We start from the raw sequence: 52,769 nt of genomic DNA, 5'->3' as shown, positions 1-52,769 counted from the left end.
ACAACGCCCCTTTTCATGTTCCTTTCGTTGCCACCCCTAACACGGAAAGGAAGTGTGTCGACCAGAGAAACACCATCTCTGTCGCAGCAAGTGTAGTAGCCTACTACATTAATAATATAACATCTTCCCTATTTCATTGCAAGATTATTTTCGGCACAGCCGAATCACAACATCCTCAAGCAGTTCATCGCCCGCCTGCCCCGTTTTCAGAAGATAGTCCGCATCGGCGAGGGCGAGGATGGCATGCTCAAGCGTTGCCTCTGAGAACGCCTTTGCGTGCCCGCCGAGTTTCTCCGCGATAAAGGGGTGCAGCCCCATGACCTTGCCGAGCCCCTTCGGCGGCGTACCGCTCATCAGCAGACGTTTCGCCTGCCAAAGTTGATGGACGTGGCGCACGAGGAGGGCGAGCAGCACGGTGAAGTGCACACCGTCCGCGCGGCAGCGCGCGAGGAGGTCGAGCGCTCGCCGCACATCGCGCGCACTCACGGCGTCCATCAGCGCAAAGACGGATACCTCGGGCATCTCGGAGAACGCCGCGCGCAGATCATCCTCGGTAAATTGTGCGTTATCCGTATAGAGGATCAGCTTTTCCAGCTGACGATCCAAAAATTCGAGCGAGATCGTCGGCATAATGCCCACGACATTCAGAAAGAACGCGCGCGCCCTCGGGTGCATCGAGCGTCCCATCTCACGCAGCCGTCCGTTCAGCCAGCCCTCCACGTTCCACGCACGCACGGGCTCGCTCTCGAGCACGCGCCCATACTTCTCGACCGTTTGATAGAGTTTCCTGCGCTTGTCGGGCTTTGCCGCGAGCGTAAAGATCGCGTAGGTTGTCGGCGGGAGGTCGGCGAGCAGCGGGATCAGGCGATCCGCGCCCGTGTCCTTCGGTGCGGGAACATCCTCTGCCTCCTCCGTCTTTTTCCCTGCGCGAAAGATTGCTGCATCGCGTACGAGCACGACAACCTTGTCCGTGAAAAACGGTGCAGTTTCGAGCGATTCCATCAGGATGTCAATGGACGGCATCTCCTCATAGCGGATGAGCGCGTCCGCACGATTTTCGGGATTTGGAAGGAGGCGGCGCAGAATCGCGTCCTCTGCGCGCCGCGTGTAGTAGCTCTCCTCCCCTGCGAGCAGGAAGACCTGCGGCGGCTCGCCCTTTGCGAGCGATGCCATAAAATCCGCGTAGGTCATCGGCGATAGCGCGCCATCTCCGCGCCCACGGTCGTCTCCTCCGTATGCCCCGAGTAGAGGATGGTATCGGGCGGCAGGGTAAAGACCTCGCGTGCAATGCTGTCCCAGAGCGCCCTCGTATCGCCGCCCGGGAAGTCCGTGCGGCCGACACTCGCGCAGAAGATTGTATCGCCGACGAATGCGGCGCGATCGCGTGCCGCGTAAAAGATGCAGGAGTCCGTTGTATGCCCCGGCGTATAGCGCACCTCGAGCGTCATCGCGGGATTCGCCGCGAGCGTGATGACCGCGCGATCCGCAAATGTCTTTACATCTGAGAGCGTCACGGCACCGCCGCCCCAAAGCGAGAGATTCCATCTTGGATCGCTGTAGTAGCGCGGGCTGTCCTCGGCGGCACAGACGGGGCAGGAGATATGCCGGAGGAAGTCATTGACCCCGCCGATATGGTCGAAATGACAGTGTGTGAGGAGAAGGCGCTCGATTGTCCAACCGCGCTCCTTTGCATGGGCGGCAAGGCGGTCGCCCTCCGCACCCGCATCGATGAGGAAGCCGTGCTTCGTCTCGTCATCAATATAGAAAAAGGAATTCGTCGGGATCATATCGCCGACGGTAACGCATTCGATCATATGGATGCTCCTGTTTTTGTCGGAAAGAGTAACTGGAGGATGTGGACGCCTGTCTTGCCGCACGCGTCGATGCCGTCGCGGCAGTATTTGCACGAGCAGACTGCCTTCTCTGTCGGCAGCTTCTGTGCGTGCCTCTGAAAGTAGGCGTGCTGTTCCTCCTCCGTCATGGGGGTGAACATGGGGGAGTTGCCGTTTTCGTAGCGGCGCGGGATGAGCTTTGCGTTGCCGGGAAAGCAGGGCGCGAGCAGGGCGTGCCCGTGGAAGCGGGTCTTGTCGAAATTCTCCTCCTGCTCGACGATTGTCACGTTCATCTTGTGCAGGAGGGAACGGATCGCCTCCTGCATCCCGCGTCGCTCCACCGCCGCCCAGCAGTCCTGCACGGTCATGCGCTCGCCGCCGTAGTCGGGGAAGGGGAAATCCGCATCCCGATCAATCAGCTCCCAGACGTACGTGAACGCGCCCGCCTTGGAGCTTTCCTCGACGATGTTCGCGCAGTTGTTGCATAGGACGATTGCGTGATCCTTCGGCGTCAGCTTCGGGTGATGCGGGCGGCAGCAACCTGCCGTCTGCACAAAGTGCCTCTCCTCAAGGTAGCGGCGCACCGCCGCACTCTCGGTGGGAAAGTCTGCCTGAACCTTGCAGCTCGGATAAAAGATTGTTGCCATAGTTGTTTTCTCCTAAAAATACACAGTCTTGGCTCAGCTGCCGCTGCTCCACTCGTAGGCGCGGCGCGGGTCGCCGATTTTGAGATAGATGATGCCGCAGTAAGCAAAGCCGCTCTTTTGCAGACAGCTCTGCATGGGGATGTTGTCTGCGTGGGTGTCGGCGCGCAGGTGCTCATGCTGTGTGCGTGCGAAGGCGAGAATGGTGCGGAATGTACCGTGCTCCGTCCCGTCGCTGCCGGCGCGGTGAATCGTGGCATAGGGGGAGTCGTCACGCCATGCGCCCTCGATGTGCGCGTACGTCGGATCGTCGCCGGGGATGAGCGCAAAGACGGCATGGAGATGCCCTGCATCATTTTCCAGCACATAGCTCACACCGTGCATGATATCCGCGCGTACGATCTCCTCCGACGGATAGCCGCCGCTCCACTGCGTCATGTTGCCCGAGCGGCGCATAAAGGCGCGCGCCGCCCCGTAGATGCGCAGGATCTCGGGAATGTCCTGCACTGTGGCTTGTCGTATCATTGCAACCCCTCCTGACGTTTCTATTTTACACGATTATACAATATTTTGAAAGAAGTGTTTGCGGCGGTGGGGAAATAATGCTATACTAAGGAACCACTGATAAATTCAGCGCCATCATCTTGGCGCATCTTTTTTGCCCACTTTTCGTAGGCAAATCCTCCACAGAGCACCACTCTGCGTCCGGTTTGCCTCCTTGTTCGGACGAAAAAATCTACGTCAATCTGAGGGTCTATTTTATCAGCGATTCCTAAAAAAGCATAAAATCGCCCCCGCACATCTGTTGTCGATGCGCGGGGGCATGCATTACTCATCGTTTTCGTGGATTTTGTTATTCGCGCGCGCGAGGAAGTCGGCGATTTCACCTGTGTGCTCCACGGGAATCCAGACGGATGCCTTTGGCTTCCACCGATCCTGCACCCTCTTTCGGAAGAAGGGGGTGACGGCGGTGTAGCGACGCCCGCGTGAGCGGATGATGGACACGCGTATTGCCTGTGTGTTCGACATCTCCAACATACCGATCTCGACAGTCGCATCGATGTTCAGTGCAAGTTCCTTGGTGTCCTGCACCTTTTTTGCCCGTGACGTCTTTTCTGCCATATTCGATTCCTCCCAACAATGGCTTCTTGCTGCTTGGATCATACCATTTTTTTAATAAGTTGCCAACTTTTTTCTAACAAAAGACCCCACACGAGGAAAAATTTGTTTTGCTCGTGTGGGGAATTTCATCATTCATCCGTATATAAGAGTGTCAGAGTACCCGTTGCACGGGTTGCGGCGAGATCGATGACGCGCTGGTTGCGCGAGCCGCGGAAGTGGAGCGTAAGGTCACGCTCTTCCTCGCGGTAGTCGCCGTCAACGAGCACATCGAGCTCATCGAGCAGGGCATCCACGGCAGAATTTTTCTGTGCACGCAGCTCCTCAAGCGTGTAGCCCGTGTAGCTCCACACATCGAGCCCGCGTGCATGTGCGCCGCGTGCGAGCGGGAGCAGCGCGGCGGGCTGTAAGAAAGGCTCACCGCCGCTGAGGGTGAGCCCTGTGAGAAGTGGATTCTCGTCGATTTCCGCAAGCACCGCGCCGACCGTCGTCATGCGCCCGCCGACGAGCGGCTGCGTATCCGGATTATGACAGCCGGGACAACGGCGTGGGCAGCCCTGTGTAAAGACGGTCAGCCGTATGCCCTCGCCATCCACGATGGAGTCCCGCGCGATCCCTGAGATGTGGATCTCAGTGGAGTCCGTGCTTGACACGCTCATGCTCCTCGGCCTGCTTGGCGTTGTTCCAGCGATCCGTGGTGCCGACGAGGTAGCCCGTGATGCGGCGGACGCGCTCGAACTTCGGCTGGCGCATCTCATAGCCGAGGGTGACACGACCGTCGTCCGTCCCCGTGATGGAGAGGCGATCCAGTTTCTCATGGGTCTGTCCCTCGATGTAGGCGATGTAGTTCTCAACCTCGTGCGGAGTGATGTCCGAGAGGCCGTTTACTGTGACATTGATATCGTTGACGATCATGCTGCATTCTCCTTTTTACACGCGCCCTTCCGGCGCGTTTTTCGCTTCGGCGATGGTTCACCGATTCGTGAGGATTATACAACATCTAGTGGGTGCTCGTCAATAGAAAATCTATATATAGTTGTTTGTGCACAAACTTATCCACAGGGATTTTTTGGAAAACGGGAGGTTTTTCAGCAAAAATATTGATGGGAAAAGGCATGGCGGGCTCGGTGACAGGCATAAAGTTATCCACAGTTTCCCCAGGGATAAACTGTGGATTTTGTGGATAACATTGGTTATGAAGCGGGGGTCTGTGGATCGTTTTCCGCAGAATCTGCGTTCTCCTGTATGACGGTTCGGATGGGATAGGGGATGTCAATGCCCTCGGTGCGGTAGCGGTCGGTGAGCGCCTTGATGAACTCGTGCTTGATGATGCCCTGATTGTCGAACATACTTGAGGGCAGAATGACCTTGAAGTTGATGGAGGAGTCACCGAAGTCTGTGTAGAGGACGAGCGGGTTCGCGTCGGGATTGTTGTCGACCCGCGCAAGCACTTCCTTTGCCGTCTCGATGGTGATGCGTTCGACGGCAGCGAGGTCGCTGTCATACGCGACACCGACGGGAACACTGACGTTGATGTTCAGCGTGGGCCGGCTGAAATTCGTGATGTTCGCGCCCGCGATGGTCTTGTTCGGGATGACGATGGTATTGCTCGCGCCGAGCGGGATGATGGTGGTAAAGCGCCATGTGATGTCCGTGACGCGCCCCTCCTCCCCCGATCCGAGGCGGATGTACTCACCGATGCGCAGCTGCTTGGAGAGGATGAGGTGCAGCCCCGAAAAGATGTTGGCAAGCGTCTCCTGCAATGCGAGCGCGACCGCCATACCGCCGACGCCCGCCGCCGTCAGGATCGGCGCGATGGAGATGCCGTAGTACTGGAGGATGACGAGGAGTCCCATGGCGTAGATGACACCGATGAGGATGCTGTTGAGGAGCGTCGTCTTCGGGAGATTCCGGTCCGAGCGCTCAAAGTACATGGTGACGACACCGTCCACCGTACGTGCAAGAACGCGCGTGATGGAGAAGACGTTGCTCGTAAAGAGGAGATACGAGAGCAGCTTGGTGAGCGTCGGGGAGATCTCGACGGCATCGATCGCCCAGTAGAGTCCGATGACGAAGCTGAAAAAGATGGGGACGCCCTGCATGGACCGGACGAGGACGTATTTCCATGTGCTTTCCTCTACTGCGACATGGTGACCGATGTAGCGGCGGATGAGTCGGTCGGCGATGATGCCCGCCGTGAGTGCCGCAAGAACGATGCTGCAGGGGACGATGAGGAGGTTGACAAGGTTGTTGAAGTTGAGTGTGTGAGAGAATATGGTCAAGGGATACTCCTTTCAAAATACATCAGTGTGCCTCGGCGGTAAGAAACTCCTCCCGTGCAGCAAAGAGGCACATTGTGCCGACGGGGCTTGTAATCGGGAGGGTGAGCTCGGGTGCGAGAGGTTTCGCCGCCCCGTGATCGTGACGCGGCGGATCGACGATGGATACGGCACTGCCATCCGCACGCATACGCGAGGAGAAATGTCCGTTGATGACGTTGAAGAGCTCGCCGACCGCATCCACGGCAAGCTCGTCCATTCCGTCGAGAGAGACGCCGCTATAGCCGCTCGCAAGTGCGTAGAACGCGTCCACGGAGGCGGAGAGGGCGACGATGAGGGGGCCGCCGTTCGCATCGAGGCGCTGCGATATCGTGATATAGGCGGCATTGCCTTCCCCTGCGGCAAATGCAGCGGTCACATGCGCATAGTCGGCGAGTCCTGTGAGAAAGGTGTCGGCGTATGCTTTGAAAAAATCGTTCATTGCCCCTCCACGTACTGCCTCATCTTGGTAAGTGCCGCCGTGATTTCGTCATCGGCATAGGGCTTCTGGATGAACATGAGTGCGCCGTTTTCGCTCGCGCACGCAATGTTTTCTGCGCTTGCCGCCGTCGAAAGCATGACGACGGGGAGGTTCGGATGCTCCGCACGCAGGCGGCGCAGCACCGAGCAGCCGTCGAGCTTCGGGAGGATGATGTCGAGGAAGACCGCGTCGGGCGACTTGTCCGCAATGAGCAGCAGCGCCTCCTCGCCGTCGCGCGCTTCGATGACCGTGTGTCCGCGGTCAAAGAGCTCCGCCTTGAGTTTGATGCGAACAAGGCGCGAGTCGTCAACAATCAGTATCTTCATGTTCGCGTTCCTTTGTGGGCAGTGCTGCCGCGCCAAAAGCGTGCGGGAGGAGTTCGGCGGGAGTGAGAACACGCACATCGCCCGCCGTATTCGCAAGGATGATGCGCGCAATCGGAAACTCCACGAGCACTTGGCGGCACATGCCGCAGGGTGCGCATGGGGCCGGGCTGTCTGCGATGACGGCGAGCGCCTCGAATTCCCGTTCGCCTGCCGTAACTGCCGCGGCGATTGCCGCACGCTCGGCACAGATACCGACGGGATAGGATGCGTTCTCGACATTGACGCCGCCATAGACTTTCCCGCTCCGCGCGCGGAGCGCCGCACCGACGGCGAAGCCCGAGTAGGGCGCGTAGGCGTGACGGCGGAACGCAGCCGCGCATTCGATGAGTTCGTTGTCGTTCATGTCATTTCCTCCTTATAATTCAAGACCTGCGCGTTTGCGCGCGCGATATTCGCGATCAAGGATACCGAGGACAACGAGATTCTCGTAGACGCCGCGATGCAGAATCGTTTCGCGGATGAGTGCCTCGCGCACCATGCCCTCGCTCTCGTAGAGATGCAGGGCACGCGCGTTGTAGTCTTTGCAGTCGAGCCAGGCGCGGTGTGCGCCCCTGTCCTCGAACGCCCACGCCTTGAGCAGCCGCATTGCCTCGTGTCCGTAGCCGAGCCCCTTCTTCGCGATGATGACGTGTGTCCATTCCTGCTCCTTCGAGTCGAGCAGCAGTCCCGTGACGTGGAGATAGCCGACGCGTTCTCCGCTGTGCTCCTCGACGATGATGTCCATCGCCGCCTTCCCCTGCATGACGATTGTCTCGTGCTCTGCGCGTGAGAACGGGACGATGAAGTCTCTGTTTTCCGCTGCCTCCTGCAAGCCGCAGATATAGTCGATATCCCCTGCCTCAGCGCGGCGCAGCCGGAGGCGCGGTCCCTCTTTCAGTATGTCAGACATAATGTCCTCCCTTGCTCCAATCATTTCCTTATATTTTACATTGAATGGATATAGAATTGCAAGATGTCTGTAGCGGTACATATAATTATAGATTGACGATATGGGACGAACATCTTATAATGGAAGGACAAAGTAGGGAATGTGTATCAAAAGGGAGGAAGGGTATGGAGGCGCAAAAAAAACCGTCGGTGCGTGAGGTACTTTGGAAGAAGAAGCGCGCGCGCGATCGGATACTCGACGCTGTGGGCAAGCTCTGCAACGAGGCGTGGGCACTTTTTGAAAAAATTGCAGCAGATCGTTCTGCAAGTACGAAGGATGCCGTGACTGTACGAGAGATCGGATTGCGCCTACGCGCGCTCGGGTATCTCATCGAGGGTGAGCATTACATTGACCGCATTGCCTTCGAACTGCAGACGAGGGAGGCCTATGTGACGGCGAACGAGGTCGCAAGAGCGTATGTCGAGGATATGGTTCTGCGATATCTCGACGGCATTCTCCTCTATGGAAAGCAGTCCGAATGGGACGATGATGCTCGGCGGGCGGAATACCTGACCGCGCTCGAAGCGTCTCTCGAAGAGATCCACACGGCGCTTGTCCCCGTAGCACCGCAGCAAGCAGACAAGAGCACTGCGGATGATTGATTGAAACAGAGTTTAGGAGGCTTGCCGTAGATGTTCGGTATGTCAATGGATATCGGAATTGACCTTGGGACGGCGAATGTACTCGTCTACGTCAAGGGCAAGGGGGTTGTTCTCAAAGAACCCTCGGTAGTCGCGGTGAACCGCGACACAAATCAGGTGCTCGCGATCGGAGAGGAGGCGCGGCAGATGATCGGGCGCACGCCCGGCAATATCGTCGCGATCCGCCCGCTGCGCGACGGCGTTATCGCGGACTATGACATTACGGAGAGCATGTTGCGCTTCTTCATTGAGAAGGTGGTCGGGCGCAGCATTGTCTTTCGTCCGCGCATTCTGATCTGCATCCCGTCGGGGGTGACGATGGTGGAGCAGCGTGCCGTGCAGGAGGCCGCCGAGCAGGCGGGCGCACGTCACATCCAGCTCATTGAGGAGCCGCTTGCGGCAGCGATGGGCGCGGGGCTCGATATCGTGGAGGCACAGGGATCGATGGTCGTCGATATCGGCGGCGGAACGACGGATGTTGCCGTCATCAGCCTCGGCGGCGTCGTGACGAGTGAGAGCATCCGTGTCGCAGGGGATTCCTTTGATGAGGATCTCATCGGCTACGTCAAGCGTGAGTTCAACCTGCTGATCGGTGAGCGTACGGCGGAGGACATCAAGGTGCGTGTCGGTGCCGCATATACATCGGCACGGCGCGAGCAGATGGACATCCGCGGCCGCGATCTCCTCACCGGGCTGCCGAAAAATGTTACGATCTCTACAGCACAGGCCTCTTCCGCCATTGACAGCTCGGTCATGCGCATTGTCGACTGTGTGAAGAAGGTGCTTGAGGAGACCCCTCCGGAGCTTGCGGCGGATATCATGGATCGCGGTATTGTACTGACGGGCGGCGGTGCGCTGCTCTATGGCATGGCGGAGTTGATTCAGCGCGAGACGGGAATACCGACCCTCGTGGCGGAAGAGCCCATGACATGTGTGGCGCTCGGCTGCGGCAAGGCGCTCGACATCTTTGATAAATTTGACGGCAAGGCAACGAATACGAGTTTTGAACGAAAAAAATAACAGGCAGGAAAAACGCATCTTACAGCGAAATTATACGAGAAGGCTGTTTTTCGGAAAAAGAGGGATGAGATATGTGGAGAGGACTGTATATTGCTGCGTCCGGTATGATCACGGAGACGAAGCACACGGATATGATCGCGAACAATCTCGCCAATGCTGCGACGACGGGCTTTAAGCGCGACGATATGGCGATCCGCGAGTTCGAGCCGATGCTTCTGCGCCGCATCAACGATCACTCTGCGGACACAGAGGTGACGAGCTTCAAGGGGTTCCGCGTCGATGGAAATCGTCCGCCGCGTGTTGGCACGTTGGGGCTTGGATCTGCCGTGGATGAGATCGCAACGGATCATCTTCAGGGTGCGATGCAGACGACGGGCAACACCTATGATCTTGCCATCTCGGGCGAGGGGTATTTCGTCATTGGCACGCCGCAGGGGCCGCGCTATACGCGTGACGGCAGCTTCTACCGCTCGAGCAGCGGACAGCTGCAGAATGTGCGCGGACAGGCGGTGCTCTCTTCGCGGGGGCGTCCGATCACGATCCCGGAGGATGCGACGCGCGTGAATATCTCGAGTGACGGACGCATCTATGCGAACGGTGCGCAGATCGCCCAGCTCGGCTTTGTGCAGTTCGATGCACCCGATGCGGTCATCAAGCAGGGAGACAACCTCTACCGCCCACAGGAGGGCGCGCAGCCGCAGCAGGCGACAGGCGTGATCGAACAGGGGATGCTCGAGATGTCAAATACGAGTGTTGTCACAGAGATGGTCGAGCTCATCAACAATTATCGCGTCTATGAGGCGGGCTCGCGGGCGGTACAGACACAGGACTCCTTGCTCGACAAGGCGGTCAATGATCTTGGGCGTACGAGTTAAAATGATTTAAGAGATAGGGCATTTCATTCGATATAAAAGAGTGAACGAAATGGAATCATTTCTTGGAGGGGGACATCGACTATGATGCGAGCACTTTGGTCTGCGGCGTCCGGCATGAAGGCGCAGCAGGTGCATATGGACGTCGTTGCACACAACATTGCGAACGTCAACACTTACGGCGGCAAGAAGGTGCGTGCGGAGTTTCAGGATCTCGTCTATCAGACACTGCGTGAGGCAGGCGCTCAGAACGGCGCGGACTCGCAGTACCCGACGGCGCTCCAGATCGGTCTCGGCACACGCGTTGCGGCAACCCAGCGTATCTTTACGCAGGGGCCTCTGCAGACGACGGACAACCCGACGGACATCGGCATCCAGGGTGAGGGGTTTTTCCGTGTTACCATGCCGGATGGCACGACTGCCTATACGCGTGACGGGACGTGGAAGCTCGACAGCAATCGCCGCATGGTGACGACGGACGGCTATCTGCTCGCGGACGGCATCACGATTGGTGAGAATGCGCCGCTCGACTCCATTACGATCTCCGGCGACGGGCGCGTGTCCTACCGTGAGGCAGGGCAGACCCAGCAGCAGGAGGCAGGGCAGATCACGCTCGCGCGGTTTGTCAATCCGGCGGGACTCACCTCTGTCGGCAAGAACCTCTTTGTCGTGTCCGATGCCTCGGGCGAGGCGATTGAGTCGAATCCGGGCGTGGATGGCGCGGGTACGCTGACGCAGGGGACGCTCGAGATGAGCAATGTGCAGATCGTTGAGGAAATGGTCGATATGATTGTTTCCCAGCGTGCATATGAGTCCAACTCGAAGGCAATCACGACATCGGATTCGATGCTCGAGATTGCGAACTCGCTCAAGCGTTGATTTCTCAAAGACGTACAATTACAGCCATTCTATTCCTATGGAGTGGCTTATTCGCTTTTCTGTGGACGACAGCGGCTTCTGCCGCCTATGGCGGTGCGCAGGGTGACCGCTTTCCGACAATCCTCTCTTCCGCACAGCTCTCGGAACTTGCTGTGCAGAAGATCGAGGAGAAACTGGGGGAGATGGGCGAAACACGGCGGCATGAGCTACATCTTCAGCGTGCGGCGTCGACCATGCATCTGCCTGCTGGAGAGGTGACCGCCGTAGTGGAGTTTCCACGCGGGCTTCCCTATAGTCGCGAGTTCCCCGTTTCCTTTGCCGTCTACATTGACGGCGTGTTCTATCGGCGTGCGACGAGTTACTACCGGGTGACGGTCTATGACCGTGTGCTCGTGGCAATGACGAACATCCGCGCGGAGGAACCGATCTCCGCCGCCAATGCGCGTGTGGAGGAGCGGACGGTGGACACTCCGCCGGAGCTGACGCTCACGGATTTTACACGTCTTGCGGGGCGTGTTGCGGGGCGTTATATTCAAAAGGACGCCACGATTACGCCGTCTGTGCTCGCCATGCCGCTCGTTATGCGGCCGGGCAATGCGGTGGAGCTGGTCTTTGATACAAACGGCATAGTCATCCGTGCGGAGGGCGTGGCACTTGAGCCGGGACGCATCGGCTATGAGATCCGCGTGCGCAATGTGCGCTCGGGCAAGATCCTGCGCGGCAAGGTAATCGATGCTGCGACTGTGCAGATCATCGGATAAGAGAAGTACGGATAGCATTTCCATAAGGAGTTCGATATGAGTAAACAAAAATGGCTCGCAGGGATGTTGGCTGCCGCCCTCTGTACGGCAAGCCTTGCTCCCACCGTTTCGGCAGAATCCCTGTGGAACAATCCGAACGGACATCCGACCAAGAACCTGTTCTCTGACCACCGTGCGACGGGCATCGGGGATATTGTCACCATCGTTATCAGCGAGTCGACAATAACCTCGGCGTCGCGCAATAGTTCAAATGAGAAGAGCGGGTCGGTCAGCCTCGGTGCCGGCATTGGTATTTTCGACTTCCTCAAAGCGGCATCGGCGAACGGTTCGGATAAGTTCAATGCGAAGGGCTCTGCCTCCTCGTCGAATCGCGTTGCCGGCAATGTCACGGTCACCGTGGTGGATGTGACGCCAAACGGCAATTTCATCCTTGAGGGCACGCAGTCCATCTGGCAGAACCGCAATGAACACAAGATTGTCTTCCGCGGCACCTGCCGTCCCGAGGATATATCGAGTTCGAATACGATCCTCTCCTCGCGGGTAGCGGATGCGACCGTGCGTTTTGATGGGAAGGGACCTCTGAACGCGAAGCAGCGGCAGGGCATTCTCACACAGATCTTCAACATTCTGTTCTGACGGGAGGCGCTTTTATGAAGAAAACTACCGTCCTTCTGCTCCTCCTCGCGCTTGTGCTCACGGCGCTGCCGGGGATTGCATCGGCAGACTCTGCCGTGACGCGGATCAAGGACATCTCCAAGGTGCAGGGGGTACGCTCCAACCAACTCATGGGCTATGGTCTTGTCGTGGGGCTTGACGGCACGGGCGATGGCTCAAGCTCGGGGGAGACGGTGCAGTCCATTGCAAATATGCTCACGAGCTACGGAATCACGGTCAACAGCAGCTCAATCAAGCTCAAGAACGTGGCGGCGGTTATGGTGACGGCGACGCTCCCCCCGTTCGTACGCGAGGGGGACAGCCTCGATGTGACGGTCTCCTCCATCGGTGATGCGAAGAGCCTGCGTGGCGGGACACTGCTCCAGACACCGCTGCGGGCGGGCAACGGCGAGGTCTATGTCGTTGCACAGGGCGGCGTTTCCACAGGTGGATTTACGGTAGGCAGCGGCGGAAGCACTACGACAAAGGCATTCCCGACAGTTGGCATTGCCGTGAACGGCGGCATTGTCGAGCGCACGGTGGAGGATGATAATATCGGTGCGAACGGGCAGATTTCGCTCTCCCTTTCGCGGCCGGACTTCACGACCGCCGCGCGCGTCGCGGGGGCGATCAACGCGCAGTACGGAAGCATCGCACAGGCGAGCAATCCCGGGCGCGTGGATGTAGCGATCCCGTCCTACTTCCGCGGCAACGTGGTTGGTTTTGTCGCGTCGATCGAGGATTTGCCCGTCCGTCCCGACAATATGGCGCGCGTTGTGGTGAACGAGCGCACGGGGACGATCATCATGGGCGGCGATGTTTCGGTGGATGCCGTCTCTATCACACAGGGGGGGCTGACGATCCGCATTCAGGAAAATCCGGATGTGTCGCAGCCGGCACCGTTCAGCTATGGCAATACGGTCGTGACGGACAATCCCGATGTTGAGGTGAAGGAGCCCAAGGGCAGCACGATTGTTCTGCCCGCAACGACGAACATCAGCGACATCGTGGGTGCACTCAATACGGTGGGCGCTACCCCGCGTGATACGATCTCAATCTTGCAGGCGATGAAGGCGGCAGGAGCTCTGCACGCTGAGCTGGACATTGTGTAAGGAGGGTCATGATGGTACAACCGATAGGTGACAGCACGCTCCTCGGCGGAGCGGCAGGATCCTCCTACGATGCAGCACGCATGAGTGCCGAGAGCAAGTCGTTTCAAGCGACACTGGATGAGCTTCAGCGCAAGGCTGCGGTCTCTACGGAAGAGGCGACAGGCTATGTGCCGAAAAATCCGATGACGGCGGAGGAGATCGAGGCGAAGAAGCTGCGCGAGGCGTGTCAGGGCTTCGAGGCGATGTTCCTCAGCATGATGTATAAGCAGATGCGTGCGACGGTGCCCGAGAGCGAACTCTTTGGCAAAAAGTCCAACGCGATCGAGATATTCGAGGATATGCGCGATACGGAGCTGATGAATTCTGTGGCGAAGAGCGGCGGCATTGGCATCGCGGATATGATGTATAAGCAGTTGACCATCAAGACTCGATGAGAGAAGAGCAGAATCAAGGGGAGCTGTTTGCGCAGCGTCCCCTTTTCTATTGCGTTAGTTTGGAGTATCCTATGCGTGTTTTGAAAAAAATCCTTGTACTTGCAGCCGCGCTCCTATTGACCGCATCCTCCTATGCGTGGGCAGCAAGCCTGAATGATCTTCGTACGTCGAGTACGGCGGAGCATGACCGCCTCGTCTTCGACTTTACAGAGATGCCGGTCTATCATGTCAGGCTCTCCGAGGACGAACGCGAGCTGACCTTTGATTTTGATGACACGGATGCAGAGGCGTTTCGACGTATTGCCGTGCGGACGAAGCGCATTGACTCCGTCGCCTATGCAGCGCGTGACGGTCATTTCTATGTGACCGTCACCTTGGCAAAGGGGATGGGCTATCGGATCGGCAATCTGACGAACCCGTTCCGCGTATTTCTTGATGTTGCGCCGAAGACGGCAGGGCAGCAGCCGTCTGTGAAGCCGGTGACACCGCCGCCAGCACCGTACCCCCCGAAACAACCGGCGAAGACAGAGGCGGGCGATGCGCAGGCGCAGCCCGAAACGCCGAAGCTGCCGATCCTGAAGGAAGAACCGATTGCGGCAGGGCTGATGCAGCGCACCTACATCTATGAGGATGAAGATGGACAGGTAACTTCGTACTTTATCGAGGCAGATCCGGCACGCTACAATGTCCGCCCCGCACTTGCACGCGGTATTATCCCCGGGCGGCAGACGGTCAGCGGGATTGCGCGGGATACAAATGCGGTTGCGGCGATCAACGCTTCCTATTTTGCGGCAGACGGTGTCATCCTCGGTGTGACAAAGATCGACGGCACGATTGTCGGTACGACCTATTATGACCGCAGTGCGTTCGGCGTAATGCCCGATGGTTCCTTTGTGTTCGGTACGGTGTCCTACGATGGGACAGTGAAGATCGATCAGGTGACGCTCCCCGTGTCGGGGGTCAACACCGAGCGCGGTGAAAACGAGGTCATCATTTACAACCGCGCCTATGGCAGATCGACAGGGACGAATCCCTACGGTCTTGAATACGTGATCCGCGAGGGGCGCGTCGCGGAGATCAACACGAATGATTCGCCGATTCCTTCGGATGGCTACGTCGTCTCCGTCCACGGTTCCTCGATGGATGCTTTTGCGGCAGCGGGCACACGGCTCGGCGATCCCACCGTCCTGACAGAGAACATGGGGAGCATGTGGAACAGCGCCGTCCAGATTGTCGGCGCGGGACCGCGGCTCGTCGAGAACGGAGCTGTGCACGTGACGGCGGGCGAGGAGCAGTTCCCGGGCGATATCCGTTATGGGCGTGCACCGCGCAGTGCCGTCGGCGTGACGAAGGAGGGGAAAATTGTCTTCGCCGTCGTCGATGGACGCCAGTCGCACAGCCACGGGCTGACACTGACGGAGTTTGCCGAGCTGCTCGTGAAATTCGGCGTACAGAACGCAATCAACCTTGACGGCGGCGGCTCCTCGGCGCTCTGCGTACGCGGGAGCGTGGTGAATTCTCCCTCGGATGGGTCTGAGCGTGCAGTTGGAAGTGCTCTGATTTTACAGCAGCGATAAATCCAAGGGAATCGCTGATAAAATAGACCCTCAGATTGGTGCAGATTTTTTGTCCTGCCAAGGAAACAAACCGGACGCATAGCCGCTGTGCTATGTGGAGGATTTGTTGACACAGGCAGGGCGAAAAAGATGCGCCAAGATGATGGGCTGAATTTATCAGTGATTCCCTAAGTACATGAGAGTCCAATGAAATAATTTTGACGGTATCATCGCAATATGATAGAATGTGTGGAGGTTTATACACACTATGGAAGAAAGTTTGCGGTGCACATTGCTGCGCCCAATGTAGGTGATACGACGTTGAAGAACGACATTTTTGATGTCATACAGGCGGATCTCGAGGAGTTTGAACTGGCGCTTGCCGCGTCAATCGTTTCCGAGACGCCGCTTATAACGGATGTTGGAGAACATCTCGTCTCCTCGGGGGGGAAACGCCTGCGTCCCGCGCTTTTTTTGCTCACGGCGCGCGGCGGCGCCTCATTCGATCGCGCACGCGCGATGCCGATTGCGATCGCGCTCGAGCTGATCCATACGGCGTCCCTCGTCCACGATGATGTCATCGATGAGGCGGATACACGGCGCGGGGCAGCGACGACGAATGCCAAATGGGGCAATCAGGTCGCGATTCTGAGCGGCGACTATCTCTTCGCGCGTGCATTCAAGCTCGTGGCGGAGGAGGGCTATGACTCGTCGGTCTACATCAAGCTGGCACAGCTTGTCTGTACGCTCAGTGAGGGCGAGATCCTCCAAGATCATACAGCCTATCAGGTTCCTGCAAGCGAGGATGCCTACTATGAGCGCATCCGCAAAAAGACGGCGGACTTTCTCGAGATCTGCTGTGAACTCGGCGGTGCGATCGGCGGCATGTGTGCGGCTGATGCCGAGCGTATGGCACTCTATGGGCACGCAATCGGCATGGCATTCCAGATCACGGATGATCTGCTTGACTATCGGCAGACCTCCGAGGATATCGGAAAGCCTGCAGGGCACGACCTCGCACAGGGCTTTGTGACACTGCCCGTCATCCGCGCGCTTGAAGTGCTGGATGAAGCAGGACGTACTGAGCTTACGGCACTCATCACAAATCCGAAGATGACGGAGGCAGAGGTCGCGCGTGCGCTTGAAATCGTTCGTACGACGGACGGTCTGGACTATGCGCAGGCGCAGGCGGATGCCTATCTGGAGCGTGCGAGGAACGCACTGCCGGAGTCGCTGGACGAGAAGATCCGTGAGACATGTCTGATGGCGGCGGATTTTATCGGTCGACGTGAATTCTAGAGTATGTTTTTAGGAGCGAACATGGCACAGCCATGAGAAGGAGTCATCCATGTTTGGCATTGGTGTACCCGAACTGATTTTGATTTTGGTGGTGGGACTTATCGTCTTCGGCCCCGGCAAGCTGCCCGAGATGGGGCGCTCACTCGGCAAGGGCATCCGCGAGTTCCGCAAGGCGTCGAATGCGCTGACGGCAGCAATCAACGCGCCCGAGCCACCGCCCGCACCACCCGCACCGGCGGCACAGCCCGCCCCGCAGGCTGCTGCTCCGGCAGAGCAGGCGGTTCCTACAGCGACGCCGACCGCAGCCACCGCAGCGGCGTCTGTTGAGGCGCACAAGGCGGAGCAGAAAAATGCGACGGAAAATAAGGCATAGTGTATTGTTTTAGGAGGTTCTTATGTTTGGTCTGGGAGTTCCCGAACTCGTCCTCATCCTCATCATCGGTCTCGTCGTCTTCGGCCCCGGTCGCCTGCCCGATATCGGCAAGGCGCTCGGCAAGAGCATCAAGGAGTTCAAATCGGCAAACAATGAGCCACAGGACTCACGGACGGAGATCAACGTCACCGAGGAGGCGAAACAGCTCAAGGACGCTGAGAAAAAAGAGGCAAAGAGCTGACCCATGGCGGAGGAATCGAAATCCCTTGATCCGGAGCACACAGGGGAGACGAACGGCGAGCAGCCCGTTCCGACCTCTGTAGAAGCCCCGCCGATGACGCCTCCAACGCAGACGACAGAGAGCGTATCCGACGATGACGGCAGTATGACACTCATCGCACATCTCACAGAACTGCGCTCACGGCTTATCAAGTGTCTGCTTTCTGTTGCTGTCGGCTCCGGTGTCGGCTACTATTTCATCGACGATATCATGCACTATCTGACCGTTCCGGTCGGAAAGCTCTACTATATGCAGCCCGCGGAGGCGTTCTTTACCTACATCAAGATCGCCGTCGTCGTGGGCTTTCTTCTCGCGCTGCCTGTGATCTTCTACCATGTGTGGCGCTTCTTCCTGCCCGCACTCACACCCGCAGAGCGGCTTGTCCTCGGGATCGTCGTACCTGTATCGGTCATTCTTTTCTTCCTCGGGCTCGCGTTCTCATTCTTCCTCGTATTCCCGGCGGCGATCATGTTCTTCAAGGGATTTGGCAACGAGGAGCTTGAAGCGCTGTTCTCGGTGAACCGTTACTTCGAGTTCGTCATCATGTTTGTCCTGCCGTTCGGCTTTGTCTTTGAGCTGCCGCTCGTCATCACGATCCTCGGCAAGCTGGGCTTTATCTCGTCCGCGTTCCTGCGGAAATATGCCCGCATCGTCATCTTCCTCTCGTTCGTCATCGCCGCCGTGATCTCGCCGACGCCCGACGTGTTCACGCAGTCGATGATCGCCCTGCCGATGATCGCGCTCTATGGCGTCGGCTATCTCATCGTTCGCTTTGTACTCAGAAAATAGGAGGGAACATCTTGGCATATAAGGATCTGCGCGAATACATCGCCGCACTCGAGGAGCGCGGACTGCTCAAACGCATTACGGCACAGGTCGATCCGGAACTTGAGATCACCGAGATCACGGATCGCATCTCAAAACGCGAGGGGGCGGAGAATGTCGCCCTCCTCTTTGAGAACGTCAAGGGATCGAAGATGCCCGTCCTCATGAACGCATTCGGCAGCTACGAGCGCATGTCGCTCGCGTTCGGCGTGGAGAAACTCGACGACATCGCGGACGAACTCACGGAGATCCTGAAGATCCCGCACATCTCGCTCCAGAACAAGATGAATCTCATGACACTGATCCCGCTGGCGCGCAAGGCGATCAATTTTCCGAAGTACGTCAAGAACGCACCGTGTCAGGAGGTCATCGAGACGGAGCATCCGAGCCTCGACGAGATCCCCATTCTGAAATGCTGGCCGGACGACGGCGGCCCCTTCGTGACGCTGCCGCTCGTCTTTACAAAGAACCCCGCGACGGGCAAGCGCAACGTTGGCATGTACCGTCTGCAAAAGTACGACAGCCGCACGACGGGCATGCACTGGCACATTCACAAGAACGGTGCCGAGAACTTCCGTGATATGAAGGCACGCGGCGGCGAGCGCATCGAGGCGGCGGTCGCGATCGGTACCGATCCTGTCGTCACCTATGCGGCGACGGCGCCGCTCCCGCGCGACATCGACGAGATGGTGTTCGCGGGCTTCCTGCGGCACAAATCCGTCGAGATGGTGAAATGCATCACGGTCGACCTCGAGGTGCCCGCGACGGCGGAGATCATCCTCGAGGGCTACGTCGATACGAACGAGATGCGCCGCGAGGGCCCCTTTGGCGACCATACGGGCTACTACTCGCTTGCGGACGATTATCCCGTCTTTCACATCACGGCGATCACGCACCGCAAGGATCCGATCTACGCGGCGACCGTCGTCGGCAAACCGCCGATGGAGGACTGTTTCCTTGCGAAAGCCACCGAGCGCATCTTCCTGCCGCTCCTCAAGCAGATGCTGCCCGAGGTGATCGATGTCAATATGCCGCTCGAGGGCGTGTTCCACGACTGCATTGTCGTATCCATCAAGAAGCAGTTCCCGATGCACGCGCGCAAGGTCATGCACGCGCTCTGGGGCATGGGGCAGATGATGAACGTTAAGATGATCATTGTCGTGGACGCGCATGTCAACGTGCAGGACATGAAGGAAGTCTGGTGGCGCGTCTTTAACAACATCGACGCAAAATACGATCTCGAGATCGTGCAGGGACCTCTGGACGTGCTCGACCACTCCTCGCCGATGGCGAAGTGGGGCTCGAAGCTCGGCATCGACGCGACGAAGACGTGGCCGGAGGAAGGACACGCGCGCGAGTGGCCCGATGAGATTGCGATGTCAGAGGACATTGTGAAGCGTGTCAATGAGCGCTGGAAGGAGTTCGGTCTGGATTGAGTTGGTGGATGGAGCGCCTGCGGGCGCACATGAACAATACCGCCTTTCATCATACGGTGTTTTCTCTGCCGTTTGCCCTGATGGGGGCTCTGCTCGCGGCAGGGGGGGATCCCCCGCTCGGTGATCTCGGCTGGATCGTGCTCGCCATAACGGCGGCGCGTTCGGCAGCACTCGCTCTCGACAATCTTGCCGATCTGAAATATGACAAGCAGCAGCCCCGCCTCGCCTATCGTGCGATGGTGCAGGGGCGCGTGACAAAGAAGGAGGCGCTCGTCTTTATAGGCGTGTGCCTCCTTGTGCTTGTATTCGCCGTCCTGCAGCTGAATCCCGTCTGTATTCGACTGCTGCCGTTTGCCGCCGTGCCCTTTCTCGTCTATCCGTACATGAAGCGCGTGACGGGCTGGGTGCATCTCTTCCTCGGCATCGCGATCGGCATGGCACCGGCGGGCGGTTGGGTGGCGATCAGCGGAAAGATCGAGCTGCCCATGATCGTCCTCTTCATTGCCGTCGCACTCTGGATTGCAGCGTTCGATGCGATGTATGGGGCGCAGGACGAGGAGTTTGACCGCAGTCAGGGACTCCACTCCCTCGCGGTCACGTTTGGCGCACACGGGGCGTTTCAGATCTCGCGCGCGATGCACATCCTGTCCATCATCCTCTTTGTGTTTCTCGGTGCGATGATGGATCTCGCCTTTCCCTACTACATCGGCGTCGGCATTGCGGCGGGCACGCTCATCTATCAGCACCGCATCGCAAGCCCGACGGACTTCTCGCGCGTGACACAAACGTATTTCATGCGCAACGGCATTGTTTCAATTGCAATATTTGTCTTCACATGGCTTAGTTATTTGGTGTAAAGGAGAGCAGCTATGGCACGCATACTGTATGGGAAGGAATTTGCCGCACGCATCAAGGCGAGCGCAGAACACGGCGCAATCGCACTGCGCGCACACGGTGTAAATCCCTGCCTTGCCGTTATCATCGTCGGAAACGATCCCGCATCCGAGGTCTATGTCCGCAACAAGGAGAAAGCCTGTGCGGAGCTCGGCATCCGCTCCAATCACATCCCCCTGCCCGCAGAGACCACGCGGGAGGAACTGCTCGCGTGCATCGACGAGCTCAACGCGGATGAGGAGGTACATGGCATTCTCGTGCAGCTGCCGCTGCCCGCGCCCCTTTCGGAGAGCTCGGAGGAGGTGCTGAGTCGCATCGACCCACGTAAGGATGTCGACGGCTTCCATCCCGTGAGTGTCGGACATCTCTTCCTCGGCACACCGGGGCTGCGTCCCTGCACGCCCGCCGGCTGCATCCGTATGCTCGAATACGCGGGCATACGGATGGAGGGGGCACACGCCGTTATCATCGGGCGCAGCAACATCGTCGGAAAGCCGATGGCGATGCTTCTCCTCGAGCGTCACGCGACGGTCACGCTTTGCCACTCGCGCACCGAAAACCTTGCCGCGATCACGCGCGAGGCGGACATCCTCGTCGCAGCAGTCGGACAGCCGCACTTCGTCACAGCGGACATGGTAAAGCCGGGCGCGACGGTCATCGACGTCGGCATTAACCGCATTGCGCCGAAGAAACTCGTCGGCGATGTGGACTTTGAGGCGGTGGAAAAAGTCGCGGGCGCGATTACGCCCGTGCCGGGCGGCGTCGGGCTGCTCACGGTCGCGATGCTGATGGAGAACGTCGTGCAGGCGGCAAAGGCGCAGACAGAAGCGAAAGGAGAGTAAAACGATGAAATCCGATGTGGAGATCGCACGCGCGGCGCAGCTGCGCCCCATCACGGAGATCGCAAAGACACTCGGCATTGCCGAGGAGCATATCGAGCCGTACGGCAGGTACAAGGCGAAGCTGACGCCCGCTGCGTTTGCGGGCGTGAAGGACGCGCACGGCAAACTCATCCTCGTTACGGCGATCAACCCGACCCCTGCGGGCGAGGGCAAGACCACGACGAGCGTCGGACTTGCCGACGCGCTCCATCGTCAGGGCAAGAAGACCGTTGTCGCCCTGCGTGAGCCGTCTCTTGGCCCGTGCTTTGGTATGAAGGGCGGCGCGGCGGGCGGCGGCTATGCGCAGGTCGTGCCGATGGAGGACATCAACCTCCACTTTACGGGGGATTTTCATGCCATCACGACGGCGCACAATCTCCTTGCTGCGCTCATTGACAACCACATCTTTCAGGGCAACGCGCTCGATCTCGACGTGAACCGCATCGTCTGGAAGCGCGTCCTCGACATCAACGACCGTGCACTTCGCCACGTCGTTACGGGGCTCGGCGGACGCGTCCACGGTATCCCGCGCGAGTCGGGCTTTGATATCACGGTCGCCTCGGAGATGATGGCGATCCTCTGCCTTGCGGACGGACTTGCGGATATGAAACGCCGCCTCGGACGCATCCTCATCGGCTGGACGCGCAGCGGTCGTCCCGTCCATGCCGAGGAACTCGGCGCGACGGGCGCGCTCACACTGCTCTTCAAGGATGCCATCAAGCCGAACCTCGTGCAGACCATCGAGGGTACGCCTGCGCTCATCCACGGCGGTCCCTTTGCGAATATTGCGCACGGGTGCAGCAGCGTCATGGGAACGAAGTACGCGCTGAAATGTGCCGACTACGTTGTGACGGAGGCGGGCTTCGGCGCGGATCTTGGCGCAGAGAAATTCTTTGATATCAAGTGCCGCCTTGCAGGGCTTTCGCCCGATGCGGTCGTCATCGTTGCCACCGTGCGCGCGCTCAAGATGAACGGCGGCGTGCCGAAGGACGAACTCTCTGCGGAAAATCTCGATGCGCTGAGGAAGGGCGCGGCAAATCTCGAAAAGCACATCGAGAACATCGGCAAGTTCGGACTGCCTGCCGTCGTCGCCGTCAACGTGTTCCCGACCGATACGGAGGCGGAACTGTCCCTGCTCGAAGAACTCTGTGCGCGCCTTGGCGCGAAGTGCGTGCGTTCCGAAGTCTGGGCGAAGGGCGGAGAGGGCGGACTTGCCCTCGCGGATGCCGTAACGGAAGCACTCGGAAAGCCCGCCGACTTCCACCCGATCTATGATGTGAAGAAATCCATTGCGGAGAAGATCGAAACGATTGCAAAGGAAATCTACGGTGCGGACGGCGTGGACTTCACGCCCGAGGCAAAGAAGCAAATGGCGGAGATGGAGGCGCTCGGCATGACCGAGACGCCCGTCTGCATGGCGAAGACGCAGTACTCGTTCTCGGACAACCCTGCGCTCCTCGGACGCCCTTCGGGCTTTCGCATCACCGTGCGCGAACTCCGCGCCTCCTGTGGCGCAGGCTTCGTCGTTGCCCTCACGGGGAACGTGCTCACCATGCCGGGACTGCCGAAAGTACCCGCCGCAATGGGCATGGACATCAGTGAGGACGGTGTCATCACGGGACTATTCTGAGGGAAAGGCGTTGGGGCGCAATGGCGGAGGATCTGGCGCAGCATGGGGCAGACGTATAAGAGCTGCGTGCGCACGGAGCGTTATGCGTTCAATACAGAGAGCGGGCAAGGTGACCAATGGATGCATTAAAGGTCGGGCGCAGCATCGCATTTCTGCGGAAGCGCTATCGCATGACGCAGCGAGCGCTCGCAGAGTGTCTGCACATCAGTGACAAGGCTGTTTCCAAGTGGGAACGCGGGCTCGCGGTACCGGATGTTTCACTTTTGGGGAAACTGTCCGTGATTCTTGATACGGATATCGAAAGCATCTTAGAGGGCAATATCGCGAGCTTTGACGTACGTTGGGACGGCATGCTGACCATGGAGTATCCGAAAGGGATAGAGGCATCTACCCTTGTCTATGATAAACCGGCGGTTTACCTACAGCTGTCGTATTTTATGCTGGCAGGGATCACAGATATCACGATCTGCGGGAAGGATTCGGATGTCGCGTGGGTGAAATCGCATCTTGCCGGCGGGGAATCGCTTGGTATATCGCTTCGTTATGGAGAAGAAAAGAATGGGGCTGAAAACATAACGGGGACGATGCGCGTGTATGGACTATCGTTTCTCTATGGGAAGGATCTGACGAAATCGTTTCGACGGATCCTATATGGCGCGCCGTCTTCTCACACGCTGGAAAACTATCAGGGGATAGAGCTCGGCATCCAATTTGAGCGCGTGCAGACAATTCAAAAAAGAGATCATACGAAATTGGAACGCGGCGTTGTGGCGTTTCCAATACAATCGCTTCAGGATCTACATACTGCGTCAAGTCTGATTCATCTGATACAGCAATCTATGAATGAGAATATATGCGCTTTATCTGAAATCGCATATCATCGGGGGTTGTTATGTGATGTGAAATAAATGTAAACTATGCGGTGGTTGTCAATTTTGAGGACTTGAAGGATAATGAAAACGTATTATGGAAACACAGATAAGCACGTTGTGAGGTCTTAACATGAAGCACTTAATTATCATTGGTGTCGGAGGATTTGCCCGAGAAGTATTCTGGCACGCACAGGATTCCGTCGGCTATGGCACGGACTGGGACATCAAGGGCTTTCTAGATGGCGATGTGAAACTTGCGGCAGAGGAATATAAAAAACTCTCTGCACCACTCCTGGGTGATGTCGATTCGTACGTGATTGAGCCCGACGACTGCTTTATCTGTGCGATTGCAGACCCACAGGCGAAGGAAAAACTCGTACAGAGAGTTTTGGATAAAGACGGAAAATTTATCAATGTGATCCATAATTCCGCCATTATTCACCCAACAGCCAGTGTGGGGCAGGGAAATATTCTATGCCCACAGGTGCACATTCACGACCATGCACAGATTGGTGATTTTGTTACGTTTAATGGACGTTCCGGTGTTGGACATGATGCGAATATTGCCGATTACAGTAGCTTGATGGGAACCGTCGATATTACAGGATATGTGAAGGTCGGCAAGCGAACATTCTGGGGCAGTGGGGCACGTGTTGTTCCGCACAGTCGCGTTGATGACGATGCAGTGATAGGTATTGGAAGCGTCGTACTCAGGCGTGTAAGGGCAGGCGTAACGGTGTTTGGTAATCCTGCAATGCCAATTTGACAAGGAGGCTCTATGATAATCGAGAAAGATTTTTCGGCAGTACTTTCTGAGAGCAGGTGTGCGTGATGCTTGGTACACTGCATGGGTTCTGCTTGGAAGCTGTGACGGCAACAGTTTCGGGGCAACGGATGGAAGTTGCTGCACGCATGGAGCACTTACTGACGGAGAAAAAAGTGAAGCGCTTTACCCGCACGACAGGGATTGAGGCACTCAGTATTGCCAAGAAGGGTGTGTGTACTTCTGATCTTGCGGTTGAAAGTGCCAAGCGTATCTTGTCGCAGATGCGAAGGGAAGATATTGGCGCAATTATATTTTTGTCACAGACATCGGACTATCTCTCGCCTGCAACAAGCTATTTTATACAGGCACGGCTTGGACTTTCACCTGATATCCTTGCCTATGATGTGAATCTCGGTTGTTCCGGCTTTGCTTATGGTCTTTTTTTAGCGGGGACACTGCTTCCCGTGTTGGACGGGCGAAAGGTACTGTTTGTCGGGGGCGACACATCCAGTCGAGACACCAGCCCTGAAGACTCCGCGATGTATCCTATTATGGCAGATGCGGGATTTGCCGCCGTCGTGGGACGGGGTGAGGACTCTCTGGTATTTCACATGGAAAGTGATGGAGATCGTGCCGGTGCGATACTCCTTTCACGCGGTGGTGCTCGTGCGCCGAGATTAGCAGATCATGATGGATTGACCCTTGAACGAGGGAATTATACGGTTATGGACGGTATGGCAGTCACGGACTTTACCTTTCATGATGTGCCGGATAATATTCGCAAACTTTTGGCGTATGCAGGAGAAGACATCAGTAAACTTGATGGTGCAGTGTTCCACCAGGCAAACGAGATGATCGTGAGGACACTTGCAGAAAAACTGGAGATTTCCTCGGAGCGTGCGCCCTTTATGTGTAGCCGGATTGGTAATACCAGCTCGGCGTCCATTCCCGTATGTCTCGCGGAGATGAAAAGAACGGGACGCTCTTGTGAGGGGCACTATCTTTTTTCGGGATTCGGGGTTGGACTGTCCATTGCATCGCTCTTGCTGGATTTGCGGGATGGGTGTGTCCTGAAAACGGGTGATATATAAAAACAAGTATCTATTGGAGGTATTACCATGACAGAGCAAGTTTTTTTGGCAGAGTTGGTTGATATGATGGACACGGAGGATGAGCTTGTGATGGAAACGTGTCTCTCTGATGTGGCGGAATGGGATTCCCTTAGTCATATTGCATTTATGGCGTTCGCTGCGACAAAGGTGAGTAAAACAGTAACACCTGCACAAGTAAAAGGGGCTCAGACCGTGCGAGATTTATATGAACTTCTTTCGGAGTAAGCCATGGGGGACGTGCAGTTCGACTTTTGTGATAAGAGTTTTGTCGTAGTTGGAGCTTCATCCGGTATTGGCAGACAGATTACCAAGGAACTGGCAGAGAGCGGAGCGAACGTCTTGGCCGTTGCGCGGAATAGGGAACGACTGGAAGACCTGACAGGGATGTCGTCGCACATTCAAATAAGAACGCTTGATGTTTTGTCTGCAACACCAGACGATTGGAATGCGTTGGCTACAGCTTTCGTAGAAGAATATGGGAAGATACATGGAGCCGTCTATACAGCAGGCATATCTGGTGCGACGCCACTTCGTGGATTTGATGAAGCATTTGCTTATCGTATTATGGAAACTAGCTTTTGGGGAGCGGTTCGTGCTTTACAAAGTATGACCAAAAAAAAGTTCTCACATGAAAAAGCATCGTTCGTCCTCTTTTCTTCTGTAGCAGGAGTTATTGGGGGCAAGGGAATGTTTGCGTATGCGGCCGCAAAGGCTGCGGTCATTGCAGGTGTGAAAACTCTCGCACATGATTTGGCGCGGGATGGGAAGAGACTCAATTCGATTAGTCCTGGGTATGTTCGCACGGAAATGACGCGTCTCTATGAAAACACATCAAATATCCCTACGAATGTCATACAAAATCACTTGCTAGGTATCGGTGAAGCAAATCAAGTCTCGGGAATGGCATTGTTCCTTCTAAGCAATCGAGCCGAGTGGATCACAGGACAAAATTTTGTGCTTGATGGCGGATATCTTTGCGGACCATGGAACTGATTGGAGGTCGAGATGTCGGTTTTTTCAACTCCGTATGTGGCAGGGATGACAGTGGCGCTTCCCAAAGAAAGAGTTCATCTTCGGGACTTGCCCTTTGGCAAGGCGTTTTTGGAGCGTACTATAAAGCTGACTGAAATAGAGGATGTATGCTATGCACCGTCCGATAAGACTGTTACGGATTATGCCGTTGAAGCGGCAAAACATCTCTTTCAAAGGCTGAAGTTTGATGCATCGGAGATCAACGGGATTTTGTTCGTCTCGGGCTATCCCGACTATATTCAACCATGTACTGCAGGTGTTATTCAGGCACGGTTGGGGCTGACGACAAAATGCGTTGCGATGGATATTAATCATGTATGTTCGGGCTTTGTGTATGGTCTGTTGGAAGCCTTTATGCTAATTCAAAACGGGCTTTGCCAGAATGTCCTCCTCTGTATGGGGGATTTGGCGGCATCGCGCGCCATTCATCCGAAGGATCGGGCGGGACGCATGGTGGCGGGAGATTCTGGGGCGGCGGTACTCATCTCAGCATCGGATGTACCATGTTTTTCAACGGAGTTTTCCTTTTATCACGATGGCTCACGTGCAGACAAGCTCGGCATCTTCGTTGGTGCGAATCGGCGACCGCGTGAGGCGGGCGTTACAGATGTTGAAAAAGAGGACGAAAACGGCAATATCCGTACGGATGAAAATTTCTACATGGACGGCATGGAGGTCATGCGCTTTGCTATGACGGAGGTTCGCCCAAGTGTACAGGAGGTTCTGGATCGCTGCAGTTGGGCGAAAGAAGATGTCGATGTATTTGGATTTCATCAGGCCAATGCATTCATTGTCAAGAGTTTGATCCGGCATCTGAAATTGCCGGCAGAGAGGGTTCCTCTATTCGTCAAGCACATGGGGAATTTGGGTCCGGACTCCATTCCAATGGCGCTGATTCAGCATAGTCTGACACATGATGCGTCACAATGGAAACGCTGTGTGCTTTGCGGGTTTGGGGCGGGACTCTCGTGCGCCGCTGTCGGCATTGACTTCAGCAAGACACGGGTGTTTTCGTTCATCGAGGTATGAAACTTATTTTGAGGAAGATGGCATGATGGAACTTTCATTGGACTATAATGGAGTTAAGGAGTACTCGTGCGTTGAGTACCCTTTACTCATGATTGATTATGCCGAATGTGTCATTCCCGGACGATCGGCAGTTGCGGTCAAGAATCTGACGAATAACGAGTGGTTTTTTCAATGTCATTTCCCAGGTAATCCTGTCATGCCGGGGACACTTGAGATGGAGGCAATTTTTCAGACTGCTGCACTGGCGGTTCACACGCTGCCGGGCAACAAAGAAAAGACATCGTACTTGGTTCGTGCAAACAATTTGATGTATCTGGGCTTTGCCCACCCCGGAGATACGCTCCGCATCAAAGCGGAGCTGAAACGCTGGAAACATGGTGTTGGCAGTGGTCACGGGGAAATAACGGTAAAGGATAAGATCGTCTGTAAGATTGATTTTACACTAGCTATCTTGGAGGATATGGAGGATATGAAGTGAACGGATATGAAAAATATGTACAGGCATTTCAGACCGTTATGGGGATTGGTGACAGAGGGATATTGGAAGCCTTGAAGTATCAGGACGTTGAGGCGTGGGATTCGGTTGGTCATATGGAACTCGTAGCAGAGCTTGAGGATGCATTTGATATTGAGATGGAGACGGATGATATCATCGATTTTAATTCGTTTGCGAAGGGCATCGAGATCCTGAACGGGAAATATGATGCGGGTATTGAAAAGGGCTGATGCAATGGCGTCTTTACTGACGGGAAAGAATGCGGTTGTCACAGGCGCGAACCGCGGAATCGGAGCCGCCATTCTCGCGGAATTTGCTGCACAGGGCGCAAATGTATGGGCGTGTGCGCGCCGCGAAGAGCCGTGTTTTTTGGAAATGTGCGCGCGACTGACGCAGGAGCACGGTGTATGGATTGAGCCGGTGATTTTCGACCTTGCAGATGAGGACGGCATCAAGGCGGGAGCGCAGCAGATTCGCATAGGAAAGAAGCCTGTCGATATTCTCGTCAATAATGCGGGCGTTATACCGGAGAACCGTCTTTTTCTGATGGCAGATCCGGCGGAGATGCAGCGTGTTTTTGCCGTCAATTTCTTTGCTGCCATGCAGCTGACGCAGCGCGTCGCAAAACTCATGGTTCGTCAAAAGGCAGGGGCGATTGTCAATATTTGCTCGATTGCCGCACTTGATGGTGAACCGGCGCAGATGGAGTATGTTGCGAGTAAGGCGGCACTCGTCGGTGCAACACGAAAACTTGCCTCGGAGCTTGGCGCATACGGCATTCGTGTCAATGGTATCGCGCCGGGACCGACGCGGACGGATATGCTCGCCGCGATGGAGGAGGGGCTGCGCAGCCGCATGGAGGCGGCGACGCTCCTCCATCGTCTTGCAGAGCCGCAGGAGATTGCCTCCGTTGCTGTATTTCTTGCATCGGATATGGCGAGCTATATGACAGGGCAGATTCTTCGCGTAGATGGAGGGATGAGACGATGACGGCAGAGGAGCTTCGCTGCCATGCCAGACACATGAGGCGCATGGCATTGGACTTGGCATATCGCTGCGGCACCAGTTCACATCTTGGCGGCGGTCTCTCGATGATGGAGATCTTGTCCGTCCTGTACGGTGCCGTGATGAATACGGCGCAGCACGCTGTTCCCTATGAGGCGCAGGACAAGTTTATTTTAAGTAAAGGGCACGGTGTGCTGGGGCTTTATACTGCACTTGCCGAGTTCGGCATCATCACGCAAGAGCAGCTTGCGACATTTCAGCAGGATGGATCGGATCTCATCGCCCACCCCGTCATGAATGCGTCGCTTGGCATCGAATCGTCGAGCGGAAGCCTCGGACAGGGGATCTCGATGGGCGTCGGATTGGCACTTGCTGCGAAGAAGAAGGGCTATGCGTATCAGACATTCGTGCTCTGCGGCAATGGTGAGAGCAACGAGGGATCGGTGTGGGAGGCTGCGATGAGCGCGGTGCAGTTCGGTCTTGACAATTTCACCCTCATTCTTGACAATAATCACATGCAGAGCGACGGGAAGAGTGAGGCGATCCTTGACATGTCGGATCGCTATGCTGAGATGCTGCAAGACGTCGGCTTTGAGACAATCGAGGTGGACGGGCACGATGCCTCGGCACTGATGGAGGCGTTCCAACGGACAAGAGAAGCCGAGAAACCGCGTGCGGTTGTAGCCCATACGGTCAAGGGCAAGGGAGTCAGCTTCATGGAGAATGACAACGACTGGCATCATAACCGCTTGACGGAGGAGCAGTATCAAAGGGCGATTCCGGAGTTGGAGGAAGTGTGATGGAACTCACAAAAAGCAAGGCGCGTCTTTGGTCGAAGCTCGGCTCGCGCGCTGTCTTTGGTATGGCACTCTTCGATATGGCGGAGCGTGGTATGGATTTTTATGCCATGTCGGGAGATCTCGTTCGCTCTTCCGGTCTTGGTCGTTTTCAGGAAATCTTTCCGGAACGTTGTATCAATATGGGGATTGCGGAACAAAATATGGTCGGCGTCGCAGGTGGGATGGCGAAGGACGGCACCCCGATCTTTGCAACGTCGTTCGCCCCCTTTATCACGATGCGCGCAGCGGAACAAGTGCGCATGAACATGGGCTATATGCAGCTCAATGTCAAGACGGTCGGTCTTGGGAGTGGGCTTATTATGGCACAACTCGGCAATTCGCATTTCGGCATCGAGGATGTCGCTGTCATGCGCGCTATTCCCAATATCACGGTTGTTTCGCCGGCGGACTGCGGCTCGATTGTAAAGACGGTCGAGGAAATTACGCATCACAAAGGTCCTGTTTACCTGCGATTGACAGGGGGGCCCGGCAACCCTGTTGTCTATTCCGAGGAATACGATTTCGTCATTGGAAAGGCGATCACACTGCGCGAGGGCGCAGATGTCGCCATTGTTGCGGTGGGGACGATGGTTCATACTGCTCTTGCTGCGGCGGAGATGCTCGGAGAATCGGGACTCAGTGTGCAGGTTGTCGATATGCACACGATCAAGCCGCTCGATACAAATTGTCTTGATGGACTTTTATCGCATCGTCTACTTGTGACGGTTGAGGAACATACCGTCTGCGGCGGTCTTGGCGGCGCAGTCGCGGAGTACCTTGCGCCGAAGGCAAAGCGCCCGCCGCATCTTCTGATTGGCATAGCGGACGAGTTCCCGCATACGGGATCGTATGACTATATGCTGAAGGCATGCGGCCTGACGGCAGAGCAGATTGCCACACGGATTCGTACAGCAATCGATGAAACGGCGTGAACAGCAAGGTGAGGGAAATGACAAACAAGCTGTGGGATTTCTCTGCATTTGCAAATCATACGGCACTCCTATCTGAGGTGCGCACGGTGACCTATCAGGAGCTTGGGGAAGAGGCGGAGCGGATTTCTGCGTGTGTCGCGCCAGGTTCCTTGGTCTTTCTTTTAGCCCGCAATTCGCCCGCCGCGATTGCGGGCTATGTCGGTTTCGTGCAGAACGGAATTGTGCCCGTGATGATCGACGCCGCACTCGATGCGGGGCTGCTCACCGCGCTCCGTGCGGCGTACCGTCCCTGCTATGCGTGGGTTCCGGCGGAACGTGCGGAAGAGTTTCAACCGAGCCGTGAGGTTCTGCGGCACGATGCGTATGTACTGCTCGATTTGGAGGAGAAAAGCCCCTTTCCCCTGCATGACGATCTTGCACTTCTTATGACGACATCGGGCTCTACGGGCAGTCCGAAGCTCGTGCGGCAGAGCTATGAGAATCTGCGTGCCAATACGGCGTCCATTGCAGCATATCTGCATTTGGACGAAACGGAGCGTGCCGTGACGAATCTGCCCCTGCACTATGTCTATGGGCTTTCGATTCTGAATACGCACCTTGCGGTCGGGGCGTCGGTCGTTGTGACGGAGAAGACGCTCTTTGACCGCAGTTTTTGGCAGCTCATGAGGGAGAAAGAGGTAACGACTTTTTCGGGCGTTCCCTACACCTACGCGATGCTGAAACGGTTGCGCTTTTTCCGCATGGATCTCCCTGCGCTGCATACACTGACGCAGGCGGGCGGCAAGCTCGATCCGGAGCTTCATGCGGCGTTCGCGGACTATGCCGCACAGACGGGCAAGGAATTCATTGTGATGTATGGCGCGGCAGAAGCAACGGCACGCATGGGCTATCTGCCGCCGCAGTATGCACTTGAAAAAGTCGGGGCGATGGGCGTCGCGATCCCGGGCGGCAGGTTTGAGCTCATCGATGAGGCGGGAAAGGAAATCACAGACACGGATACGGTCGGTGAGCTGGTCTACTACGGCGCGAATGTCACGCTTGGCTATGCGATGAGCGGTGCAGATCTTGTGCGCGGCGATGAGCGTCATGGGCGCTATGAGACGGGTGATCTCGCACAGCGTGACAACGATGGTTTTTATACCGTTGTCGGGCGCAAGCGACGCTTTTTGAAGATGTTTGGGAAGCGTACGAATTTGCAGGAGGTCGAGCACATCCTGCGCCAGCATTTCGGTGAAATCGAGGTCGCATGCGCGGGCATTGATGACAACCTCTACATTTTTGTGACGCAGGAGTCACTTGTCCCCGAGATCGTGCCGTTTTTGAGCGCGAAGCTGGGGCTGCACCATACGGCGCTCACGGCGAAGTATATCGCGGAGATCCCGAAGAATGCTTCGGGCAAGACGGTCTATCGGGATTTGGAGCAGTATTATGACGTATGAGGACGTGCTCGCCCTGCCGCCGTTTGACATCGCGCATGAGGAAAAGCAGGAACTCCTGCGCGCGGGACTGTTGCAGCTGACGGAGCATCACAGAGCGCACTGCGCGCCCTATGCGCGCATGATGGAGACGATTGGCTTTTCTGCTGCGGACGTTCATTCGGTGGAGGATATTCCCTTTCTGCCCGTGCGCCTTTTTAAGGAGATGGAGCTGCGGAGTGTGGCAGAGGAGGATGTATTCAAGACGATGACCTCGTCGGGGACGACGGGACAGCAGGTATCGCGGATTTTCCTTGACCGCAGGACGGCGACCAACCAGCAGAAAACGCTTGTGCGTATCGTTTCCGAGTGGACGGGAAAAAGCCGTATGCCGATGCTTATCATTGACTGCCCTTCGGTGGTCAAGAACCGTGCGATGTTCTCGGCACGCGGTGCGGGTATCCTCGGTTTTTCGATCTTCGGACGAAAGAAGCTCTACGCGCTGAATGACGCGATGGAGCTGCAGCTCGATGATATTCGCGCATTTCTCGCGGAGCATGCGGGCGAGCGCATCCTGCTCTTTGGCTTCACATTTATGGTGTGGCAGTATTTCTATCATGCTCTGCGGGCGGCGGGCGAGCGGCTTGACCTCTCGAACGCCGTATTGATTCACGGCGGCGGCTGGAAGAAGCTCGCCGTCGACGCGGTTACGCCTGCGGCGTTTCGCGCGGCACTGTGCGAGGTCTGTGGCAATATTGATGTTGCGGACTACTACGGCATGGTCGAGCAGACGGGCTGCATTTATCTTGAGTGCGCAGAGGGTCACCTCCATGCGAGTACGTACGCCGATGTCATTGTCCGTCGTCCATTCGATTTTTCGGCGGCGGCTTTCGGTGAGCGCGGCATCCTTGAGGTCGTCTCGCTCCTGCCGAAGTCGTACCCGGGTCATGTCCTCCTGACGGAGGATGAGGGTGTGCTGCTCGGAGAGGACGACTGCCCGTGCGGGCGCAGGGGCAAGTATTTCAAGGTGCTCGGCAGGCTGAAGCAGGCGGAGCTGAGGGGGTGCAGTGATACCTATGCGGCAGCATTTTGACAGCGTGACCTATGCGCTCGGCAGTGCGGAAATCGAGGTACAGATGGAGCGGGTGTGCCCGCTTCTCGTCTTTTCGGAGGAGGCGTGTGCGTTCCTCTCCGCGCTCTCGGCAAGAATTCTCAAGGACGCAGAGGCGAAGGCATTTCCTGATGTCATGACGCTCGGATTCTGGTGCCGTCCCGCTGCGCTGCGGCAAATGTACCGCGTCTATGAGGCGGAGAAAAACAGGATTGGGCGCGGTATTGTCTTTCACATCGCACCCTCGAATGTGGCTGTGAACTTTGCATACTCGTGCCTTGCGGCATTCCTCGCGGGAAATGCAAGCGTCGTGCGTTTGCCGTCGAAGGACTTTCCACAGGTCGATGTTCTCTGTCGAATTTTCGCACAGACGCTTGCGGAGTTTCCCGCGCTCTTTCCGTACTTCCTCTTTGTCCGCTACGGACACGTGCAGGACGTAACGGAGCACTACTCACGGCTGGCAAATACACGCGTGATCTGGGGCGGCGATGCGACGATTGAAGCGATACGCCGCGCGCCCCTTGCTCCGCGCGCGAATGAAATCACGTTTGCCGACCGACACTCGCTCGCCGTCCTTGACGCCGATGCCTATCTTGCGGCAGCGGACAAGGCGCGCATTGCACAGGACTTTTACAACGATACCTATCTCAGCGATCAAAACGCCTGTACCGCGCCCCACTTTGTCGTATGGCTCGGCGCAGCAGAGAAGGTCAAGGCGGCACAGGAGCTGTTTTGGCGCACTCTACATGCGCTTGTGAAGGATCGCTACACAATGCAGGCGGTTCAGGCGGTGGACAAGCTGACGCAGCTCTATCGGCTTGGTGCGTGCTTTGAGGTGCGGCAAGTTCCTGCGGAGGACAATCTGATCACGCGCGTTCGTGTAGCGAAACTGACGGAGGAGATGACCGCATACAGGGCGGGAAGTGGCTTCTTTATCGAATATCGGGCGCAGAAACTTGCAGAGATACGACCGCTGTGCGGCATTTCGTGCCAGACGCTTTCGTATTACGGCGTACAGAGGGACGCGCTTTTGCAGGAGATTCTTGCCATGCGTCCTGCCGGCGTGGATCGCATTGTGCCCTTGGGGCGTACGATGGACTTCGCACTCGTCTGGGACGGCGTCGATCTCATTCGGACAATGAGTCGTGTGGTACAGGTAATATGAGGGATGATTTTTTGACGCGACATGATAGAGGGGAATCCGGTTATGAATGACAGGAAAATTGCGGTCATCGCGCAGTGCGATCCGAGTGGCGTCTCTGCCATACGTCCGTATATTGATGCGCTCGATATACCAAATGGCTATGAAGCGGAGTTGATCGAGGTGCGCCCTGACGGGAATGTTGCGGAGACCTATCAGCGCGCCATGGAAGCAAGCGATGCGAAATACAAGATCTACCTTGCGCCGGGGAGTATCCTGCTGCGGCTGAATTTCTTTGAGGAAATGCTGCGTGTGTTTGAGAATCCGATGATCGGAGCTATGGGGCTTGTTGGCACAAAGCAGATCTCGACGACGGGCCTGCTCGCCGCATCGCCGTTTATCAAAGGGCGGCTTCTGTATACCGATGATCGTTCCTTTCGTGGCGGGGACATAGAGGGAGCGACGGAGGAAGTCATGGCGGTAAGCGGCGATCTGATCGCGACACAGTATGACATCCCATGGCGCAGAGACCTTTTCCATAGCAACTGCTTTTATGCGGAGGCGCAGTGTGTCGAATTTCGGCGCAGGGGTTACCGCAGCGTTGTGCCGCACCAAGATGAGGCATGGCTGCTCTCGGGCACAAAGGAAATATCTTATGATGATGTGAGTCAGGAGGTATTTCTCGATACATATTCAACCGATATCTACCCGCTCGTGTCGATCGTTATTCCTACGTTTGAGCGACCGCACTACTTCCGCCTCGCGCTTGAAAGCGTGCTCGCGCAGACCTACCGCAACCTGGATATCTTTATCACGGACAACTCCCATAATACGGAGACGGCAGAGATGATGCGTCGCGATTTTTCGGACGATCCGCGCATTCACTATGAACATCATCCCTCTTATGGAGCACCGGAGAATTGGACACGTGCCCACAACTATGACAATAAGGATGCGGCTTATGTCAACTGGCTGATGGATGATGACCTCTTTATGCCGGATAAGATTGCGGTCATGATGGACTGCTTCTTTGCAAATCCGGATCTCAGCCTTGTCACCTCGTATCGGGAATGTATCGATGCGGATGGAAATAAGCTGCCGGATATTCCTGCAACAAGCCCCATTGCTCAGGAGATTACGAAATTCAGCGGCGAGACAATTGGAGCAAATATTCTTGTCTATCTGACTAATTTTGTCGGTGAACCGACCACGGCACTGCTCAAAAAGAAATTTATGTTGGATGGGCATGATCTGGGCTTTTCGGGCAAGGAAGGAAAATATCTCATATCAGATTTTCCCACGTGGCTTCGCCTGCTCAGTCAAGGAAATATGGTGTATTTTCCGCAGCCGCTGAGCAAGTTCCGCGTTCATGACGGAAATGAACAGCGATCGCTGACCTCCCGCATTCGTGGTACCATTTGTTGGGCGATGGTCATTCGAGAGGCAATTGAACGCGATATCTACCTCCATGATTCAGATACTCGCCGAAAGGCTATTGCGGGCTGGTTGAGGATGGCAAGTGAATCTCTTCGTATAGCCACAACGATTCCCAATATTTGGGAGGATATGGAATTTCAAGACCTACTGTGCGTTTTTTCAGGAATGTCGGAGGCACTTCGCAAGGACTGCCGGATTGACTTTGATATCGACACGACGGTCACACTGCATATGGACGATGATGAACAATAGGAAGCAGGCAGATTATGGAAATTTCATTGGAAAACGCCCTCCACATTGTTGCAAGTTCTCTTCTCTTTGACGAAGCGTGGTATCGCAAGACCTATCGGATCGATGCGGAGAAAAATGCAGCAGAACACTATCTGACGGAGGGATATACAAAGGGCTGGAATCCGTCTCCGTATTTCTCGACGGAACTGTATCTGATAGAAAACCCGGATATCCGCTGGGCTGGCATAAATCCTTTACTGCATTATGAAATATTCGGACACCGTGAAGGGCGATACAAGGGGCATATACCCGAGGGTATTCTGCAGCGGTATCGCAAATGCGCTTGCTGTGGAAACTATGTTGCCGCGTACATGCCTTTGCCGTCATATTATTTTGAGGAGGCCAGCAAATATAGTGAAAAGGCATGGCGTTCCGAAATGGTAAATGAGACGGATTATTCTTGTCCGTGGTGTGGCAGTGCCGATCGAGAACGCGCCTATGCTGTTTGGATGAGGCGGGAGCTGACGGAAAATTTTTCCGGTGTGATCCTTGATATTGCACCTGCGCCGGCATTATCTTGCTTTATTCGTGAGAATTTCCCCAAAGCTGATTACAAGACGGCGGATCGCTATATGGAGCAGGTGGATTATCGCCTCGATATTATGGACATGAACTGCCTTGCGGATGAGAGTGTCGATTTCTTTATCTGTTCCCATGTCTTGGAGCATGTGCGCGATGATCGAAAAGCGATGCGTGAACTGCACCGCATCCTGAAAAAGACGGGATGCGGTATTCTCGTCGTACCGATGGATCTCAACCAGACGGAGATTGATGAAGATCCCGATTGCACGGACATTGGTGAACGATGGCGCCGCTTCGGGCAGGATGATCATGTTCGAAAGTATAGCCGAGCAGGATACCTTGCGCGGCTGGCGGAGGCGGGATTCCAAGTGCTCCAATTCCAAAAGAAGTATTTTGGAACACAGGCGATGTACGAGAACGCTTTGACGGAAACGGCGACGGTTTACATCGTCGTCAAATAGAAATAGAGGGGAGGAAGAACATGAGCATCATGGTGACGCGGTCGTCGATGCCGCCGATGGAGGAGTACATCGCAGAGATCAGCGATATTTGGGAGTCGCGCTGGCTGACGAATATGGGCGTCAAGCATCAGGCATTTCAAGCGGCATTGCAGGAGTTTTTGGGCGCACCGAATATCGACCTCTTTACGAATGGGCATATGGCGCTCGAGCTTTCGCTGCAGGCGCTGAATCTTTCGGGTGAGGTTATCACGACGCCGTTTACGTTTGCCTCTACAACGCACGCGATTGTGCGCAACGGACTGGAGCCGGTATTCTGCGACATTGATCCGAATGACTACACCATGGACGTGACAAAGCTCGAGCGCCTTATCACGGACCGTACGTCTGCCATTATGCCGGTTCATGTCTATGGGAATGTCTGCAACGTAGAGGAGATCGAGCGCATTGCCCATAAGTACGGGGTGAAGGTGATCTACGATGCGGCGCATTCCTTCGGCGTGCGCTATCAGGGGAAGAGCACGGCAGCATTCGGCGATGTTTCGTGCTTCAGTTTCCACGCGACGAAGGTCTTTCACTCCATCGAAGGAGGTGCGGCGTGTTTCCATGACCGGGAGCTTGGGGAAAAGCTGTCGCGCCTGAAGAATTTTGGCATTCGTGATGCGGAGTGCGTCGACGGGGTGGGCTCGAATGCGAAGATGAACGAGTTCTGTGCAGCGATGGGGCTGTGCAATCTGCGCCATGTCGAAGGCGAGATTGCACAGCGGAAAGCAGTTGCGGAGCGATATCGTGAACGGCTGGAGGGGATAAGCGGCGTACAGCTGAATCCGATCCAGCCGGATGTTGCACCGAACTATGCCTATTTCCCTGTCGTGTTTCACGAAGCGGAGTTCGGCAGCACGCGCAACGAGGTGTTTGATGCGCTGCAGCGGGTAGATGTTTACAGCAGAAAGTATTTCTATCCGCTGACGAATACGTTTGACTGTTTTCATGGCAAGTATGACGTGGAACAGACGCCCGTAGCGCGTCACATTGCAAATCGCGTTTTGACATTGCCGATTTATGCAGATTTGGAGCTTATGCTGGTGGATCGCATTTGCGACGTGATCCTTTCCTGTAATAGCTGACATGTTGTTGCAAAATACATCGTTTTGTGCTAATCTTATCGTTGCATTCATACGATAATGGCATTGACGTTGTGCGGACGCCCTCGTCCCCTCGGGACGGGGGTGTTTCTTTCGGGAGGAACAGACAGATGAGTCAGGAATCCGGTGCAAATATTCCAAAGACATATGATCCGGCGAGCTTTGAGCGGAAGTGGTACGAATACTGGGAGTCACATAATTTATTTCACGATGATGCGGACGAATCTCGTGAGCCGTACAGCGTAGTTATCCCGCCGCCGAATGTGACGGGGCAGCTCCACATGGGGCACGCGCTCGACGAAACGCTGCAGGACATCCTCGTGCGCTATCAGCGCATGCGCGGCAAGAACACGGTCTGGGTGCCGGGCTGCGACCACGCCGGCATTGCGACACAGGCAAAGGTGGAGGAGAGTCTGCGCGCGGAGGGCACGAACCGCTTCGAACTCGGGCGCGAGAAATTCCTCGAACGTGTCTGGGATTGGAAGCAGCAGTACGGCGACCGCATCATGTATCAGCTGCGCATGCTCGGTGCGTCCTGCGACTGGGCGCGCGAGCGCTTCACGATGGACGAGGGATGCTCGCGCGCGGTGCGCGAGGTGTTCGTGAGCCTCTATGAGCAGGGGCTGATCTATCAGGGCACGCGCATCACGAATTGGTGCCCGCACTGCTCGACGGCGATCTCGGACATCGAGGTCGATCACGAGACGGAGGAGGGGCATCTCTGGCATCTTCGTTACCAAATTGAGGGAACGGACGACTATGTTGAGATCGCGACAACGCGCCCCGAGACGATGTTCGGCGATACGGGTGTCGCCGTCCACCCCGACGACGAGCGCTACAAGCACCTTGTCGGCAAGACGCTGATCCTGCCCGTGGTGGAGCGGCGCATCCCACTTTTCGCCGATTCCTATGTCGATCCCGCATTTGGAACAGGTGCGGTCAAGGTGACGCCGGCGCACGACCCGAACGACTTCGAGATGGGGCTGCGGCACAATCTTGAGCAGGTCGTTGTGATCAACGCGGATGGAACCATGGGCGAGGGCGCAGGCAAATATGCGGGGCTCGACCGCTACGAATGCCGTAAGGCGCTCGTCAAGGAGCTTGAAGAGATCGGTGCACTCGTCCGCACGGAGAAGCATGAGCACGCCGTCGGGCACTGTTCGCGCTGCAAGACGACGATCGAACCGCTCGTGTCGAAGCAGTGGTTCGTCCGTATGGAGGACCTCGCGAAGCCGGCGATTGCGGCGGTGAAGGACGGGCGCATCCGCTTCGTCCCCGAACGCTTTACGAAAATCTACGAAAACTGGCTTGAGAATATCCGTGACTGGTGCATCTCGCGTCAGCTCTGGTGGGGGCACCGCATTCCCGCGTGGCACTGTGAGGACTGCGGCGAGACCTCTGTTTCGCGTGAGGACATCACGGCGTGCACGCACTGCGGCAGCAAGCACATCCATCAGGATGAGGACGTGCTCGATACGTGGTTCAGCTCCGCACTCTGGCCGTTTGAGACGCTCGGCTGGCCCGAGGATACGGTAGATCTGCGCCATTTTTACCCGACGGCGACGCTCGTCACGGGGTACGATATCATCTTCTTCTGGGTTGCGCGCATGGTCATGATGGGGCTGCGCTTCGGCGACGATGTGCCGTTCCGCGATGTGTTCATCCACGGGCTCGTGCGCGACAGCGAGGGGCGCAAGATGTCGAAGTCGCTCGGCAACGGCATCGACCCCGTGGAGGTCATCGAGAGATACGGTGCGGACACGCTGCGCTTCATGCTCATCACGGGCAATACGCCGGGCAACGATATGCGCTTCTACTGGGAGCGCGTGGAGGCGGCGCGCAACTTTGCAAATAAAATTTGGAATGCCTCGCGCTATATGTTGATGAATCTTGAGGGCACGGACGATGCGTTTGTCCCCGAGGAGAGCGACTATACGCTTGCCGACCGTTGGATCCTGACGCGCTCTGCCGAAACGGTGCGCGCGGTGACGGCGAATCTTGAGAACTACGAGCTCGGCGAGGCGGGGCGCGCGATCTACGAGTTCCTGTGGAGCGAGTTCTGCGACTGGTACATCGAGCTGACGAAGGCGCGGCTCTACGACAAGGAGAATGTGCGCGCAAAGAACACGGCGCTCTATGTCCTGCGCACGGTTCTGGAGCGCACGATGCGCCTGCTGCATCCCTTTATGCCGTTTCTCACGGAGGAGATCTGGCAGAAACTGCCGCACGCGGGTGAGAGCATTATGCGTGCGCCGTGGCCCGAGGTCGATGAAAATGACATCGACACCGAGGCGGAGGCGGCGATGACCGCGATCATGGAGGTCATCAAGGTGACGCGCAATCTGCGTGCGGAGCTTGGCACGCCGCCCGGTAAAAAGAGTGCACTTCTCCTGCGCGTACGCGACAATGCTCTTGCAGATACGTTTGCGGCGCATACGGACTATTTTCATGCGCTTGCTTCCGCGTCCGAGGTTTCCTTCCTCGCGGCGGATGCACCCGACCCGGAGAACGTCGTCACGGGCGCACTGGCGGGTGCGGCAGTTTACCTGCCTCTGGCGGGACTCATCGACGTGGAGAAGGAAACGGCGCGTCTGACGAAGGAGCGCGACAATCTGGAAAAGGAAATTGCACGCCTTTCGGGCAAACTCTCGAACGCGGGCTTTACATCGAAGGCACCTGCGGCTGTCGTGGCGGCGGAGCGCGAAAAGCTCGCGGGCTATGAGGAGAAGATCGGGCTCATCCGGACGCGCCTCGCGGATCTGGCGAAGCTCTGAGGTGCTCCGATGAACTACGCGGAGTCGCTTCACTATCTCGATGAACTGAATACGTTCGGGATCCGTCTGGGGCTCGCGCGCATGGAGGAGCTCTGTGCGCGTCTGGGGAATCCCGAGCGCAGCTATACGACCATCCATATTGCAGGAACGAACGGCAAGGGCTCCGTTACGCAGATGATGGATGCTGTCTTCCGTGCGGCGGGCATCCGCTCCGGGCGCTATCTATCGCCGCACCTCATCTCCTACACGGAGCGCATGAGTGTGGACGGGCACGACATCTCGGAGGAGCAGTTCGCCGCGCTCCTCACGCGTGTGCGCGCAGCTGCGGATGAAATGGTCGCGGCAGGGCATGAGCATCCGACGCAGTTCGAGGCGCTGACGGCGCTTGCCTTCCTCTATTTCAGAGAGGAGCAGGTCGAGATTGCCGTGATCGAAACGGGGCTCGGAGGGCTTCTCGACTCGACGAATGTCATTGAGCCTGCACTCACGATCATCACAAATGTGGCGATGGATCATGCCGACCGCTGCGGCGGGACACTTGCCGGCATCGCCGAGCACAAGGCGGGCATTATCAAGGAGGGCGTGCCTGTCATCACGGCGGCGACAGGGGAGCCGCTTGAAATCATCGAGCGGCGCGCGGAGGAACTCGGCGCGGATGTCTTTGTCTGCGGCGAGGACTTTTCCAGCCAGATCTTCTTCCCCTCCGGGGGAGGACAGTGCGTCGCCTTCCACTCCGTCGTCTGCCGCGAGCCAGAGCCGTTCGCGCTTGCACTTGCCGGGGTTCATCAGGCGGAGAACGCCGCGCTCGTCATCATGGCGGCAAAGCTCCTCGAGCGCGAGGATGTGCGCGTGACGGAGAAGGCCATTCGCACGGCACTGCGTACGGTGCGCCATCCCGCGCGCTTTGAAATCCTCGCGAACGAGGGCGTGCCTGTCGTTATCGACGGTGCGCATAATCCTGCGGGGATGCGGGCGCTGCGCACGGGGCTCGACACATATTTCCCCGATCTGCCACGCGTCTTTCTGCTCGGCATTTTGAAAGATAAGGATATTGATACCATGCTCGCCGCACTTCTGCGTCCCGGCGATCAGGTCGTCACCGTACGCCCCAACTCGGAGCGCGCGGCGGCTGCGGATGTCGTTGCTGCCGTTGCCGCCGGGATGGGGCTGGTCGCGGTTGCCTGTGATGACCGCGCAAAGGGGCTGGATGAGGCTGTGCGGCGCGCTCATGTACGCAGCGCTCTGCTCGTTGTCGCCGGCTCGCTCTACCTCGTGGGCGATATCCGCGCGATGCTTACGGCGGGGAGGTGACGGCGTGGCAGAGGACTATTTTCAGGAGCGCCGCCGTTCGATGCGTCGGCGCCGCTGGGCGGGGAGGATGGCACGCATGATGCTGTACGCCGTCATCGCCGAGGCATTCCTCATCCCGCTTGCGCCGCTTGCGGCGATGGTTGTGCTGCTCATCGGCTGCGGCGCGATGCTGCTGCGTCTGCGGATCGATCGAAATTTTCATCTGCGGCGTTTGCCCTACGACGCGCCGGCACTGCTCTTCGTCGTCATCGGGCTGCTGTCGGTTGCGGTCGCGCCCGACAAGGCGTTCAGCTTCTACAATTTCTATCATCTCGTGCCGATCTATGCACTCACCTATCTGCTCGCGGGCCAGACACTGCGGAAAACGCGTGAACTGCAGCGCGTCGTCGTGGCGATGGCGCTATCGGCGCTGCTCGTCATCCTCTACGGCTTCTATCAATTCATCTTCGGCATCGACATTGCGGCGATGAAATGGGTGGACGGCGAGGCGTTCCCCGAACTCTCGAAGCGCGTCTTCTCGACATGGGAGAATCCGAACATCCTCGCGGGCTATCTTGATATCGTCGCTTGTATTGCCGTAGGAGTTGCAACGGCACTCACCCGTGGATGGCGCACGCTCGCAATTCTCCTGCTTGTGGCAGCGCTCGTGTGCCTCGGCATGACCTACGCGCGCGGCGCATGTCTTGTCATCGCCATTGTGCTGGCAGGCTATGGTGCACTGAGCAACTGGCGCGTGCTCCTCGGCATTGTCGCCATCGGGGCGGGGGCACTGCTGCTTGACCCCGTGCTCGCCGATCGTCTGCTCTCCGTCTTTACGCGCGTGGACACCTCCTCGGAGATGCGGCTCGCGTTCTGGGAGAGCACCGTTGCGATGGTGATGGATCATCCCTTCCTCGGCATCGGTTGGGGCATGTACTTTATGGTCTACCCCGAGTATGATTTCTACTTGCAGGGTGCGCCCGTGCAGATTGTCCACGCGCACAATATGTATCTGAACTATGCAGCCGAGATTGGTGTCCCGGGGGCGCTCTCGTTCCTCTGGTTCTTCTTCGGATCCCTTCTGATCGCATTTCGTCTGCCGCAGAGAGTGGCGACATGGGAGACAGTGCTCGCTGCCCATGAACACGAGTGGAAGACGGTTGCCGATGTGCGCACGGCGCTTTCACGTTGGCGCAGGCGCCGCTTCATCGAGGGACTTTCACTTGGACTCGGACTCGCATTCGTTTCCGTTGCGCTCAACGGCATGACGGATCATCTGCTCTTTAATATACCGTCCTCTATGCTGCTCTGGATGCTCGCTGCCATGACGGCGGCGGCGCATGCGATTGCGGGGGAGATGAAGGAAGGATGACTATGCAGGAAAATCTATCCATATCCAAGGCCACCGTTGACCGCCTGCCGCGCTACTATCGCTGTCTGCGTCAGCTGACGGATGAGGGCGTGGAGATTGCCTCCTCGGAGGAACTCGGTCGCCGCCTTGCCATCAACCCCGAACAGATTCGAAAAGACCTTGCGTTTTTCGGACAGTTTGGCAAGAAGGGCGTGGGCTACTACGTTGCGGAACTCAAGGAGAGCATCGGCAATATTCTGGGGCTCGACCAACATTGGAACGTTGCGATCATCGGCATGGGACATCTCGGTGCCGCGCTTGCAAACTATCAGGGGATCGCGCGCCTTGGCTTTCATCTCGTTGCAATTTTCGATGTGAATCCGGTCGTGATCGGCACGCGCGTCGGCGAGCGCCGCGTGGAGGATATTGCCTATCTCGCGGAGATCATTGCCGAGCGTGACGTGCAGATCGGCGTCATCGCCGTGCCTGCCGCACATGCACAGGACGTTGCTGATCAGCTTGTTGCGGCGGGCATCCGCGGCATCTGGAACTTCGCTCCGATCAAGCTGCAGGTGCCGCCGAACGTCCCGTTTGTCAGCGAAGATTTGTCCGTCGGACTCAGTTCACTCTCGTATTATCTGACGCACACAAGCGCGGAAAACGAGGATCTGTCAGACAAAAAATTGCCGGATTAAAACTTATTTGCTCTTTTTTTCACAAATCACAGAAAATGCCGTCAATGTAATCTTGACGGCATTTTTTTTTCGTGATATCCTAAGGAAAGATATAATTGACATGTGCATCTATGATAACTTGCAGTTATTCAGAAAATTCCTACCATGAATAATTTACAAGATGAAATGAGAATTCCTGAATGTCTGCGGTTGTTTGTTGTGTGTGTCATAGGAGTATCAACGGACGACGGCGATACCTGCCGGCGTATCAGAGGGAGGTTTTTCTATGATCGATATTTCCGATCGCATACCCAAGTCCTTGGCTGACAAGGTTGTCAGTGCGGAGACGGCAGCAGAGTATTTTGCTGACGGCATGACCATCGGTGCCAGCGGCTTTACGCCGTCCGGTTATCCGAAGGCAGTTCCACTTGCCATCGCCGAACGCATGAAGAAGAATCCGTTCAAGGTCAATATCTGGACGGGCGCTTCGACCGGTCCCGAGCTCGACGGTGCGCTTGCTGAGGCGGGCGGCATCAAGCAGCGCCTGCCGTATCAGACAAATACGCCGCTGCGCAATGCGATCAACTCCGGACTGGTGAACTACATCGATATGCACCTCTCCGAGGTGGCGCAGCAGTCGCGTGAGGGCTTCCTCGGCAAGATCGACGTTGCGCTCGTCGAGGCTGTCGCCATCACCGAGGAGGGCATCATCCCCTCGACCTCGGTCGGCAATACGCCGTCGTTCATCCAGAGTGCGGACGTGGTCATCGTTGAGGTGAACACGAGCCAGCCGATGGAGCTTGTCGGCATGCACGACATCTACATCCCTCTCGATCCGCCGAACCGTCTGCCGATTCCCATTACGAAGGCGGGCGACCGCATCGGTACGACGTTCATGCCGTGCCCGCTGGAGAAGATCAAGTACATCGTTCCCTGCGACATCACGGACAAGACACGTGCCCTTGCACCGGTTGACGAAGCGGCGCGCAAGATGGGGCAGTTCACGGTCGATCTTCTCAAGAAGGAGATTGCCGAGGGACGTATGCCAAAGGGGCTCCTGCCGCTACAGTCCGGTGTCGGCAACGTGGCGAACGCGGTCATCGCCGGCTTTGTCAGCTCCGACTTCACCGATCTTGAGGTCTACACCGAAGTCATTCAGGACGGCATGTTCGACCTTGCAGACGCGGGCAAGCTGAAGTTCGCATCGGGCACCGCGTTCTCGCCCTCGCCCGAAGGCCTGCAGCGCTTCTATAAGGACATCGATAAGTACAAGAAGATCATGATGCTCCGTCCGCAGGAGATCTCGAACAACCCCGAGGTTGTGCGCCGTCTCGGCGTCATCGCGATGAACACGGCGATCGAGGTCGATATCTACGGCAACGTCAACTCCACGCACGTTACGGGCACGAAGATGATGAACGGCATCGGCGGCAGCGGCGACTTTGCGCGCAACGCCTACCTCACGATCTTCTACACGCAGTCTGAGGCGAAGGGCGGCAAGATCTCGTCCATCGTTCCGTTCTGCTCGCACATCGACCACGGCGCGCACGACGTGGATGTCGTCATCACGGAGCAGGGCGTTGCGGATCTGCGCGGCAAGTGCCCGCGCGAACGTGCGCTCGAGATCATCAACAACTGCGCACATCCGGACTTCCGTCCGATCCTGCTCGACTACTACGAGCGTGCACTTGCAGCGACGAAGGGCGCACAGACGCCGCACCTTCTCGATGAGGCGCTTTCCTTCCATCAGCGCTTCCTCGCGACGGGGTCGATGCAGAAGTAATACAAACGAGACAAAAAGGGCAAAAAGCCCTTTAGGGAATAACCCAACACAAAAAGAACTGTAAAGGCAAAGGAGAATATTTTCATGAGCAATGAAAACATCCAGGCGGGGCTTGACAAGTACAATGCTACCGTCGAAAAGGCAACGGCGAAGTTCCCGGCACGTCCTCACATCCCAGAGCAGGGACTCTACACCCCGCTCGACATTCAGGAGACGGACTACGCACAGGACATCGGCTTCCCCGGTGTCTATCCCTATACCCGCGGCGTGCAGCCGACGATGTACCGCGGACGCTTCTGGACGATGCGTATGTACGCAGGATTCTCCACGGCGGAGGAGTCCAACAAGCGTTACCGTTACCTCATCGAGAGCGGCGCAACGGGGCTTTCCTGCGCATTTGACCTCCCGACACAGATCGGCTATGACTCTACGGATGCCATCTCCGAGGGCGAGGTCGGCAAGGTCGGTGTTGCGATTGACTCGCTCGCCGACATGGAAATCCTCTTCGATCAGATCGACCTCGGCAAGGTCTCCACGTCCATGACGATCAACGCGCCCGCGTCCGTCCTCCTCGCGATGTATATCGCCGTGGCGGAGAAGCAGGGCGTCTCGGCAGACAAGCTCAAGGGCACGATCCAGAACGACATTCTGAAGGAGTATGCGGCGCGCGGCACGTATATCTTCCCGCCGCGCCCGTCCATGCGCCTCATCACGAACATTTTCGAATATTGCTCCAAGAACGTCCCGAACTGGAACACCATCTCCATCTCGGGCTACCACATTCGCGAGGCCGGTTCCACGGCATCGCAGGAAATTGCATTCACCATTGCGGACGGCATTGCCTACGTCGAGGCCGCCATCAAGGCAGGGCTCAGCGTCGACGATTTCGCGGGACGCCTCTCCTTCTTCTGGAACGCACACAACAACGTGCTCGAGGAGGTTGCGAAGTTCCGCGCGTCCCGCCGCATCTGGGCAAAGGTCATGAAGGAACGCTTCAAGGCAGAAAAGCCGAAGTCCATGATGCTCCGCGTCCACACGCAGACGGCAGGCTCCATGCTCACCGCACAGCAGCCGAACAACAACATCGTCCGCGTCGCACTCCAGACGGCCGCTGCCGTCATGGGCGGCACGCAGTCGCTCCACACGAACTCCCGCGACGAGGCGCTCGCGCTTCCGACGGAGGACTCGGTCATGGTCGCACTCCGTACACAGCAGATCGTTGCGTACGAGAGCGGGCTCGCCGATGTCATTGACCCGCTCGCGGGCTCCTACTACGTCGAGGCGATGACCAACCGCATCGAGAAAGAGGCTTGGGAGTACATCAAGAAGATTGACGATCTCGGCGGCGCCGTCGCGGCGATCGAGAAGGGCTACATCCAGAAGGAGATTCAGGACAGTGCCTACAAGTGGCAGATGGACGTCGAGTCCGGTGCCCGCGTCATCGTCGGTGTCAACAAGTTCCAAGTGGAGGAAGAGGCGCCGAAGAACCTGCTCCGCGTCGACGCATCCGTCGGCGAGAAGCAGAAGGCAAAGGTCGAGGCGATGAAGGCGAAGCGCGACAATGCTGCTGTTCAGGCGGCTCTCGCAGACCTCAAGAAGGCGTGCAGCGACGAGAACGAGAACCTCATGCCGCACATCCTCTCAGCGGTCAAGACCTACGCGACGCTCGGCGAGATCTGCGGCGTCATGCGCGAGGTCTTCGGCGAGTACGAGGCACACGTCAATCTGTAAGCGTCGGTGCTTTTGCGGATCAGTGTTTGGTGAATGCAAGGGGGCGTGCCGCGCGCGTAAGCGGCGGCAGCCCCGTTCAGGAGGAATATAAAAATGGCAGAGAAAATCAGAGTGCTCGTTGCAAAGCCGGGTCTGGACGGTCATGACCGCGGTGCGAAGGTTGTTGCCCGCGCCCTGCGCGATGCGGGATTCGAGGTCGTCTATACCGGCCTTCGTCAGACCCCCGAGGAGATTGCGGAGGCAGCTCTGCAGGAGGACGTGAACGTCGTTGCGATGAGCATTCTCTCGGGTGCGCATCCGCATCTCTTCCCGAAGGTGGTCAATCTCCTGCGCGAGAAAGGCATGGACGACGTGCTCGTCATCGGCGGGGGCGTCATCCCCGAGGGCGACATCCCCGCACTCAAGGATGCGGGCGTTGCCGCAGTATTTACCCCCGGCACACCGACCGGCGAAGTGGTTGACTTCATCAAGGAACACGTAGCGTAACAAACACTGTTGAAAGGATGGATGACAGACAGAAAATCGTTTCGTCTGTCATCCATTCCATTGTTCCGATAAAGTCACTGCGCGAAGGAGGTGGGCGCATGGATATAGCAGCCGAAGTGCTGAAGGGCAACCGCCTCGCGCTCTCGCGCGCCATCACGGCGATCGAGAACGAGCGTGAGACAGCGACCGACATCATGAAAGCGCTCTATCCGCATACGGGACATGCCTATGTTCTGGGCATTACCGGCCCTCCGGGTGCGGGCAAAAGCACCATGACGGATAAGATTGCCAAGGAATACCGCAGGCGCGGGAAAACCGTCGGCATCATCGCCGTCGATCCCACGAGTCCCTTTTCCGGCGGTGCCATTCTGGGCGACCGCATCCGTATGAACGACTTGACGCTTGATGAGGGGGTCTTTATCCGCAGCATGGGAACGCGCGGCAGCCTTGGCGGCCTCTCGCACAAGACGGCGGACGCGGTAAAGGTCATGGATGCATTCGGCAAGGATATCATCTTTGTCGAGACCGTTGGCGTCGGGCAGTCCGAGGTGGATATCGTGCGGGCGGCGGATACCACAATGGTCGTGCTGATTCCCGGTATGGGCGACGACATCCAAGCGATCAAGGCGGGCATCTTGGAGATCGGTGACGTGTTCGCCATCAACAAGTCCGATCTTGACGGTGCGGATAAGCTTGTCCGTGAGATCAACATGATGCTGGATTTGGATGACCACATGTCCGACTGGCGACCGCCGATCCGTAAGGTTATCGCGAATCGCGGCGAAGGGATCACGGAGCTGGTCGACACCGTAGAGGAACACCGTGCCCATATCGAGGGCAATGGCGTTCTTGCCGCGCGGCGCACGCGCCGCACGCGCGATGAGATGTTGGACATCCTGCACGCAGGTGTTCGGCGCAGCATCGAACGCCGCATCGTCGATACGGGCAGACTCGATGACTATGTGGCGCAAATCAAGGCGCATGAGACCGACCCCTACACCGTAGTGGGCGATGTCATGGCCGAAATGTTATCTTAACAGTGGAAATTGACAGCAATTTCCCAAGGAGGAAGTACCTATGTTCAAGGTTCTGGCAGTAGATCACATCGGCATTGCCGTGAAGGATCTCGAAGAGGGGAAGAAATTCTGGTCGGACGTGATCGGCATTCCCTGCACGGCTGAGGAGACGGTCGCCGAGCAGAAGGTTACAACGACATTCCACCCGACACCGAACAAGAGTGAGATCGAGCTGCTCATCGGCACGGCGGACGACAGCCCGATCACGAAATACATCGAGAAGAAGGGCGAGGGCATCCAGCACATTGCTCTGCGCGTTGACAACATCGAGAATGCGATCGCCGACCTCATGGCAAAGGGCGTCCGGATGATCGACGAGAAGCCGCGCATCGGCGCGGGCGGCGCAAAGATCGCGTTCCTGCATCCGAAGTCGACGAAGGGGGTTCTCCTCGAGATCTGCGAGCATGAGGATCGCTGAGAAGCGACCCGCCATACTTGACGCATATTCCCTGCGGAGCATTCGGTTTCGCAGGCAGATTACAGGAGGGATATGATGTCCACAGTCCAGGAAAAAATTGAGCTCATGCTGGAGAAGAAAGAGCATCTCATGCAGGGCGGCGGCGCCAAGAGCATCGAGAAGCAGCACAGCAAGGGCAAGCTCACCGCGCGTGAGCGCCTGAACCTGCTCTTCGATGAGGACACCTTCATCGAGCTGGATATGTTCGTTCGTCATCGTTGTACCAACTTTGGTCAGGATAAGAAGGATCTGCCCGGCGAGGGCGTTGTGACGGGATACGGCACGATCAACGGCCGCCTCGTCTACGCGTTCGCGCAGGACTTCACGGTTGAGGGCGGCTCGCTCGGCGAGAAGCACGCACACAAGATCTGGAAGGTCATGGACCTCGCCATGAAGATGGGCGCACCCTGCATCGGCATCAACGATTCGGGCGGCGCGCGCATCCAGGAGGCAGTCGACGCACTTTCGGGCTACGGCGGCATCTTCTACCGCAACACGAAGTCCTCGGGTGTCATCCCGCAGATCTCCGTCATCATGGGACCCTGTGCGGGCGGCGCGGTTTACAGCCCTGCGCTCACGGACTTCATCTTCATGGTGAAGAACACAAGCCAGATGTTCATCACCGGTCCTGCGGTTATCAAATCCGTCACGGCGGAGGAGGTTACGGCGGAGCAGCTCGGCGGTGCGATGACGCACAACAGCCGTTCCGGCGTTGCGCATTTTGCGGCGGAGAACGATCAGGACTGCATTGACCAGATCCGCTATCTGCTCTCCTTCCTCCCGAGCAACAACATGGAGGAGACTCCGCGCGTCGAGACGGGCGATGACCCGAACCGCCAGGAGGAGAGCCTCAATACGCTCATCCCCGACAACCCGAATGCGCCGTACGATATGAAGGATGTCATCCGCGCGCTGGTCGACAACGGCGAGTTCTACGAGGTGCACCAGCATTTCGCGACGAACATCATCTGCTGCTTCGCGCGCTTTGATGGTCGCACGGTCGGCATCATCGCGAACGAGCCGAACGTCATGGCAGGCTGCCTTGATGTCGACGCGTCCAACAAGTCGGCGCGCTTCATCCGCTTCTGCGATGCGTTCAATATTCCGCTCGTCAACCTCGTCGACGTGCCGGGCTTCCTGCCGGGCGTCGATCAGGAGTACAGCGGCATCATCCGCCACGGTGCGAAGATGCTTTATGCATATAGCGAGGCGACCGTGCCGAAGGTCACCGTCATCACGCGCAAGGCGTACGGCGGCTCCTACATCGCAATGTGCAACCGCGAGCTCGGTGCAGATCAGGTCATGGCGTGGCCGACGTCTGAGATCGCCGTCATGGGACCTGCGGGCGCTGCCAACATCATTTTCCGCAAGGATCCGGACAAGGATGCACGCACGGCGGAGTACATCGAGGAGTTCGCAACCCCGTACAAGGCGGCAGAACGCGGCTACATCGACATGGTCATTACGCCGAGCGAGACACGCCCCTACATCATCACGGCGCTGAACGCGCTCTCGAGCAAGCGTGAGGACAACCCGGCGAAGAAGCACGGGAACATTCCGCTCTAAGCTAGGAGGTAGTATATGGCTGCAAACAAAGTGGCGCCGGAGATCGTCGCCGCCATCACCGCTGCCGTTCAGTCGGTAATGGGGAGCAAGGTTGTCGCCGTGCGTATCAAACCCGCAGAGGTCTGGACGCTTGCCAACCGCAGTAAGCTTTGAGGTAATCCTGCACCCGCAGGAATCCTGTCATTAGGGAATATAAATGTTGGAGGAATAACACATGAAGAAGTTCAACATCACTGTCAACGGTACTGCTTATGAGGTTGAGGTCGAGGAGGTACGTGCAGGCGGCGCTGCTGCTCCTGCTGCCGCTCCGCGCGCTGCTGCACCTGCGCCCGCTCCCGCTGCTGCACCGGCTGCACCGGCAGCAGCATCTGCGGCACCGGCAAAGGCGGCGGGCGCAGGCGAGCAGTCCGTGGACGCTCCGATGCCGGGCAAGATCATCGAGGTCAAGGTCTCGGTCGGTCAGGCAGTCAAGGCGGGCGATACCCTCCTCATCCTCGAAGCGATGAAGATGCAGAACGAGATCGCCGCTCCTGCCGATGGTACGGTCAAGGCCGTCAACGTCTCGGCAGGTCAGTCGGTCAAGGTGCGCGAGTCCCTCGTCATCCTCGGCTAATCGCACGAATACGATACATTCGGGGGCCCCATGCGGGGCTCCTTTTCATTTGACCAAAGAGAGCGAATTTCTTATAATGAGGACAAGAAATAACAAGACTTGAGAAATAT

Annotated in this window: 58 protein-coding genes and 1 pseudogene; 47 read left to right on the top strand and 12 right to left on the bottom strand. The window is 57.1% G+C overall.

Features of this window, described 5'->3' with window-relative positions:
• Positions 1-144: 144 nt before the first annotated feature.
• The 12 genes from holA to HMPREF9081_RS00460 all read right to left on the bottom strand — a co-directional run bounded on the left by holA (position 145) and on the right by HMPREF9081_RS00460 (position 7,669).
• A complete protein-coding gene (gene holA / locus HMPREF9081_RS00515; protein WP_006304915.1) occupies positions 145-1,191 on the bottom strand; it encodes a DNA polymerase III subunit delta in 1,047 nt (348 codons plus the stop codon).
• Positions 1,188-1,814, bottom strand: a complete 627-nt coding sequence (locus HMPREF9081_RS00510; protein ID WP_006304914.1) for an MBL fold metallo-hydrolase — start codon at positions 1,812-1,814, stop codon at positions 1,188-1,190. Before HMPREF9081_RS00510 ends, holA begins: the two co-directional genes overlap by 4 nt.
• The gene (locus HMPREF9081_RS00505; protein ID WP_006304913.1) at positions 1,811-2,479 is read right to left on the bottom strand and encodes a hypothetical protein; all 669 of its coding nucleotides are present in this window, start codon (positions 2,477-2,479) and stop codon (positions 1,811-1,813) included. The genes HMPREF9081_RS00510 and HMPREF9081_RS00505 overlap by 4 nt, the downstream gene beginning before the upstream one ends.
• A gap of 33 nt (positions 2,480-2,512) precedes the next feature.
• On the bottom strand, positions 2,513-3,001 hold the full coding sequence (locus HMPREF9081_RS00500; protein WP_006304912.1) for a GNAT family N-acetyltransferase: 489 nt from the start codon (positions 2,999-3,001) through the stop codon (positions 2,513-2,515).
• Positions 3,002-3,304: 303 nt separating this feature from the next.
• Entirely contained in the window at positions 3,305-3,598 is a 294-nt protein-coding gene (locus HMPREF9081_RS00495; protein ID WP_040394149.1) for a hypothetical protein, read from the bottom strand.
• A 128-nt stretch (positions 3,599-3,726) separates the two neighbouring features.
• Positions 3,727-4,254, bottom strand: a complete 528-nt coding sequence (gene nrdG, locus HMPREF9081_RS00490; protein WP_040394148.1) for an anaerobic ribonucleoside-triphosphate reductase activating protein — start codon at positions 4,252-4,254, stop codon at positions 3,727-3,729.
• Positions 4,226-4,510 carry an anaerobic ribonucleoside-triphosphate reductase gene (nrdD, locus tag HMPREF9081_RS00485; protein WP_006304909.1) on the bottom strand — a complete coding sequence of 95 codons (285 nt, stop codon included), beginning with the start codon at positions 4,508-4,510 and terminating at the stop codon, positions 4,226-4,228. Before nrdD ends, nrdG begins: the two co-directional genes overlap by 29 nt.
• A gap of 278 nt (positions 4,511-4,788) precedes the next feature.
• On the bottom strand, positions 4,789-5,877 hold the full coding sequence (locus HMPREF9081_RS00480) for a mechanosensitive ion channel family protein (RefSeq protein ID WP_006304907.1): 1,089 nt from the start codon (positions 5,875-5,877) through the stop codon (positions 4,789-4,791).
• 22 nt (positions 5,878-5,899) lie between these two features.
• Positions 5,900-6,355: a hypothetical protein gene (locus HMPREF9081_RS00475; RefSeq protein WP_006304906.1), complete on the bottom strand. Its 456-nt coding sequence runs from the start codon at positions 6,353-6,355 to the stop codon at positions 5,900-5,902.
• Entirely contained in the window at positions 6,352-6,720 is a 369-nt protein-coding gene (locus HMPREF9081_RS00470; protein WP_006304905.1) for a response regulator, read from the bottom strand. The genes HMPREF9081_RS00475 and HMPREF9081_RS00470 overlap by 4 nt, the downstream gene beginning before the upstream one ends.
• The gene (locus tag HMPREF9081_RS00465) at positions 6,701-7,123 is read right to left on the bottom strand and encodes a cytidine deaminase (RefSeq protein WP_006304904.1); all 423 of its coding nucleotides are present in this window, start codon (positions 7,121-7,123) and stop codon (positions 6,701-6,703) included. The genes HMPREF9081_RS00470 and HMPREF9081_RS00465 overlap by 20 nt, the downstream gene beginning before the upstream one ends.
• 12 nt (positions 7,124-7,135) lie before the next feature.
• Entirely contained in the window at positions 7,136-7,669 is a 534-nt protein-coding gene (locus HMPREF9081_RS00460) for a GNAT family N-acetyltransferase (RefSeq protein WP_040394147.1), read from the bottom strand.
• A gap of 164 nt (positions 7,670-7,833) precedes the next feature.
• On the opposite strand from HMPREF9081_RS00460, the gene HMPREF9081_RS00455 reads away from it, so the two are divergent.
• The 47 genes and pseudogenes from HMPREF9081_RS00455 (at position 7,834) to HMPREF9081_RS00230 (ending at position 52,659) form a co-directional block, all read left to right on the top strand.
• Positions 7,834-8,310 (top strand): hypothetical protein, encoded by a 477-nt coding sequence (locus HMPREF9081_RS00455; protein ID WP_040394146.1) that lies wholly within the window; start codon positions 7,834-7,836, stop codon positions 8,308-8,310.
• Positions 8,311-8,340: 30 nt separating this feature from the next.
• Positions 8,341-9,369, top strand: coding sequence for a rod shape-determining protein (gene mreB / locus HMPREF9081_RS00450; RefSeq protein ID WP_006304901.1), 1,029 nt, complete (start codon positions 8,341-8,343; stop codon positions 9,367-9,369).
• Between the two features lie 71 nt (positions 9,370-9,440).
• Positions 9,441-10,244, top strand: a complete 804-nt coding sequence (gene flgF / locus HMPREF9081_RS00445; protein ID WP_006304900.1) for a flagellar basal-body rod protein FlgF — start codon at positions 9,441-9,443, stop codon at positions 10,242-10,244.
• Between the two features lie 81 nt (positions 10,245-10,325).
• The gene (gene flgG, locus HMPREF9081_RS00440) at positions 10,326-11,120 is read left to right on the top strand and encodes a flagellar basal-body rod protein FlgG (RefSeq protein WP_006304899.1); all 795 of its coding nucleotides are present in this window, start codon (positions 10,326-10,328) and stop codon (positions 11,118-11,120) included.
• Entirely contained in the window at positions 11,117-11,881 is a 765-nt protein-coding gene (flgA, locus tag HMPREF9081_RS00435) for a flagellar basal body P-ring formation chaperone FlgA (protein WP_006304898.1), read from the top strand. The genes flgG and flgA overlap by 4 nt, the downstream gene beginning before the upstream one ends.
• Positions 11,882-11,917: 36 nt before the next feature.
• Positions 11,918-12,517 carry a flagellar basal body L-ring protein FlgH gene (locus tag HMPREF9081_RS00430; protein WP_006304897.1) on the top strand — a complete coding sequence of 200 codons (600 nt, stop codon included), beginning with the start codon at positions 11,918-11,920 and terminating at the stop codon, positions 12,515-12,517.
• 14 nt (positions 12,518-12,531) lie between these two features.
• Positions 12,532-13,647, top strand: coding sequence for a flagellar basal body P-ring protein FlgI (locus tag HMPREF9081_RS00425; protein ID WP_006304896.1), 1,116 nt, complete (start codon positions 12,532-12,534; stop codon positions 13,645-13,647).
• A gap of 8 nt (positions 13,648-13,655) precedes the next feature.
• The gene (locus HMPREF9081_RS00420) at positions 13,656-14,081 is read left to right on the top strand and encodes a rod-binding protein (RefSeq protein WP_006304895.1); all 426 of its coding nucleotides are present in this window, start codon (positions 13,656-13,658) and stop codon (positions 14,079-14,081) included.
• 71 nt (positions 14,082-14,152) lie between these two features.
• Complete coding sequence (locus HMPREF9081_RS00415) at positions 14,153-15,658, top strand: phosphodiester glycosidase family protein (protein ID WP_050794988.1); 1,506 nt, start codon at positions 14,153-14,155, stop codon at positions 15,656-15,658.
• 35 nt (positions 15,659-15,693) lie between these two features.
• Positions 15,694-15,829, top strand: a pseudogene (locus HMPREF9081_RS14230) (secretion protein HlyD).
• A 129-nt stretch (positions 15,830-15,958) separates the two neighbouring features.
• Positions 15,959-16,936: a polyprenyl synthetase family protein gene (locus tag HMPREF9081_RS00410; RefSeq protein ID WP_040395320.1), complete on the top strand. Its 978-nt coding sequence runs from the start codon at positions 15,959-15,961 to the stop codon at positions 16,934-16,936.
• Positions 16,937-16,985: 49 nt separating this feature from the next.
• The gene (locus HMPREF9081_RS00405) at positions 16,986-17,309 is read left to right on the top strand and encodes a Sec-independent protein translocase subunit TatA/TatB (protein WP_006304892.1); all 324 of its coding nucleotides are present in this window, start codon (positions 16,986-16,988) and stop codon (positions 17,307-17,309) included.
• Between the two features lie 22 nt (positions 17,310-17,331).
• Positions 17,332-17,550, top strand: a complete 219-nt coding sequence (locus tag HMPREF9081_RS00400) for a Sec-independent protein translocase subunit TatA/TatB (protein WP_006304891.1) — start codon at positions 17,332-17,334, stop codon at positions 17,548-17,550.
• 3 nt (positions 17,551-17,553) lie between these two features.
• Complete coding sequence (tatC, locus tag HMPREF9081_RS00395; protein WP_006304890.1) at positions 17,554-18,378, top strand: twin-arginine translocase subunit TatC; 825 nt, start codon at positions 17,554-17,556, stop codon at positions 18,376-18,378.
• Positions 18,379-18,389: 11 nt separating this feature from the next.
• The gene (locus HMPREF9081_RS00390; RefSeq protein ID WP_006304889.1) at positions 18,390-19,850 is read left to right on the top strand and encodes a menaquinone biosynthesis decarboxylase; all 1,461 of its coding nucleotides are present in this window, start codon (positions 18,390-18,392) and stop codon (positions 19,848-19,850) included.
• Positions 19,851-19,858: 8 nt separating this feature from the next.
• Entirely contained in the window at positions 19,859-20,707 is an 849-nt protein-coding gene (locus HMPREF9081_RS00385) for a 4-hydroxybenzoate octaprenyltransferase (RefSeq protein ID WP_040394145.1), read from the top strand.
• A gap of 12 nt (positions 20,708-20,719) precedes the next feature.
• The gene (gene folD / locus HMPREF9081_RS00380) at positions 20,720-21,586 is read left to right on the top strand and encodes a bifunctional methylenetetrahydrofolate dehydrogenase/methenyltetrahydrofolate cyclohydrolase FolD (protein WP_006304887.1); all 867 of its coding nucleotides are present in this window, start codon (positions 20,720-20,722) and stop codon (positions 21,584-21,586) included.
• Between the two features lie 4 nt (positions 21,587-21,590).
• Positions 21,591-23,255, top strand: a complete 1,665-nt coding sequence (locus HMPREF9081_RS00375; RefSeq protein ID WP_006304886.1) for a formate--tetrahydrofolate ligase — start codon at positions 21,591-21,593, stop codon at positions 23,253-23,255.
• A 116-nt stretch (positions 23,256-23,371) separates the two neighbouring features.
• The gene (locus HMPREF9081_RS00370; protein ID WP_006304885.1) at positions 23,372-24,163 is read left to right on the top strand and encodes a helix-turn-helix transcriptional regulator; all 792 of its coding nucleotides are present in this window, start codon (positions 23,372-23,374) and stop codon (positions 24,161-24,163) included.
• A 94-nt stretch (positions 24,164-24,257) separates the two neighbouring features.
• Positions 24,258-24,893, top strand: a complete 636-nt coding sequence (locus tag HMPREF9081_RS00365) for a NeuD/PglB/VioB family sugar acetyltransferase (RefSeq protein WP_006304884.1) — start codon at positions 24,258-24,260, stop codon at positions 24,891-24,893.
• A gap of 65 nt (positions 24,894-24,958) precedes the next feature.
• Positions 24,959-25,984: a ketoacyl-ACP synthase III gene (locus HMPREF9081_RS00360; RefSeq protein WP_006304883.1), complete on the top strand. Its 1,026-nt coding sequence runs from the start codon at positions 24,959-24,961 to the stop codon at positions 25,982-25,984.
• A 27-nt stretch (positions 25,985-26,011) separates the two neighbouring features.
• Positions 26,012-26,230 carry a hypothetical protein gene (locus HMPREF9081_RS00355; protein WP_006304882.1) on the top strand — a complete coding sequence of 73 codons (219 nt, stop codon included), beginning with the start codon at positions 26,012-26,014 and terminating at the stop codon, positions 26,228-26,230.
• Positions 26,231-26,233: 3 nt separating this feature from the next.
• Complete coding sequence (locus tag HMPREF9081_RS00350) at positions 26,234-26,998, top strand: SDR family NAD(P)-dependent oxidoreductase (protein ID WP_006304881.1); 765 nt, start codon at positions 26,234-26,236, stop codon at positions 26,996-26,998.
• Positions 26,999-27,010: 12 nt separating this feature from the next.
• Positions 27,011-28,066, top strand: coding sequence for a 3-oxoacyl-ACP synthase III family protein (locus HMPREF9081_RS00345; RefSeq protein WP_050794986.1), 1,056 nt, complete (start codon positions 27,011-27,013; stop codon positions 28,064-28,066).
• Positions 28,067-28,088: 22 nt separating this feature from the next.
• Positions 28,089-28,544 (top strand): 3-hydroxyacyl-ACP dehydratase FabZ family protein, encoded by a 456-nt coding sequence (locus HMPREF9081_RS00340; protein WP_006304879.1) that lies wholly within the window; start codon positions 28,089-28,091, stop codon positions 28,542-28,544.
• Entirely contained in the window at positions 28,541-28,792 is a 252-nt protein-coding gene (locus HMPREF9081_RS00335; protein ID WP_006304878.1) for an acyl carrier protein, read from the top strand. The genes HMPREF9081_RS00340 and HMPREF9081_RS00335 overlap by 4 nt, the downstream gene beginning before the upstream one ends.
• Positions 28,793-28,796: 4 nt before the next feature.
• Positions 28,797-29,552: an SDR family NAD(P)-dependent oxidoreductase gene (locus tag HMPREF9081_RS00330; protein ID WP_006304877.1), complete on the top strand. Its 756-nt coding sequence runs from the start codon at positions 28,797-28,799 to the stop codon at positions 29,550-29,552.
• Positions 29,549-30,367: a transketolase gene (locus HMPREF9081_RS00325; protein WP_006304876.1), complete on the top strand. Its 819-nt coding sequence runs from the start codon at positions 29,549-29,551 to the stop codon at positions 30,365-30,367. Before HMPREF9081_RS00330 ends, HMPREF9081_RS00325 begins: the two co-directional genes overlap by 4 nt.
• Complete coding sequence (locus tag HMPREF9081_RS00320) at positions 30,367-31,338, top strand: transketolase family protein (RefSeq protein ID WP_006304875.1); 972 nt, start codon at positions 30,367-30,369, stop codon at positions 31,336-31,338. Before HMPREF9081_RS00325 ends, HMPREF9081_RS00320 begins: the two co-directional genes overlap by 1 nt.
• A gap of 17 nt (positions 31,339-31,355) precedes the next feature.
• A complete protein-coding gene (locus tag HMPREF9081_RS00315; RefSeq protein WP_050794983.1) occupies positions 31,356-32,777 on the top strand; it encodes an AMP-binding protein in 1,422 nt (473 codons plus the stop codon).
• Positions 32,767-33,846, top strand: a complete 1,080-nt coding sequence (locus HMPREF9081_RS00310; RefSeq protein ID WP_006304873.1) for a LuxE/PaaK family acyltransferase — start codon at positions 32,767-32,769, stop codon at positions 33,844-33,846. Before HMPREF9081_RS00315 ends, HMPREF9081_RS00310 begins: the two co-directional genes overlap by 11 nt.
• Positions 33,830-35,029 carry an acyl-CoA reductase gene (locus tag HMPREF9081_RS00305; RefSeq protein ID WP_006304872.1) on the top strand — a complete coding sequence of 400 codons (1,200 nt, stop codon included), beginning with the start codon at positions 33,830-33,832 and terminating at the stop codon, positions 35,027-35,029. Before HMPREF9081_RS00310 ends, HMPREF9081_RS00305 begins: the two co-directional genes overlap by 17 nt.
• A 42-nt stretch (positions 35,030-35,071) precedes the next feature.
• On the top strand, positions 35,072-36,694 hold the full coding sequence (locus HMPREF9081_RS00300; RefSeq protein WP_040394141.1) for a glycosyltransferase: 1,623 nt from the start codon (positions 35,072-35,074) through the stop codon (positions 36,692-36,694).
• A 416-nt stretch (positions 36,695-37,110) separates the two neighbouring features.
• Positions 37,111-37,716, top strand: a complete 606-nt coding sequence (locus HMPREF9081_RS13990) for a methyltransferase domain-containing protein (RefSeq protein WP_167535607.1) — start codon at positions 37,111-37,113, stop codon at positions 37,714-37,716.
• 20 nt (positions 37,717-37,736) lie between these two features.
• On the top strand, positions 37,737-38,840 hold the full coding sequence (locus tag HMPREF9081_RS00290; protein ID WP_006304869.1) for a DegT/DnrJ/EryC1/StrS family aminotransferase: 1,104 nt from the start codon (positions 37,737-37,739) through the stop codon (positions 38,838-38,840).
• 128 nt (positions 38,841-38,968) lie between these two features.
• Positions 38,969-41,632 (top strand): valine--tRNA ligase, encoded by a 2,664-nt coding sequence (locus tag HMPREF9081_RS00285; protein ID WP_006304868.1) that lies wholly within the window; start codon positions 38,969-38,971, stop codon positions 41,630-41,632.
• Positions 41,633-41,641: 9 nt separating this feature from the next.
• Positions 41,642-42,943: a bifunctional folylpolyglutamate synthase/dihydrofolate synthase gene (locus HMPREF9081_RS00280; protein WP_006304867.1), complete on the top strand. Its 1,302-nt coding sequence runs from the start codon at positions 41,642-41,644 to the stop codon at positions 42,941-42,943.
• Between the two features lie 4 nt (positions 42,944-42,947).
• On the top strand, positions 42,948-44,294 hold the full coding sequence (locus HMPREF9081_RS00275) for an O-antigen ligase family protein (RefSeq protein ID WP_040394139.1): 1,347 nt from the start codon (positions 42,948-42,950) through the stop codon (positions 44,292-44,294).
• 2 nt (positions 44,295-44,296) lie between these two features.
• The gene (locus HMPREF9081_RS00270; protein ID WP_040394137.1) at positions 44,297-44,968 is read left to right on the top strand and encodes a redox-sensing transcriptional repressor Rex; all 672 of its coding nucleotides are present in this window, start codon (positions 44,297-44,299) and stop codon (positions 44,966-44,968) included.
• Positions 44,969-45,233: 265 nt separating this feature from the next.
• Complete coding sequence (gene scpC / locus HMPREF9081_RS00265) at positions 45,234-46,730, top strand: succinyl-CoA:acetate CoA-transferase ScpC (protein WP_006304864.1); 1,497 nt, start codon at positions 45,234-45,236, stop codon at positions 46,728-46,730.
• A gap of 84 nt (positions 46,731-46,814) precedes the next feature.
• The gene (locus HMPREF9081_RS00260) at positions 46,815-48,461 is read left to right on the top strand and encodes an acyl-CoA mutase large subunit family protein (RefSeq protein ID WP_006304863.1); all 1,647 of its coding nucleotides are present in this window, start codon (positions 46,815-46,817) and stop codon (positions 48,459-48,461) included.
• 93 nt (positions 48,462-48,554) lie between these two features.
• The gene (locus HMPREF9081_RS00255) at positions 48,555-48,947 is read left to right on the top strand and encodes a cobalamin B12-binding domain-containing protein (protein WP_006304862.1); all 393 of its coding nucleotides are present in this window, start codon (positions 48,555-48,557) and stop codon (positions 48,945-48,947) included.
• 98 nt (positions 48,948-49,045) lie between these two features.
• Positions 49,046-49,984 (top strand): methylmalonyl Co-A mutase-associated GTPase MeaB, encoded by a 939-nt coding sequence (gene meaB, locus HMPREF9081_RS00250; protein WP_040394135.1) that lies wholly within the window; start codon positions 49,046-49,048, stop codon positions 49,982-49,984.
• Between the two features lie 40 nt (positions 49,985-50,024).
• The gene (gene mce / locus HMPREF9081_RS00245; protein WP_006304860.1) at positions 50,025-50,441 is read left to right on the top strand and encodes a methylmalonyl-CoA epimerase; all 417 of its coding nucleotides are present in this window, start codon (positions 50,025-50,027) and stop codon (positions 50,439-50,441) included.
• 75 nt (positions 50,442-50,516) lie between these two features.
• Positions 50,517-52,046, top strand: a complete 1,530-nt coding sequence (gene mmdA, locus HMPREF9081_RS00240) for a methylmalonyl-CoA decarboxylase subunit alpha (protein ID WP_040394133.1) — start codon at positions 50,517-50,519, stop codon at positions 52,044-52,046.
• Between the two features lie 15 nt (positions 52,047-52,061).
• On the top strand, positions 52,062-52,199 hold the full coding sequence (locus tag HMPREF9081_RS13985) for a hypothetical protein (RefSeq protein WP_006304858.1): 138 nt from the start codon (positions 52,062-52,064) through the stop codon (positions 52,197-52,199).
• A 61-nt stretch (positions 52,200-52,260) separates the two neighbouring features.
• Positions 52,261-52,659 carry a biotin/lipoyl-containing protein gene (locus tag HMPREF9081_RS00230; RefSeq protein ID WP_006304857.1) on the top strand — a complete coding sequence of 133 codons (399 nt, stop codon included), beginning with the start codon at positions 52,261-52,263 and terminating at the stop codon, positions 52,657-52,659.
• The last annotated feature ends 110 nt before the right edge of the window (positions 52,660-52,769 follow it).

Source organism: Centipeda periodontii DSM 2778 (genome assembly GCF_000213975.1).
In the GTDB taxonomy this organism is placed as follows: Bacteria; Bacillota; Negativicutes; order Selenomonadales; family Selenomonadaceae; genus Centipeda; species Centipeda periodontii.
Note: the sequence above shows the minus strand (reverse complement) of the source record. Positions and strands in the feature narration are given on the sequence as shown.

Excerpts from the sequence above, each read along its gene's own strand:
- holA (WP_006304915.1), bottom strand. The coding sequence starts at position 1,191 with ATGACCTACGCGGATTTTATGGCATCGCTCGCAAAGGGCGAGCCGCCG.
- HMPREF9081_RS00510 (WP_006304914.1), bottom strand. The coding sequence starts at position 1,814 with ATGATCGAATGCGTTACCGTCGGCGATATGATCCCGACGAATTCCTTT.
- HMPREF9081_RS00505 (WP_006304913.1), bottom strand. The coding sequence starts at position 2,479 with ATGGCAACAATCTTTTATCCGAGCTGCAAGGTTCAGGCAGACTTTCCC.
- HMPREF9081_RS00500 (WP_006304912.1), bottom strand. The coding sequence starts at position 3,001 with ATGATACGACAAGCCACAGTGCAGGACATTCCCGAGATCCTGCGCATC.
- HMPREF9081_RS00495 (WP_040394149.1), bottom strand. The coding sequence starts at position 3,598 with ATGGCAGAAAAGACGTCACGGGCAAAAAAGGTGCAGGACACCAAGGAA.
- nrdG (WP_040394148.1), bottom strand. The coding sequence starts at position 4,254 with ATGAGCGTGTCAAGCACGGACTCCACTGAGATCCACATCTCAGGGATC.
- nrdD (WP_006304909.1), bottom strand. The coding sequence starts at position 4,510 with ATGATCGTCAACGATATCAATGTCACAGTAAACGGCCTCTCGGACATC.
- HMPREF9081_RS00475 (WP_006304906.1), bottom strand. The coding sequence starts at position 6,355 with ATGAACGATTTTTTCAAAGCATACGCCGACACCTTTCTCACAGGACTC.
- HMPREF9081_RS00470 (WP_006304905.1), bottom strand. The coding sequence starts at position 6,720 with ATGAAGATACTGATTGTTGACGACTCGCGCCTTGTTCGCATCAAACTC.
- HMPREF9081_RS00465 (WP_006304904.1), bottom strand. The coding sequence starts at position 7,123 with ATGAACGACAACGAACTCATCGAATGCGCGGCTGCGTTCCGCCGTCAC.
- HMPREF9081_RS00460 (WP_040394147.1), bottom strand. The coding sequence starts at position 7,669 with ATGTCTGACATACTGAAAGAGGGACCGCGCCTCCGGCTGCGCCGCGCT.
- HMPREF9081_RS00455 (WP_040394146.1), top strand. The coding sequence starts at position 7,834 with ATGGAGGCGCAAAAAAAACCGTCGGTGCGTGAGGTACTTTGGAAGAAG.
- mreB (WP_006304901.1), top strand. The coding sequence starts at position 8,341 with ATGTTCGGTATGTCAATGGATATCGGAATTGACCTTGGGACGGCGAAT.
- flgF (WP_006304900.1), top strand. The coding sequence starts at position 9,441 with ATGTGGAGAGGACTGTATATTGCTGCGTCCGGTATGATCACGGAGACG.
- flgG (WP_006304899.1), top strand. The coding sequence starts at position 10,326 with ATGATGCGAGCACTTTGGTCTGCGGCGTCCGGCATGAAGGCGCAGCAG.
- HMPREF9081_RS00430 (WP_006304897.1), top strand. The coding sequence starts at position 11,918 with ATGAGTAAACAAAAATGGCTCGCAGGGATGTTGGCTGCCGCCCTCTGT.
- HMPREF9081_RS00425 (WP_006304896.1), top strand. The coding sequence starts at position 12,532 with ATGAAGAAAACTACCGTCCTTCTGCTCCTCCTCGCGCTTGTGCTCACG.
- HMPREF9081_RS00420 (WP_006304895.1), top strand. The coding sequence starts at position 13,656 with ATGATGGTACAACCGATAGGTGACAGCACGCTCCTCGGCGGAGCGGCA.
- HMPREF9081_RS00415 (WP_050794988.1), top strand. The coding sequence starts at position 14,153 with ATGCGTGTTTTGAAAAAAATCCTTGTACTTGCAGCCGCGCTCCTATTG.
- HMPREF9081_RS00405 (WP_006304892.1), top strand. The coding sequence starts at position 16,986 with ATGTTTGGCATTGGTGTACCCGAACTGATTTTGATTTTGGTGGTGGGA.
- HMPREF9081_RS00400 (WP_006304891.1), top strand. The coding sequence starts at position 17,332 with ATGTTTGGTCTGGGAGTTCCCGAACTCGTCCTCATCCTCATCATCGGT.
- tatC (WP_006304890.1), top strand. The coding sequence starts at position 17,554 with ATGGCGGAGGAATCGAAATCCCTTGATCCGGAGCACACAGGGGAGACG.
- HMPREF9081_RS00385 (WP_040394145.1), top strand. The coding sequence starts at position 19,859 with ATGGAGCGCCTGCGGGCGCACATGAACAATACCGCCTTTCATCATACG.
- folD (WP_006304887.1), top strand. The coding sequence starts at position 20,720 with ATGGCACGCATACTGTATGGGAAGGAATTTGCCGCACGCATCAAGGCG.
- HMPREF9081_RS00375 (WP_006304886.1), top strand. The coding sequence starts at position 21,591 with ATGAAATCCGATGTGGAGATCGCACGCGCGGCGCAGCTGCGCCCCATC.
- HMPREF9081_RS00370 (WP_006304885.1), top strand. The coding sequence starts at position 23,372 with ATGGATGCATTAAAGGTCGGGCGCAGCATCGCATTTCTGCGGAAGCGC.
- HMPREF9081_RS00365 (WP_006304884.1), top strand. The coding sequence starts at position 24,258 with ATGAAGCACTTAATTATCATTGGTGTCGGAGGATTTGCCCGAGAAGTA.
- HMPREF9081_RS00360 (WP_006304883.1), top strand. The coding sequence starts at position 24,959 with ATGCTTGGTACACTGCATGGGTTCTGCTTGGAAGCTGTGACGGCAACA.
- HMPREF9081_RS00355 (WP_006304882.1), top strand. The coding sequence starts at position 26,012 with ATGACAGAGCAAGTTTTTTTGGCAGAGTTGGTTGATATGATGGACACG.
- HMPREF9081_RS00350 (WP_006304881.1), top strand. The coding sequence starts at position 26,234 with ATGGGGGACGTGCAGTTCGACTTTTGTGATAAGAGTTTTGTCGTAGTT.
- HMPREF9081_RS00345 (WP_050794986.1), top strand. The coding sequence starts at position 27,011 with ATGTCGGTTTTTTCAACTCCGTATGTGGCAGGGATGACAGTGGCGCTT.
- HMPREF9081_RS00340 (WP_006304879.1), top strand. The coding sequence starts at position 28,089 with ATGATGGAACTTTCATTGGACTATAATGGAGTTAAGGAGTACTCGTGC.
- HMPREF9081_RS00330 (WP_006304877.1), top strand. The coding sequence starts at position 28,797 with ATGGCGTCTTTACTGACGGGAAAGAATGCGGTTGTCACAGGCGCGAAC.
- HMPREF9081_RS00325 (WP_006304876.1), top strand. The coding sequence starts at position 29,549 with ATGACGGCAGAGGAGCTTCGCTGCCATGCCAGACACATGAGGCGCATG.
- HMPREF9081_RS00320 (WP_006304875.1), top strand. The coding sequence starts at position 30,367 with ATGGAACTCACAAAAAGCAAGGCGCGTCTTTGGTCGAAGCTCGGCTCG.
- HMPREF9081_RS00315 (WP_050794983.1), top strand. The coding sequence starts at position 31,356 with ATGACAAACAAGCTGTGGGATTTCTCTGCATTTGCAAATCATACGGCA.
- HMPREF9081_RS00310 (WP_006304873.1), top strand. The coding sequence starts at position 32,767 with ATGACGTATGAGGACGTGCTCGCCCTGCCGCCGTTTGACATCGCGCAT.
- HMPREF9081_RS00305 (WP_006304872.1), top strand. The coding sequence starts at position 33,830 with ATGCGGCAGCATTTTGACAGCGTGACCTATGCGCTCGGCAGTGCGGAA.
- HMPREF9081_RS00300 (WP_040394141.1), top strand. The coding sequence starts at position 35,072 with ATGAATGACAGGAAAATTGCGGTCATCGCGCAGTGCGATCCGAGTGGC.
- HMPREF9081_RS13990 (WP_167535607.1), top strand. The coding sequence starts at position 37,111 with ATGGTAAATGAGACGGATTATTCTTGTCCGTGGTGTGGCAGTGCCGAT.
- HMPREF9081_RS00290 (WP_006304869.1), top strand. The coding sequence starts at position 37,737 with ATGAGCATCATGGTGACGCGGTCGTCGATGCCGCCGATGGAGGAGTAC.
- HMPREF9081_RS00285 (WP_006304868.1), top strand. The coding sequence starts at position 38,969 with ATGAGTCAGGAATCCGGTGCAAATATTCCAAAGACATATGATCCGGCG.
- HMPREF9081_RS00280 (WP_006304867.1), top strand. The coding sequence starts at position 41,642 with ATGAACTACGCGGAGTCGCTTCACTATCTCGATGAACTGAATACGTTC.
- HMPREF9081_RS00270 (WP_040394137.1), top strand. The coding sequence starts at position 44,297 with ATGCAGGAAAATCTATCCATATCCAAGGCCACCGTTGACCGCCTGCCG.
- scpC (WP_006304864.1), top strand. The coding sequence starts at position 45,234 with ATGATCGATATTTCCGATCGCATACCCAAGTCCTTGGCTGACAAGGTT.
- HMPREF9081_RS00260 (WP_006304863.1), top strand. The coding sequence starts at position 46,815 with ATGAGCAATGAAAACATCCAGGCGGGGCTTGACAAGTACAATGCTACC.
- HMPREF9081_RS00255 (WP_006304862.1), top strand. The coding sequence starts at position 48,555 with ATGGCAGAGAAAATCAGAGTGCTCGTTGCAAAGCCGGGTCTGGACGGT.
- meaB (WP_040394135.1), top strand. The coding sequence starts at position 49,046 with ATGGATATAGCAGCCGAAGTGCTGAAGGGCAACCGCCTCGCGCTCTCG.
- mce (WP_006304860.1), top strand. The coding sequence starts at position 50,025 with ATGTTCAAGGTTCTGGCAGTAGATCACATCGGCATTGCCGTGAAGGAT.
- mmdA (WP_040394133.1), top strand. The coding sequence starts at position 50,517 with ATGTCCACAGTCCAGGAAAAAATTGAGCTCATGCTGGAGAAGAAAGAG.
- HMPREF9081_RS13985 (WP_006304858.1), top strand. The coding sequence starts at position 52,062 with ATGGCTGCAAACAAAGTGGCGCCGGAGATCGTCGCCGCCATCACCGCT.
- HMPREF9081_RS00230 (WP_006304857.1), top strand. The coding sequence starts at position 52,261 with ATGAAGAAGTTCAACATCACTGTCAACGGTACTGCTTATGAGGTTGAG.